This window comes from Pedobacter hiemivivus (genome assembly GCF_004331685.1).
In the GTDB taxonomy this organism is placed as follows: domain Bacteria; phylum Bacteroidota; class Bacteroidia; order Sphingobacteriales; family Sphingobacteriaceae; genus Pedobacter; species Pedobacter hiemivivus.
In genome coordinates this window covers 1-57671 of record NZ_SJSM01000028.1, presented here as the reverse complement: position 1 = coordinate 57671, position 57671 = coordinate 1, and the positions used below count along the sequence as shown (strand labels likewise).

47 protein-coding genes and 1 pseudogene (1 of these 48 running past the window's edge) are annotated in these 57671 nt (G+C 40.7%); 26 read left to right on the top strand and 22 right to left on the bottom strand.

Annotated features, from left to right (window positions below; genetic code table 11):
* From EZ444_RS24315 to EZ444_RS24245, 15 genes are all read right to left on the bottom strand, one after another.
* Positions 1-2384, bottom strand: the 5' portion of a protein-coding gene (locus EZ444_RS24315; RefSeq protein WP_131612260.1) for a phosphoenolpyruvate carboxylase. 205 nt of this gene lie to the left of the window's left edge; 2384 of the gene's 2589 nt are visible here — the first part of the coding sequence; it begins with the start codon at positions 2382-2384; its stop codon lies off the left edge, out of view.
* A gap of 267 nt (positions 2385-2651) precedes the next feature.
* Positions 2652-4820, bottom strand: a complete 2169-nt coding sequence (locus EZ444_RS24310; protein ID WP_131612258.1) for an IPT/TIG domain-containing protein — start codon at positions 4818-4820, stop codon at positions 2652-2654.
* 31 nt (positions 4821-4851) lie between these two features.
* Entirely contained in the window at positions 4852-8109 is a 3258-nt protein-coding gene (locus tag EZ444_RS24305) for a TonB-dependent receptor (RefSeq protein ID WP_131612256.1), read from the bottom strand.
* 30 nt (positions 8110-8139) lie between these two features.
* Positions 8140-9138 carry a fasciclin domain-containing protein gene (locus tag EZ444_RS24300; protein WP_131612254.1) on the bottom strand — a complete coding sequence of 333 codons (999 nt, stop codon included), beginning with the start codon at positions 9136-9138 and terminating at the stop codon, positions 8140-8142.
* A 2-nt stretch (positions 9139-9140) separates the two neighbouring features.
* Positions 9141-10475 (bottom strand): fasciclin domain-containing protein, encoded by a 1335-nt coding sequence (locus EZ444_RS24295; protein WP_131612252.1) that lies wholly within the window; start codon positions 10473-10475, stop codon positions 9141-9143.
* Between the two features lie 6 nt (positions 10476-10481).
* Positions 10482-11564: a fasciclin domain-containing protein gene (locus tag EZ444_RS24290; RefSeq protein ID WP_165503715.1), complete on the bottom strand. Its 1083-nt coding sequence runs from the start codon at positions 11562-11564 to the stop codon at positions 10482-10484.
* Positions 11565-11577: 13 nt separating this feature from the next.
* Positions 11578-12798 (bottom strand): hypothetical protein, encoded by a 1221-nt coding sequence (locus tag EZ444_RS24285; RefSeq protein ID WP_225874834.1) that lies wholly within the window; start codon positions 12796-12798, stop codon positions 11578-11580.
* A complete protein-coding gene (locus tag EZ444_RS24280; protein WP_131612248.1) occupies positions 12798-14537 on the bottom strand; it encodes a DUF4397 domain-containing protein in 1740 nt (579 codons plus the stop codon). Before EZ444_RS24280 ends, EZ444_RS24285 begins: the two co-directional genes overlap by 1 nt.
* On the bottom strand, positions 14537-18058 hold the full coding sequence (locus tag EZ444_RS24275) for a TonB-dependent receptor domain-containing protein (RefSeq protein WP_225874833.1): 3522 nt from the start codon (positions 18056-18058) through the stop codon (positions 14537-14539). Before EZ444_RS24275 ends, EZ444_RS24280 begins: the two co-directional genes overlap by 1 nt.
* 203 nt (positions 18059-18261) lie before the next feature.
* Positions 18262-19308, bottom strand: coding sequence for a FecR family protein (locus EZ444_RS24270; protein ID WP_131612246.1), 1047 nt, complete (start codon positions 19306-19308; stop codon positions 18262-18264).
* 73 nt (positions 19309-19381) lie between these two features.
* A complete protein-coding gene (locus EZ444_RS24265; RefSeq protein ID WP_131612244.1) occupies positions 19382-19981 on the bottom strand; it encodes an RNA polymerase sigma-70 factor in 600 nt (199 codons plus the stop codon).
* A 135-nt stretch (positions 19982-20116) separates the two neighbouring features.
* Positions 20117-21664 (bottom strand): DHA2 family efflux MFS transporter permease subunit, encoded by a 1548-nt coding sequence (locus EZ444_RS24260; protein ID WP_131612242.1) that lies wholly within the window; start codon positions 21662-21664, stop codon positions 20117-20119.
* A gap of 3 nt (positions 21665-21667) precedes the next feature.
* Positions 21668-22711 (bottom strand): HlyD family secretion protein, encoded by a 1044-nt coding sequence (locus tag EZ444_RS24255; RefSeq protein ID WP_131612240.1) that lies wholly within the window; start codon positions 22709-22711, stop codon positions 21668-21670.
* Positions 22712-22732: 21 nt separating this feature from the next.
* Positions 22733-24049 carry a TolC family protein gene (locus tag EZ444_RS24250; RefSeq protein WP_131612238.1) on the bottom strand — a complete coding sequence of 439 codons (1317 nt, stop codon included), beginning with the start codon at positions 24047-24049 and terminating at the stop codon, positions 22733-22735.
* Positions 24039-24665: a TetR/AcrR family transcriptional regulator gene (locus EZ444_RS24245; RefSeq protein ID WP_131612236.1), complete on the bottom strand. Its 627-nt coding sequence runs from the start codon at positions 24663-24665 to the stop codon at positions 24039-24041. Before EZ444_RS24245 ends, EZ444_RS24250 begins: the two co-directional genes overlap by 11 nt.
* 130 nt (positions 24666-24795) lie before the next feature.
* On the opposite strand from EZ444_RS24245, the gene EZ444_RS24240 reads away from it, so the two are divergent.
* The 3 genes from EZ444_RS24240 (at position 24796) to EZ444_RS24230 (ending at position 28129) form a co-directional block, all read left to right on the top strand.
* Positions 24796-27300, top strand: coding sequence for a glycoside hydrolase family 9 protein (locus EZ444_RS24240; protein WP_131612234.1), 2505 nt, complete (start codon positions 24796-24798; stop codon positions 27298-27300).
* 63 nt (positions 27301-27363) lie between these two features.
* Positions 27364-27543 (top strand): hypothetical protein, encoded by a 180-nt coding sequence (locus EZ444_RS24235; RefSeq protein ID WP_090783289.1) that lies wholly within the window; start codon positions 27364-27366, stop codon positions 27541-27543.
* Between the two features lie 31 nt (positions 27544-27574).
* Positions 27575-28129 carry a DUF2911 domain-containing protein gene (locus EZ444_RS24230; RefSeq protein ID WP_131612233.1) on the top strand — a complete coding sequence of 185 codons (555 nt, stop codon included), beginning with the start codon at positions 27575-27577 and terminating at the stop codon, positions 28127-28129.
* 1 nt (position 28130) lies between these two features.
* Here EZ444_RS24230 and EZ444_RS24225 read toward each other — a convergent pair whose 3' ends face one another.
* The 3 genes from EZ444_RS24225 to EZ444_RS24215 are packed head-to-tail and all read right to left on the bottom strand — an operon-like array spanning position 28131 to position 30248.
* Positions 28131-28553 carry a hotdog fold thioesterase gene (locus tag EZ444_RS24225; protein WP_131612231.1) on the bottom strand — a complete coding sequence of 141 codons (423 nt, stop codon included), beginning with the start codon at positions 28551-28553 and terminating at the stop codon, positions 28131-28133.
* Positions 28550-29053 carry a DinB family protein gene (locus EZ444_RS24220; RefSeq protein ID WP_131612229.1) on the bottom strand — a complete coding sequence of 168 codons (504 nt, stop codon included), beginning with the start codon at positions 29051-29053 and terminating at the stop codon, positions 28550-28552. The genes EZ444_RS24225 and EZ444_RS24220 overlap by 4 nt, the downstream gene beginning before the upstream one ends.
* Entirely contained in the window at positions 29031-30248 is a 1218-nt protein-coding gene (locus EZ444_RS24215; protein WP_131612227.1) for a sensor histidine kinase, read from the bottom strand. Before EZ444_RS24215 ends, EZ444_RS24220 begins: the two co-directional genes overlap by 23 nt.
* Before the next feature lie 89 nt (positions 30249-30337).
* Between EZ444_RS24215 and gltX the strand changes: the two genes are divergently transcribed.
* The 8 genes from gltX to EZ444_RS24175 all read left to right on the top strand — a co-directional run bounded on the left by gltX (position 30338) and on the right by EZ444_RS24175 (position 39781).
* Complete coding sequence (gene gltX, locus EZ444_RS24210) at positions 30338-31846, top strand: glutamate--tRNA ligase (RefSeq protein ID WP_131612225.1); 1509 nt, start codon at positions 30338-30340, stop codon at positions 31844-31846.
* 69 nt (positions 31847-31915) lie between these two features.
* Entirely contained in the window at positions 31916-32755 is an 840-nt protein-coding gene (gene ypfJ, locus EZ444_RS24205) for a KPN_02809 family neutral zinc metallopeptidase (RefSeq protein ID WP_131612223.1), read from the top strand.
* A 123-nt stretch (positions 32756-32878) separates the two neighbouring features.
* The gene (locus EZ444_RS24200) at positions 32879-34003 is read left to right on the top strand and encodes a hybrid sensor histidine kinase/response regulator (protein WP_131612221.1); all 1125 of its coding nucleotides are present in this window, start codon (positions 32879-32881) and stop codon (positions 34001-34003) included.
* 12 nt (positions 34004-34015) lie between these two features.
* A complete protein-coding gene (locus EZ444_RS24195) occupies positions 34016-37606 on the top strand; it encodes a response regulator (protein WP_131612219.1) in 3591 nt (1196 codons plus the stop codon).
* 25 nt (positions 37607-37631) lie between these two features.
* A complete protein-coding gene (locus tag EZ444_RS24190) occupies positions 37632-38009 on the top strand; it encodes a response regulator (RefSeq protein ID WP_131612217.1) in 378 nt (125 codons plus the stop codon).
* A gap of 3 nt (positions 38010-38012) precedes the next feature.
* Positions 38013-38834 (top strand): CheR family methyltransferase, encoded by an 822-nt coding sequence (locus tag EZ444_RS24185; protein WP_131612215.1) that lies wholly within the window; start codon positions 38013-38015, stop codon positions 38832-38834.
* Positions 38834-39397 (top strand): chemotaxis protein CheB, encoded by a 564-nt coding sequence (locus EZ444_RS24180; protein ID WP_225874832.1) that lies wholly within the window; start codon positions 38834-38836, stop codon positions 39395-39397. Before EZ444_RS24185 ends, EZ444_RS24180 begins: the two co-directional genes overlap by 1 nt.
* Positions 39398-39418: 21 nt before the next feature.
* On the top strand, positions 39419-39781 hold the full coding sequence (locus tag EZ444_RS24175) for a response regulator (protein ID WP_131612211.1): 363 nt from the start codon (positions 39419-39421) through the stop codon (positions 39779-39781).
* Here EZ444_RS24175 and EZ444_RS24170 read toward each other — a convergent pair.
* Positions 39774-41456 (bottom strand): dipeptidyl-peptidase 3 family protein, encoded by a 1683-nt coding sequence (locus EZ444_RS24170; protein WP_205945344.1) that lies wholly within the window; start codon positions 41454-41456, stop codon positions 39774-39776. The genes EZ444_RS24175 and EZ444_RS24170 overlap by 8 nt on opposite strands.
* A gap of 190 nt (positions 41457-41646) precedes the next feature.
* Here EZ444_RS24170 and EZ444_RS24165 point away from each other — a divergent pair, with 190 nt between their 5' ends.
* A complete protein-coding gene (locus EZ444_RS24165) occupies positions 41647-42414 on the top strand; it encodes an N-acetylmuramoyl-L-alanine amidase (RefSeq protein WP_225874831.1) in 768 nt (255 codons plus the stop codon).
* 40 nt (positions 42415-42454) lie between these two features.
* Here EZ444_RS24165 and EZ444_RS24160 read toward each other — a convergent pair whose 3' ends face one another.
* The gene (locus EZ444_RS24160) at positions 42455-44116 is read right to left on the bottom strand and encodes a glutamine--tRNA ligase/YqeY domain fusion protein (RefSeq protein WP_131612207.1); all 1662 of its coding nucleotides are present in this window, start codon (positions 44114-44116) and stop codon (positions 42455-42457) included.
* Between the two features lie 80 nt (positions 44117-44196).
* On the opposite strand from EZ444_RS24160, the gene EZ444_RS24155 reads away from it, so the two are divergent.
* From EZ444_RS24155 to EZ444_RS24125, 7 genes are all read left to right on the top strand, one after another.
* On the top strand, positions 44197-44616 hold the full coding sequence (locus EZ444_RS24155; RefSeq protein WP_131612205.1) for a cobalamin B12-binding domain-containing protein: 420 nt from the start codon (positions 44197-44199) through the stop codon (positions 44614-44616).
* A gap of 3 nt (positions 44617-44619) precedes the next feature.
* On the top strand, positions 44620-45402 hold the full coding sequence (locus EZ444_RS24150; protein WP_131612203.1) for an enoyl-CoA hydratase/isomerase family protein: 783 nt from the start codon (positions 44620-44622) through the stop codon (positions 45400-45402).
* A gap of 151 nt (positions 45403-45553) precedes the next feature.
* Entirely contained in the window at positions 45554-46954 is a 1401-nt protein-coding gene (locus tag EZ444_RS24145) for a sigma-54-dependent transcriptional regulator (RefSeq protein WP_131612201.1), read from the top strand.
* A gap of 11 nt (positions 46955-46965) precedes the next feature.
* Positions 46966-48018 (top strand): AI-2E family transporter, encoded by a 1053-nt coding sequence (locus EZ444_RS24140; RefSeq protein WP_131612199.1) that lies wholly within the window; start codon positions 46966-46968, stop codon positions 48016-48018.
* A gap of 52 nt (positions 48019-48070) precedes the next feature.
* Positions 48071-48340, top strand: a complete 270-nt coding sequence (locus EZ444_RS24135) for a YtxH domain-containing protein (protein WP_090783244.1) — start codon at positions 48071-48073, stop codon at positions 48338-48340.
* Between the two features lie 23 nt (positions 48341-48363).
* Positions 48364-48747, top strand: coding sequence for a phage holin family protein (locus EZ444_RS24130; RefSeq protein WP_131612196.1), 384 nt, complete (start codon positions 48364-48366; stop codon positions 48745-48747).
* The gene (locus EZ444_RS24125) at positions 48722-49174 is read left to right on the top strand and encodes a hypothetical protein (RefSeq protein WP_131612194.1); all 453 of its coding nucleotides are present in this window, start codon (positions 48722-48724) and stop codon (positions 49172-49174) included. The genes EZ444_RS24130 and EZ444_RS24125 overlap by 26 nt, the downstream gene beginning before the upstream one ends.
* Positions 49175-49254: 80 nt before the next feature.
* Here EZ444_RS24125 and aspS read toward each other — a convergent pair whose 3' ends face one another.
* A complete protein-coding gene (gene aspS, locus EZ444_RS24120) occupies positions 49255-51000 on the bottom strand; it encodes an aspartate--tRNA ligase (protein WP_131612192.1) in 1746 nt (581 codons plus the stop codon).
* Positions 51001-51147: 147 nt separating this feature from the next.
* Here aspS and EZ444_RS24115 point away from each other — a divergent pair, with 147 nt between their 5' ends.
* From EZ444_RS24115 to EZ444_RS24085, 7 genes are all read left to right on the top strand, one after another.
* Positions 51148-51708, top strand: coding sequence for an RNA polymerase sigma factor (locus tag EZ444_RS24115; RefSeq protein WP_131612190.1), 561 nt, complete (start codon positions 51148-51150; stop codon positions 51706-51708).
* A complete protein-coding gene (locus tag EZ444_RS24110) occupies positions 51695-52219 on the top strand; it encodes a hypothetical protein (RefSeq protein ID WP_131612188.1) in 525 nt (174 codons plus the stop codon). Before EZ444_RS24115 ends, EZ444_RS24110 begins: the two co-directional genes overlap by 14 nt.
* Positions 52216-53427: a hypothetical protein gene (locus tag EZ444_RS24105; RefSeq protein WP_131612185.1), complete on the top strand. Its 1212-nt coding sequence runs from the start codon at positions 52216-52218 to the stop codon at positions 53425-53427. Before EZ444_RS24110 ends, EZ444_RS24105 begins: the two co-directional genes overlap by 4 nt.
* Positions 53428-53506: 79 nt before the next feature.
* A complete protein-coding gene (locus EZ444_RS24100) occupies positions 53507-54298 on the top strand; it encodes a TerC family protein (protein WP_131612183.1) in 792 nt (263 codons plus the stop codon).
* Between the two features lie 9 nt (positions 54299-54307).
* Positions 54308-55357, top strand: a complete 1050-nt coding sequence (locus tag EZ444_RS24095; RefSeq protein ID WP_131612181.1) for a nucleoid-associated protein — start codon at positions 54308-54310, stop codon at positions 55355-55357.
* A 179-nt stretch (positions 55358-55536) separates the two neighbouring features.
* Entirely contained in the window at positions 55537-57081 is a 1545-nt protein-coding gene (locus EZ444_RS24090; RefSeq protein ID WP_131612179.1) for an MFS transporter, read from the top strand.
* Between the two features lie 12 nt (positions 57082-57093).
* The gene (locus tag EZ444_RS24085; protein ID WP_131612177.1) at positions 57094-57333 is read left to right on the top strand and encodes a DUF6814 family protein; all 240 of its coding nucleotides are present in this window, start codon (positions 57094-57096) and stop codon (positions 57331-57333) included.
* 74 nt (positions 57334-57407) lie between these two features.
* Here EZ444_RS24085 and EZ444_RS24080 read toward each other — a convergent pair.
* Positions 57408-57671: pseudogene (locus EZ444_RS24080) on the bottom strand (IS4 family transposase); the annotation flags it as partial.

The window sequence follows — 57671 nt, the reverse complement described above, 5'->3', positions numbered from 1 at the left end:
CCCGAAAGCTCCAATAACATCTCCTTAGAGAGCTCGAATTCGTCGTGTAAGATTTTCCAGAAAGCACCATATTCTTTATCATTTGCAAAGTGGGCAGTGATAGAGAAATCTGACTTGCTCATCGACATCATACAGTTATCTACGATGGTTTTAAAGTATCCTGATTCCTGGTATGTTTTTACAACTTTATCCCAATTGCCTTCAGCTTTCTGGTTTTTTAAAGCCGTTCCCATTCCATAAAACCCAGGAATGTTTTGTTTTAACTGACTCCAGGCAGTTACAAAGCTGATTGCCCTAAGATCTTCTAGTTTTAACGCGCCTCCAGAATTACGTTTTACCGGTCTGCTGCTAATGGTGATTTTAGACAGTAGGGTTAGGGGAGAGAATTTCTCTAAGTAACTCAAAAATAGGGGGTGCTGGCGTAAAGCAAGGAAGGACTCGTAACTGTCTTTTGCCATTACATCCAATAGGTTTTTGTGCAGTGGGTCGAGTAAAATATTGTGTGTTTCTTTCATTCCCGCAGACATGCCGGCATTGATCAGCTGTTCGATGTTAAATTCGGCACTGTCGATTGATCCGTACTGTGAACTGATGGTTTGACCCTGTATGGTCAATTGAATGTTCTTGTTGGCAATTTCTTTACCCATAGAGGCATAGAAACGGTGTGTTTTACCCCCTCCACGTGAAGGTGGGCCGCCACGACCATCAAAAAAGGCTAGTTGTATATTGTGTTGGTCCGCAATTCCTGTTAAGGCTACTTTAGCATTAAAAATAGACCAGTTGGCCATTAGATAACCACCATCTTTGGTGCTGTCTGAGAAGCCCAACATGATATGTTGTTTGTTGCCGCGGTTTTTTAAGTGTTTTTTGTAAAAAGGGTGTGTGTAAAGCGTATTCATGATTTCTGCAGCATCTGCAAGGTCATGTACCGTTTCAAATAAAGGCACGAAATCAATGGATAGGTTGTCTTCTTCCCAGCCATTCCATAGGAAAAGCTCCATCAACTGCAAGATGTCGCTAGCCTGCTGACAATTACTGATGATGAAACGGTGGCAGGCCAGTTCTCCATTGCTTGCCTGGATCTGTTTGATCTCAGCGATGGTTTGCAAGGTATCCTTAATCAATGAGTCTGTAGTTTCAGCAGCATTCAATTTGGCGCTTTTGAACGACATGTTTTCAATCTTTTCTGCTTCGGAAAGACTGTCGTAGTTTTCAGGGAACAAGGAAACGATTGGCTTGCTTTGACGGCAGAAAGCGTGTACATCTCTAAGTACGCGGCTGTCTTGTCTGATGTCTAAAGAAGCGAAATGACTACCATAAAGTTCTACTTTACGGATCAAATCTGATACTACATCAGTGAACAGGCCATCGTGGTCTTCGTTTAAAGTGGTTAAGATTTTATTGAGGTTTTCGATTAAGAAATCGGCAATATTCTCCATCGGGATATTAGGATCGAAGGCATTTTTGTACAATACATCTTGTACAATTGCAATCGTATCTTCTACACCTCTGAAGGTAATGCGGCGTTTAAGGTTTCTGAAATCACGGTAATAGCACCTAAATAGGATTTGACGTAGCATTTTTGAAACCTGTACCGTAGAATCGGCATGTACATTCGGATTGCCATCCCTGTCGCCACCTGGCCAGAAGCCCAATTCGATGATCTTTTTAGACTGCAGGTTGTAATCGTTTAAGCTCTTATCTACTTCTGACTGGATATTTGCCGCCGCAAAATAGAATACGTTTTCAAGGTACCAGGCCAGGCTTAATGCTTCATCAACAGGGGTTGGCGACTTCTTGTTAAAGAAAGGCGTTTTACCCAATTGCTGTAACAACAGGTTGATACTTGATATGTCATTGGTTTTGATCGCAGTGGTTAGATCGGTAATGATCGACAATACGCTACCTGGATAAAACTGGGTAGGGTGTGCCGTTAATACCAGACGAAGAGAAAACTCTTCGATTAGTTTTTCAATCTTATCGGTAAGGGCTTTATTGTCTGTGCCCTTTTTAAGGTACGACAATAAGGCATTGTGTTCATCGGCAGCATTCAGCTTATTGAAGGAAGCATCCTCTACAGCATCGAATAATACAACCTGACGCTCTATGTATTGTATAAAACGGAATAAAAGGTCTATAATGTCCTTCTTTGAATGCTTTTGGGTGTACTTCTTGAAAAAAACATCAATAATTTCTGCGGGAGTGTCATGGTTTTTTACACCATCCTCGCAGTATTTTAAAAAGAGAGGGAGTAAAGTACCGGTGTCTTTAACTTTGTAAAACGGAAGGGTTAGGAAAAGGCTATTATAAAGTTCGAACCGGGATACGACTTCATTGTTAAATATAGACTCTCTCTGACCTTTTGCTCGTTGTTTTTGCATCATAATTTGAAGGTAATATTTTCGCGCTTAATCTAGCAAAAATCATCCAAATAATGGCTTAAAAGGCAATAATTTTATTTTGATTTATTTATATAAATCGATAACTTAGAGGTGTAGAGATTTAAAAAATCTTTAAAGAGGGTTGGTATGCTTAAGCGGAACCGCTGAAAGGTATACCATTTAATTGTTATTTTTTTTTGGGGTAAAAGAGGTTGATTCATCGATAAAAGATGATCAACCTCTTTTTTTATGATAAGGTCATTTTTAAGATTACTTCAAAAACACTTTCCGTATCGCTTTATTTGCGGCATCTAAAATGTAGATATTTCCATCTTTGTCAACGGCCATATCGTCCATTGAGCCTATTTTGGCCTGAGAGAATGAACCATCTGCAAAACCATTGGACAATTTTACCAGCGTTGAAACCTTTTTACTGGCAATATCAACTTCTCTTAATGCGTAATTGTACTTGTCACCGGCAATCAATTTACCAGGGCCATATAAAGCCAATCCACCTGAAATACTGTTAAATCTTGCCGCTAATCCTATTCCATCCTGGAATCCAGCATCAGAACTACCTGTGAAATAGTTTTCATTTCCACCTCCTGCAGCAATACGTCCAATCGCATTATTACTGCTTGAACTGGAATCTACATAATATAGATTTCCATCTGCATCTACCACTGCCTTAGCCATAGGCCAAAATGGACCGCTGATTTTCGTATAACTACCGGCTGTATTTACTTTGTTCATACCCGCATAAGCAGCCACAATGTTCACATACAGATTTCCAGCATTGTCAAATGTCATTAAACCTGGCGCAAAGCCGGAAACATAGACCGTATTCTGACCTGAAGGCGTAATTTTCCTGATGTGATTGCGGCCAATATCTGACACATATATATTATCCTGTTTATCGATCACAATTCCGTATGGGGTATCAAAAGTAATGTTGGTACCATTGGCCTGTAATATACTGACCTCCCCAGCTGGTGTAATCTTTTTCACCACACCATTCATTCTGTCCGCTGCATAGACATTTCCACTGTTATCTACTGCTATACCAGCCATGAAACCTCCAAAAGTATCACTGTTAGGTCCACCGGCTAGTGTCAGCATTCCTGCTCTTCTAAATTCCTGTGGCGCCAGTGCTTCCTGACCGTCCACCACTACTTTTAAATCACCGGTACTTAATCCTGCTGGTGCATCCAGTACCAATGTGTTTTCTGTGGCGGTTTTTACAGTTGCCTGTAATCCGTTAAAGTACACTTTGTTGTTTACAGGGCTGGCACTAAAACCTGATCCTTTAATGGTAATTGTTGTACCAGCCAAGCCGTTATCCGGACTTACAGAAAGGATACCCAGCGTTTGGTCTTTAAATTGCGGACCATCAGTTGCCTGATCATTCACTACCACTTTTACCAATCCAGTACCTGTACCGCCGGGCACTAATAGCTTGATCTGGTTTTCGCTAGCAGCTTGAACTGGAACGGAAACGCCATTAATAAAGACTTTATTTTCGTCCAGAACCGCACTAAACAAAGCCCCAGAAATAGTCATTTCAGCTCCTTTCGGGCCGCTTAATGGCGTTACGACTTGAATCGATGGTGGAGCAACTACGGTAAATACAGGTCCAGACGTTTTTTGCCCGTTGATGTTTACAGAAAGTGGTCCTGTTTTAACGCCATCAGGTGCCAGCACTACCAGTTTTTCTTTCGTCGCTTCCAATACTGTGGCGCTTGTTCCGTTAAAATCGATCAGGTTACCCGCAGCAAGTTCTTCAAAACCCACACCAGTGATCGTCACTTTTGTGTTCTTGCCGCCGCTTAAAGGTTTAATATTGCTAATGGCCTGATAAGTGAAGTTCTGACCTTTGGCTTCTTTACCATCCACCTTCACGACTATCGGCCCAAAACCAGCATCTACCGGTACTTCGGCTACAATAATTTCGTCAGATACGCTGACTACCAAGGCTGGTTTTCCGTTGATGAAAACCGTAGCCGGCCCAGTAGTACTACTGAAACCAGCGCCGGTAATCCGGATTTGAGAGCCCGCAGGGCCATTGGCGGGAAATACATTCTGCACGCTTAAGGCCTGGTAGATATATTGTCCCAGGTCAAAATTGCGCGAATCATAGGTAAGCGCCAATGCACCGGTTACGCCACCTTCCGGCATCCGAACCACGATGGTGCTTTCTGTGGCACTGATCACTTCTGCGGCTTTACCAGAAATGGTTGCCGAATACTTACTTAGCTCGGTTCCAAAACCTTCGCCAACAATGGAAACCAAGGTTCCTGCATTCCCACTATTCGGGTAATAGCTGTCTATTTTGAAGGGCACCACAGGTACTTCTACCTTATCTTTTTTACAAGCACCAATAAACAGCAGGAAGCACAGCATCATGCCGATACTAAAATTCCATTTGTGTTGATTATTCATCTTTTTATGACTTAATTTCTAAACTAATAAACTAAAAGGTATACCTCAATCCGAACTGCATTTGCACTCTCGATCCAAAATAATCGATGCTGTAAGGCTGACCAGGGTTGTTAAAAGTAAAAACAGGATAATTATCTGTGTTTTGCTGAGGTGGAAATAGCGAAGGTGTTAAGCCCACACTGCTGGTGGAGTTAAACGTATTTGGCGAGAAATACTGAACACCCCAGGTCTTGCTGATTAGGTTGGTCACATTCATCACATCCACCGTAAAGCTTAAAGATTTCGACTTATTGGCGTTCACAAATAACTCATGAGAAAGGTGTAAATCAGCCTGAACATTCCATGGTGTCCTGCCTTTATTACGCTCTGTGTACCTGCCTCTTCTGCTGCTCAAGTATTCATTTCCATCAATAAATTGATTAAAAGCTGCTGCTTGCTGCACTGCCGTTTGTGTTGGAATATCTTTGAAATATCGGATGGCTTCTTCTCTTAAAGGAATGTAAGTTAAACTCACTTGCTGTGGCAAGCCCTGGATATTGCCGTTTACAATACCATAAGTAAAGGGACTGCCCGATTGTGCTGAGAAGAATAGACTGATATTCGTTCTACCCGATCTGCTCCATTCGTAGTTATAACTGATGGTGGATACAATGCGGTGGCGAATGTCAAAATTGCTGGCACTTAGCGTTGGATTGTTTGGGATCAAAGCTTGATTCAACTGCCAGTTACTTTCCATGGAGTTACGCACCCCATTGCTCAGGTCTTTTGATTGTCCGTAAGTATAAGAAGTGCTTACATTTAGCGCCTTGATAAATGTCTTAGCAATGGTACCAGTTAGGCTGTAGCGATAGCCTTCTTTGGTATTGCTCAATAGGTAAATATTGGAGAAACGTGGATCTACCGCGCCACCATAAACAGGCTGTTGCTTCTCTTTGTCATAACCGTAATACAGTGGATTGTCTTTGGTATTTAACTGCTGGAACAGTACGTCTTTTAAGTTTTTAGTGTACATTCCTTCCAGGGTAAAACGCCATTCGCTTTCTGTTTCGTAATCGATCCCTAAACTTCCACGCAATACCTGTGGCATTTCAAAGCCGTTATCCACCAAGTCGACCTGTGTGCGACCGCTATTTGGGTTATTGATCACCGTTCCGTTTTGTTCAATAAATCCGCCAATGCCATTCGGACTAGGTTTAATCGGATCTGTGCCCGGTAAAAAAGCCTGCTGATCAGCTCTCTGATCAATTGCACCAAAAGTATTTCCAGTATTGTAATATGCATAAGCTAACCATGCAAAAGGAATCCGGCCGGTAAACATCCCTACTCCTCCTCGAAGAATTAACTTTTGATCTCCCAATGCGTCATATCTAAAGCCTAAACGCGGAGACAATTGTACCTTGTTTAAAAACTTATTGTCGATTCGGTTCAATGGCGTATACGTGTAAGTACTGCCAAAATAAGGATCTGCGATAATGTCCCGAACCTTGTCGCTCAAGGTTGGCATGGTTGGTAAATTCACAAAATCTGCACGTAATCCTGGCGTGATGTGTAGTTTATCACTAATCCTGATTTCATCCTGCACATATAAACTATACATGTTGACGTTGAAATCTGCTGCCGGATTCGCCAATAAATAATCTCTGTCGTTATTGAAATAATTGTAGCTTCCTCTTACGCGGTAAGGGTTGTTGTTGGTGAAATCTTCAATGCTCTGATAGTCTACACGGCCATTCCAGGCATTTACGAAACCATATTTGATGTGGTACAGTTCATTATGCGTCCCTATTAAGAACTTGTGACGTCCTTTTGTCCAGTTTAAGTTTGCGGTAAACTCCCAGGTTTTCTGCTTCATATTGAAGATACTCGCTTCGCGATCTGTACCTAAATAAATAGTGGTTCCTGGTGTGCGTCCCATAATTTGCACCTGTGGCAAGGTCGGATCGCTTAATGGATCCCGGTTGTCGTTCACATGGGTAAAGCCGACTAATAAATTACCGGACAGTTCATTATTGAAACGGCTTTTCAGCTCGGCAACGGTACTGGTCTGGTTATTTTCCTGTTGAAAAGCCATGCTGCTAAACCTGAAATCCTGCTGATCTCGGTCCATATGTGTCGCCTTACTGAAAATCGTGTTGTTTCTGATCGCCAGCTGGTGTTTATCATTGATATTCCAGTCTAAACGGTTAAAAAACTTCTGAGATTTGCTCCAATTGGTATACACGTCGGCGGTACCGGCGTCAAACACACTTCCATATCTGGTTTTCACCGTATTTGCAATGGATTGTGCATCACCCACGCTGAAAATTGGGGCTGTTTCTGCTGTTCCTACGTATAATTGTGTAGGATCCTGACGATGGGTAATCTCTTCATTCGAGAAAAAGAAAAGCTTGTTTTTGATGATGGGGAAACCTACGCGGAAACCAGCCTGGTAATCATGGAAATCAGAATTCATCTTAGCCAGACTGCCCACACGATCGTTGCCTGTCAAGACTGCATTTCTTCCTAAACCATAAACCGAACCTGTTACCGTATTGGTACCACTACGCGTCACTGCGTTTACGGATCCACCGGTAAAGTTTCCGATTTTAACATCAAAAGGTGCCAGGTAAACCTGCATATCTTCTATGGCATCCAGAGAAACCGGATTGGTCCTGGTACTGCTGCCATTCATACCTGAAGTACCCGTTTGTCCGCCTTGTGAAGGGCTAAAACCAATAGCATCGTTGTTTACGGCACCATCGATGGTCACATTGTTGTACCTGAAGTTGGTACCGCCGAAACTATTGTCGCGGCTGCCCTGAGGGGTTAAGCGGGTAATATCAGTAATGCTCCTGTTGATCGTTGGCATGTTTTTCAGCTGCTCAGCGCTGATATTTTTACCCGTTCCATAGTTGTCCGCTTTTTGTCGGACGGTTTTTCTGGCGGATACCTCTACTCCTTTCAGTTCCTGTGCATTTTCTGACAAAACAAAGTTGAGCTGCTGACTTCCACCCAGGCGCACTGAAATGTCATTGCGCACTGCGTTTTGCATCCCCATCGTGGAAACGGTCACCAGATAAGGTGATCCAATGCGGAGATTATTTAGGAAATAACGGCCATCTTTATCCGCTGACATGGCGTAACGAGTGCCCGATGGCGCGTGAATAGCCACAACCGTAGCACCGGGTATTGCCAAACCATTGGCATCTTTAACCTGTCCGGTTAACGAACCACTTGTTTCTTGCGCCATGCTATAAAACGACACCAACATCAGGGCGCAAAGCATAACGACTGAATATATTTTCTTCATTTTTTAAGTTTAATTGTTTTACGAAGCCGGTTATTGGGTGATTCGCAAAGCGCCATCAATAATATGTAATACACCATTTCCAGAAAGGATGTCTTGTTTCAGCAGTTTTACCTCCGTCGTATTTCCGATTCCTCTGAGTGTAATCTCCTTAAAACTTCCTACTGCACTTTCATCTGGCACCAAGGTCATCGTCACCGAATTACCATCCAACATGGCTTGCCTGCTGCTATTAGAAGGCCCGGTGCTTAAAATATAGTCGTAGATAAAGCGTCTGTCTTTCACAATATGGTAGTTGACGAAACGCTTCAGCTCTGTCGGATTGGTGTTGCTGATTTGCTCGATACTTATATAGCCAATTGCCTGCATCGCGGTATTATTAGGCGCAAAAATGGTGTAAGGGCCTGCTTCATTAATGGTTTGCAGCAGACCAGAACTTCTTAAAGCCTGGGTAAAAAGCGTGGTACTCGCTTCTGCGGCGATGGCATCGCCTAATAAATCATGCAGATAAGGTGTTAACACACGATCAACCACCTGGATCAATCCATTGGAAGCTGGGATATTTTTCGAAATCACCCTGGAACCATTCAGGGTCAGGATCGTATCCTGGCCTTTGATCCAGTGTGTGGCATACAACTTTCCTCCGCGGGAACGCAGTTCCTGATTAAACAGAAAAGGGAGCTTGTTCAATTCGTACTTTCCGTCTAGGGTATGGTAGTTTGCAATGCGCGAAATTATGGTCGGATTGGCAGTCATAACGCCTACCGCCCCGGAATAACCCGCAGCAGTAAAGGCCGCATCTGAAGGCACCAAAGCCGTATAAGGACCGGCACCCTCCTGTAGGGACTTGTCTAATCCACTGCGTTTTAAGGCAGCGCTAAACGCCGAAAGGTTAAAGTTATCGGCGATCACCAGGTTGATCTTATTGTTATCATAATCGCTATTTTGCTGGTTATCTTTACTGCATGATATTCCCAATATGGTCATCAGCATTAAAGAAAATAGGGCGTTCTTTTTATATAAATGTGGCATGTTTAGTTTAATTTAAATCCTTTAGGAAAAATCAGGCGATCGACCACGTGGACAGGTCCATTTAAGGTGTTGATGTCCGTTTCTGTCACCGTAGCTGCCGGATAGGCGGAACCTTTTGCCTTCATCTGAATGCTGTTATTTACTGATGAAAATTCGATTGGCATTTTATAGGCAAATTCTGCGGGTGGGTTACCACCCAGATTGACCATGTAATCGTTCAATCCAGCGTTGAGCACATTGCCATAAAATATCGTGGTATTGGCGTAAGCCTTATCGCCGCCTGAGGTAACTGGTTGAAACATCCTTCCCCAGTCGCGGTGAAAGTTGTACACGGTATCCATCGGAAAGCCGCCCACTCCGGTAAATAGGTTCTCATCAAAACGGATCGTGCTGGCACTGCGTTCATTAAACTTCATCACATCGGCCAGGGTTTGAAATCCTGCTTTATGAAAAGCTTCATCCGTTGGTGCAAAGAGTGTGGATATCGTGATATTTGGCCCGACATACCCATCATAAATCGGCGCATTTATGCCCCAGCCAACTTGATACAGCTTTCGGGAGCTGATGTAAGGGAGGACTTCCTCCGGACTAGGTCTATAACCGAAAAGCGGTTCCATATCATTGATCATGGCCTCTATATAATATTCATCGGCCAGGCGCTGAGATTCCAGGAATATCGTAAATCTGCCATCATCAGTTAAAGCTTCCAAAATGGTTTTTCTTGGCTTTTCTACAGTATTTTCCAGGATATAAACGCCGCCATTGGTTGCTGGCAAATAGTTTAGTTTACCTGAGTTCTTGCCATTGATCAGTAAGGATTCTCCTTTTACGCCTACGTAATTTCTGTAGTAATATAAATCGTACTGATTTAGTCCTGTTCCGGTATTCTCATAATAAGGAAGATAAAGTCCTGGGCGCTGCAGCAAAGTCTTCACCACAAAATTGTCGTTCCGTTGTTTCAGCTCTGACTGGGTAACTGGGCCAATAGTGGTGTAAAACATCATTAAGCTGTCCAGTTCTGGTAGGGGCATCTGAGTAATTGCGCTGGCGGTTAAACCTGCGGCTTGCATCGCCGCATCATTCGGGGCGAAAACAGTATACACCAATTTGGGTCCTTTTTCTTGCAGGATATTCTTGATATTGCTCCTTTGCCAGGCGCTGTAATATAGTTTTGCCGGCGATTCGGCCAATAATTCTTCTACGGTTTGTGTGGCTTCAGGTTGAAAAGTAATCTGAATTCCTTCCGGATCAGGCAGAAATTCACTCTTGGTACAAGCTGCTAAAAGAAATAGACTTGACCATAAAACAACTGACCTTAAATTTCTCATATTCATCATGATATCTTATTTTTTTATTGCTTGTTCTGGTGTTACCAATCCATCCACCAGGTGGTGAACAAGCCCATTGCTACATAAATTGTCATTTTTTGCGACGATCTCGCTGGTCACTGCTTTTATAGGACTATCCGAAGGTCCGTTACCCGGATACAGGACTAATCCATAACCGAGTTTAAAGCTTGGGTATTGTTTTCCGCCTCCGAAAGTCATGTAATGGCTGTTGTTCTTCAGGAAATAACTAAAGGAACCATTAGAATTGATCCTGGAGAACACCTGTCCATCGGAAACAAAAAAGTGTCTGTCGTATAAGAGGTAAACCCCAAAAAGCAGATCCCCCAGGTATTTGCTGGCATCCATCTCATTTAAAGAAGCGGCAGTAATCCCTCCATTTTTAAGGGCTTCATTATTTGGCGCAAAAACAGTGAATTGCTGTGTTGTTGCCAGTTGATCCCATAAGTTAAACTTCTTTAAGCCGCTTACGAACACGCTGTAATCCGGATGTCCGGCCAGCCATGCTTGTACGGTTTTATTGAAATTAGGCTTCATTACGTTGTCCAGCACATGCAGGGTACCATTGGCCAATATCACATCTTGACGGGTGACCTCGGATCCAGAAAAATACAGTTCATTTTCTGCGCCCCCATTTGGGTTTGTGGATGCCCTGGAAGTATACACTTCCGCATCGGATAAAGTGGCATAACGCACATCAATACCGTTGTTGGGAATATCAGTTACACTCAACTTACGAGGTAACAAATGGTATCCGATCACCTTTTTCAGGCTATCTGCGTTCAGTTTATCAAAATCTGTGGGATTATAAATACCCATTCTGTTAAATGCAGCATCAGTAGGTGCTAATATGGTAAAAGGGCCTGCTCCGTTGAGTTCATCCACATAGCCTACTTTTTTAATGGCTGCATAAAACAAGCGCATCTCATAGTTATTCTTCACAAAATCGGCTGCCGGACGGATGTTCTCGTTAGGTGCAGCAATCGTTAAATCATCATGCTTACAGGAAGCCAGCAATAAGAGTTGCATTCCTATGGCCAGTATCATCAGCGTTTTACTCCTATATTTTCTTTTTTCCATGGAAATCATATTCTTAATAAATTGGCGGTGCATATTTCCTTTGAATAGTGGTTAAATAAACCTTACCATTTACTACTTCAATGGTGTTTACAGTAGCGAATGTGGCTGGATTGTTCTTTCCAGAGTGGATGTTGACCAATAGGTTAGGCAATATCGCTGCGTTATCATTGCTCTGCATCCTGATTTTACCGTTTTGCAGACAATTCACAGAAACCCAGTTTCCTCCATTATCAGTAGAGCCGCTAAAGAATGGATTGCTAGCAACATCCATCCCCGGCACAAAAAAATCGAACCGCGGCCAGATGTTTGTGGTGATGCCATTGGATGATTTGCTGGCCCAGATCGGGAAGCTGGAATAAGGGTTAACCACTGCGGTTTCAGTATTTAGCTTCACATTGGCGAAGTATTTCCCTTTATAACCCGGTACTGTAGGGCCTTTATGGTTCAATATATTCTGATCTTCGTAGAGTGAAAGATAAACGTTCATGTCATCTTTCATTCCCCACTGAAAACTTGCGAGCAGGAAATTGTCTTCTTTAAGCGACTTGTCGGCCTCCCAATAACCTTTTCCGCTCATGTTATAGAAATTCACATAGGCTAGTGAGTCAGATAGTGGGAGTTTATGGAAGATTTCCTGACGCAATAAAACACCTGTTCTTTTGGTCACGAAATCTTTCTGCAGCAGGTGCATGGTGTAAACCTCCTGAGCGGTTAAATTGATAGTCGTATCGATCAGAATATCTTTTTTAAGATGGTTTTCCAATTGAAAGAATGGCACCGTATTTTTAGGCCGGTAAGCGAACATAATGCGCACTTTCCCAGATGGCACCTGTGCCCAGCTGCTCAAATCAAAACCGTTTAAGATCGGACCTACCAATACATTTTCTTTTCCAGGATATTCGGGGTTGTTTACCGAAGTACTGGTTCCGATATGCGATGGATATGGCGGTGCATAAGCATCCCGCTGGTCTAGAAAATCACCTACAATTTCCGCACTTACCGGCATGCCGCTGGCATCCACTACAGGATTGATGAACATGCAGAAAAACGGCACTTTATTGTCCTTGCTGCCTAGGGTTTGCACGTAGTTAAGGTTGTTGAACACACGCAGGTAAGCAGGTTCTTTAATTTTACTGTACTCGACCTTTACACAACCGGAAGCTAACAGCAGGAAATTACAAGCTACCAGCCAGACGAATGTGGTGTTCATTTGAAATAATCTATTCTTTTTCATTATTTGTTATGTTTGATAATGATCATTTTTGCTTTCGTTGCCGGCGTACTTCCCGTTCCCGATTGCCCAATTAAGCTCAGGGTATAAATACCCGGCTCATGCACAGGCAATGCTCTTGCTGGTCGCAGATACAAGTCTTTATTGGCGATAAAGGCATCGCTTTTCAGCACCTCAATGTCGCTTGCCCAAATGCCCGGAACAACGTTAGGTTTAGAACGGTAGGCCATAATTTCGTATGGATTTTGCTCATAGCTACTGCTCACATAAGGACGCTCAAACAACGGCATTCCCGGCTGAAGATTCACTCCGGCATTGGGGTTGTCATCGCCGCTGGAAATAGACTGCCCATTATTCAAGGTGAAAGTGATGTAGGGATTGCCAGTTGAAAGGTTTAAAAACCTTTTAAAGAAGAAGTAGCGGTACTGATTTCTGGCATAAGTAGCATCTTCTTGTGCAAGGCCTCCGCTATAAGTTGCCCCACTTAGATCGTTGGCTACTAATAATAATTTAGGCCCACCTGCAGCATCCGGAGATAACCAGGCTGTATAATTTTGTGCAGGGCGAAGTACTTGCGTTACGCTGGCAATGACCTTACCTGAGGCATCTATAGCTTCGATGGTATGCGTACCCTGGATAAAATTACTATAGGCACCTGATGCACCAAAACCAAGGTCGGTAGCAATGGTTTTACCATCTACCCTGAAACTTACAGCTGCTGTATTCAAAGCATTAACGCCCTGTATCCTGAAGTAAGTGTTATTCACCGCAGGGCTATTGTCATTGAGTATTTGAAATGAATTCTGATAAGTATCAGCAGTCTCAGAGTTCTCATTGATCAGATAATTAAACCGCTGTGGTGCGATTAAAATTGTGTAAATACCTCCAGGTTGATAGGTTTGAATTGGCGCATAAGTTAAAGCGGTAGAATTCATCATATCTTTAGGAATCGTAGAGGTTGGTGGATCCAGCAAGGTGTATTGATTCAATTCGGAACCTAGCGCCGGCATTTGTCGGCCATCCTGCATCAGCACTTTGAACTGATAAGTACCATAAGGGACCTCTATATATTCAGATGTTTGTGTTGCTGAGCTGATGTTATTGGTCTTCGGATTTACCAATGAACCATCGGAATAAGCCAAAGAGACACTACCCGTTAAATCTTCCAAAGCCCCACTGCTGTTGAAGCCAGGAACTTTAATTTTACCGGAAAGGTTTACGATTCTGATTTTAAAATGATCAGGTTTTGAGGGTGCCGCAACACCGCGCTTTATTGGAACAACCTCCGGCTGCCCTTCCATACCAAAGGTTGGCATCAGAAAATAGTCCGTAGGGTTATTGTAATCATTTTTGACCTCCGTTTTGATATCATTACCCAATGTGGCCTGATATGATCTGGTCATGAAGTCCAGTTTTACAATTTCCTGTGCATTAAAAAGATCCTGAGGCACATTCCAGATTTTAGTCAAATACCCATTGTTCGGGAAATAAGAGGTTCCCGGTAATTTAGGTGGTGATCCAGGAGTTGGACTAGGGGTTAGAAAACTGGTCAGACTATCGCCATTGGCGATCACCTGATTATAAAGTGCTAGATTGATCACCCTGGCAGTAGAATTGATACGGTTTTCCGTTAAAACGCGGTTATCTGCCTCAAAATTCAGCTTGTCCTTTTTACAGGCCTGACCTAAAATCATGACCATCAGGAAAAAGAGGGGGAGGGGTTTATATTTTAGCTTATTCATTATTTAAAAAGGTTATAGGTAAAGCCCAGCATAATTTCTGCACCACGAGTAAAACTTCGGTTGATGTATTCGTTACCGTACCATTTACCACCAGTCTGAGGATTTGCATAAACGGTTTTTATTGCGGGATTCAGGATATTCTTAGCGTAGCCTTTAAATTTCACGCTTTTAGTGATCCGCTGACTGAATACAAAATCCAATACCGGTACTGGTTGCGTATATAAATCGGGTTCGCCGGTCAGGTTAATCTGTACCAAACGCTCACCTACCATATTAAAGGTCATGGTTAAATCAGAGCCCGATTTTGGGTTTTCATAGTTTAACCAAAGGTTGATAGAATACGGTGCCTGCTCAAAAAGCGGAGAGTTTTTTGGCGTATAACGATCCAGTGAACGAATGGCTTCATAACGTTCCGGTGTTTTTTTAATGTCACTTTGTGCCAGTAACAAGTTAGAACCGAAATAGAAATTCTTCAAAGGATCATATAAGGAGCCAAGGCTTTTCACTACCTCCAACTCCAATCCCCATACTCTACCCACGTTAGGATCGTTCTGGAACTGGATGGTTGGAAACTCTGGGTAGGTAGCTGCTAAGCCTGCGGTTTGCAAGCTGAATACCTTTACCAACTGGTTTTCGATGCGTTTACCAAAGGCAGAAATTGCCAATACTTCTCCTTTTTCTGGGAACCATTCCCATCTGAAATCCAGATTTTGGGTAGATTGGTTTTTCAGGTTTGGATTACCTACTACCAATCCCATCTGGAAGGCGTCGAATTCAAAAACGTTGGTAATTTCCCTTAACTCTGGTCTGGCCAAAGTGGTGTTGTAAGCCGTACGGAAATTCATATTGTCGTTTAAGGTATAGGTCGCGTTTACAGAGTAATAAGGCTTGAAACCTGTTTTGTATACCGAATTGGGGTTGATTGGATTCAAAGGGATCCTTCCGCCGTTGGCGCCTCCTGCAGTCAATGAAGGATCTAAGAATACACCTGCAGTATCTACTTTCGAGCCAATATTAGTGGTTTCGAAACGTACACCCCCTGCTAAACGAAGTTTTTCAGTGATTTTCAAATCTACCATCCCGTAAAGGGCATTGGTTTCAAAATAGCCGGTATAGTTGTTTGGAGACTTCTGGGTATTGTATAAGAAACCACCGATAGGCAACATGCCCTCGCCCTGATTGGCTGCAGGCATTTTTACGCCGATCACCTGGTTGCTCACCAGTCGGTTCAAGTTGCCTTCCACATCGTACAGTGGGATAGATTTATTAGTAGTAAAATTAGAACCTGGTAAAAACAACTGGTTCTCTGTGAAAGAGCGGTCACGGAATAAATAATTTACCCCTGTTTTAAATTGCTGGATGTGTCCGAATAATTTAAAAGGGATGCTTAAGTCTGCTTTGTAGTTGTAGTTTTTTTCATCCAGGTTACGCCATCTACGTCCGTTTGGCTCTGCCTGCATGATACCGTAAGGGCCAAATCCATTTACATAACCAGAAGTTAAGGCGTAAAGATGTTTAGTATAAGTCAGATCGCCACTAGTACTTCCAGCCCCAACTCCTGGTCTCTGGTACCAGCCACCAGCTCTTGGCATATAGTCCACTAAACTCGCGAAACGGAAATCCGGATCGTTTTGTTTCGACCTGGAGCTGGCCACATTATAGCTTAAACGAGGCGACATTTCTTTATCCAGAAATTTATGCTCTCCTTGTAAGTTGAATGTATTCAGGTTACGGAAAGTCTGTTTCAGCGAATAGGTAGTCGTGTATACATCGCCTGGTAAGCCTGTGTATTCATAACGGCCATACAGGTTTGTTGCCTTGCTTTCTCCGCCCCAGCTACCCAGATACTGCATACTGATTTCGTTTCGACTGTTAAAACGATAGGTTAAGCCTGCCAGGGTACCGTAATTGAGGGTTTCAACACCAGTATTTTCTTTATAGGTCTGGTATTTACCCATGTACAAACTGTTTGGCGTGATATAGTTTGGAATATTTCGTGGACTGTATACATCTGGATTGCCAGTCACCACACCCTGATAGATACTGTATTGAGTTAAATCTCCACCAGAAATATCGGTAATGCGGCGGTAGTAATTTCCACCCAGAATCAAGCCTATTTTATGCTTTTTAAACACCTCATAGCTATTTCCGTAAGTAGCCGAGTACAATTGGTTCAACGGAGCCTTTTTGTATTGGGTAGTCATTACCGGATCAAAAGACTGCATGATATTGTTGATTCGATTGACTTCCTGATAAGCTGCTGGGCTATAATTGCTATTGGCAATCATGCTTTGAATAGACCCCAGTCCATCAGGATATTGCTTTGCCAGGTTTTTAAAATCAGCAGTTAGATTTTTGTCGTTTATTTTATCGCCAAAAGTGCCCATATCGCTGTTCCAGAAACTATTGTATTGGCCGCCTAGGCCTACATTAGAGTTTAAGCCGCTTTGTGCTATGATTTCAAAAGTCTCCTTTTCAGGTACCGATTTTGTTTTTAGCTCTACAATACCGGCTGCGGCATCGGCAGGTTTATCCGGGGTTACGGTTTTATAAATGGTGATGTTATCTAACAGAGAGGCCGGGACGAGGTCTAAAGGAATGGTACTTCTGTCTGGATCTGAAGAAGCTAAACGTACACCGTTTAGCTGTCCGATTACACTTCTATCACCCAAACCGCGGATAGCTACATATTTATCATCGGTTACGGTTACACCAGCTACTCTTTGCAAAGCCTGTGTAGTTGTGATGCTACCGGTCTTTTCAATCAGTTCTGAGGAAATGGCATCCTGTATAATGGAAGATTTTTTCCTTTCATCCAAAACGGCGATGCTGGTGTTTGCTTTTCTTCTTGCCTGTACGGTGACCTCATTCAATGCCTTACTTGAAGCGCTCATGGCTACTGTAAGGTTACCGCTGTTTTTATCAACTTTCAGCTCTCTGCTGTTATAGCCGATATAGCTAAATACCAACACGACTTCCGGCTGACTGATCGTCATACTGAAATTACCATTGGCATCGGTTGTGGTGCCCCCCTGCACGCCTTTTACCCGGATAGATACACCCGGTAAGGTTTCCTTGTTCACTGCATCAATTACTTTGCCCGTAATGCGCTGCTGGGCGGGGATGGCTTCGATTACCACATAATGATCTACTATTTTATATCTTAACCCCGAGTTCGAAAGCACATTTTTAATCGCTTCGGCAACTGTAATATCAGGGGCCCTGAGATTTACTTTTTTGGAGCTGATGTCAAGCGTCTTCTGCGGAAGCAGAAACTTAACGCCACTTTTGGCTTCTATAGCCAGTAGACTTTCTTTAATCCCCATCCCTTCCAGCTTCAGATCCACCTTTCGGCTAAGATTCTGACCAGTAACGGTGTTGGCATACAACATGCCTACCATAGTAAGCTTAGTAAACAACAGGACAAATGAACATTTCATCAGCAAATAAGTTATTCTTAAAAATCTGGAACCACCGGGTTCCAATAAAAGTGAAGGATTAGCTATTGATCCTTTTTGCATATATTTGAATGTTATACGGGTTAAAATTGCCCTTTGGGCAAATAATCTGTTAATAGGCCGGTTTTCCGGCTGCCATTTCATCGTGCCTATGTGTCTTCCAAAACAATGAGGGCCCGAAGAAATATCTAAGCGTTCCCTTTAGCCTGCCAGGGCCATTGGGAACGTTTTGTTTGAAGTAACTAATGAGTCATAACCGCCTTTCCTTAATTAATGATGATGTTTTTACCTTTTATACTGTATTTAAACTGTGCGCCGGCACTTAAAACCCGAAGGGTTTGGTTTAATGGGATATTGTCCTGAAGGGTTACCGTGACTATTTCTCTGGCTTTTGCAGCATTTTTGAAGCTAAACTGAACATCATAAGCCCGTTCCAGTTGTCCTGCTATTTCCCCAATGGATTGATCCTTAAATACAAGCTTCGAATTTTTCCATCCACGAACATCCTGAACGGCAACCTGCCCAAGTATTGCGGTACTGTTTAAGGAACTTAACGTCACTTGCTGACCCGGCGTAAGCACTGCCAAATGCTCTGTTTGCCCTGGATTTACACGATCAACGCGAACTTTACCGGTAGCCACCTGCACTTCAAATGGCCGGCCTTTGACTGCATTCACTTTGAAAGAGGTGCCTAGTACCTGTGTGCGGATGTTTTGTGTGTGTATGATGAATGGTTTTTGTGGATTGTGGGCTACCTCGAAAAAGGCTTCTCCCTTAAGTGCGATCACTCTAGTTGAATCCGAAAACTGTTCTGGATATTTTAGTGTACTCGCCGGCCCCATATATACCAATGTGCCGTCTGCAAGGGTAATCTTTGCCCGTTGCCCTTTTACTGTACTAAATTCTTTCATCACCAGCGTCGCAATAGCAGGGGCCGATGTTGAAGGGCTATCTTTTAGCCGGCTAAAAGCATAAATTCCGACGCCGAGGATTAAAGGAATCCATACTGCTGCATACTTTAAAAAGCGAGGGCCTCTAAAAGAGCGGGATGTTTCGGATTGATCTAAAAGCGTTGTTTGAGCAGTTTTTCTTAGCTCAAATTTTGCTTGCCATTCTCTCATTTGATCATCAGGGATCAGCGTTGTATTGGTTTGCTGTTCCCATTCCGCTTGTGATTCAGAAGTAATCAGGTCATGCAAAATTTCCCTGGTACCCGGTCTTAGCAAATAAGCGCGGACTTGCTGCAATTCTGCAGGGCTACAACTGTCCTTAAGGTATTTTTTTAGTAATTCTTTATCTATTGGTTGCTGCATAATGCGATGTCCTTCAAAAGGTATAGCGCAGAAAAGCAGGAGTAGGGTGAATGTATTTTAAAAAATAATTGAATTATTTTATCAACCAGGAAAGAAGGATTAGGAGAGTAGTTACATCAAGATGTTCGTGTAGGCTTTTTCTCAAATGATTTAGAGAAAAACTGATGTGACTTTTGACGGTATTAGCAGATAAATTTAGTTTATGGGCAATTTGAGGATAGGTCATTTCTTCCTCTCTGCTCATTTCATATACTTTTCTGCGTTGCGGACTAAGTTCGTTTAGCTTTCTCTGAAGGCAGGTCTCTATTTCGGCAGAGATTTGATCATGGTCGGCATACCTTGAATCTTGCATAGTTTCCTCATGATACAGCTCAATAGGTTCTGTAGCTAAGGTCTTTTTGCGGAAAAAACTGATCACACTATTGCGTATGGCTCGGAACAAATAGGCTTTAAGCGTTCCTTCTGGACAAAAATCGGTGGTTCTTTTCTCCCACACCCACATCATTAAATCCATGGCCAGCTCTTCTGCTACTTCAGTATTACGGACGTATTTAAGGGATAAGGAATACAAGGGTTTAAAATACCGCTGAAAGATGACGTCAAAAGCTTTATCATTACCATTGCGACAATATTCCAATAGCTGACGGTCTGATAAAGCATATAATTCCTTCATGATCTTCCTGAACTTAACGCTGGCAAACCTAGCAGGAAGAAATAAGCTGAAGATTAAGAATGGATTATGTGATTGTTAAGAAAACAAAATCGCCTGCGTCATTATAACGCAGGCGATTTTGTTTATTGTTTTTGTTTAGTGCAGATCTGCTGGCACTTCGACATTCTTTTTGAATTTTTGTAGGTACAGCAATGGGATCGAGCAGAGCAAGATCAGTCCGGCTACCCAATAGGCATCACTATAGGTTAACAATAGCGATTGTTTGGTTACTGTACCATCGATTGCCTTAATGGCAAGTGCCTTGGCATCAAGGTACGAATAGCCCTTGGCCATAAAATTGTTTAAAAAGGCGTTAAAACGATCGGTAAAGGCAGGGTTGTACTCGTTAACATTCACGAGTAAGTTGCTGCGGTGGAAGCCTTGACGTACGTGTATAAGCGTAGTTAAGGCCGCGATACCGAATGAACCACCTAATTGTCTCATCATGTTGTTTAATCCTGCACCCTGACCAATTTCGGCACCTTTTAAGTCCTGAATAGCCAGCGTGGTTAATGGCACAAATAACAAGGCCATACCGACACCACGTATCATTAGTGGAAAGAAAAAGTCGTTAGGTCCAGATTGCAGTGTCGATCGGCTCAGCATAGAGCAGAATACAAAGAACAGGAACATTCCGATGGTGGCCATGAATTGTGCAGGGATGTTTTTCTTAAGCATAATCCCTATAAATGGCATCATTACGATGGTACAAAGTCCTCCTGGGAATAAAAGTTCTCCGGTTTGAAGCGGTGAAAACCCAAGGAGATTCTGACAGAATATAGGAAATACGAACACAGAGCCATATAAGCCAAACCCTAAAATAAATGAGGTAAACATTCCGACAGAGAAGCTACGATGCCTCATGATTTTAAAGTTTACAATAGGGTGGTCGGTACTCAGCTCTCTCCATATAAATAGGATTAGACCTAGTACAGAAGCTACTGCAAGGGCTACAATGTATGGTGTGGCAAACCAATCTTCACTTTCTCCTTTTTCCAATACAGTTTGTAAACTACCAACGGCAACCGCCAATAGTAAAATACCCCACCAATCTACAGGCATTCCTTTTCCATCTTTTGGGGTTTCCCTGACAAAGGTATAGGTGCAATAGGCCGCAAGGATTCCGACGGGAATATTGACATAGAATATCAAAGGCCATGAACTGATCTCGAGTAAGTAACCTCCTATTGTAGGGCCAACAGTAGGACCTACAACCGCTCCAAGGCCGAATAAAGCCGTAGCAATACCCACATCCTCTCTTGGCCAGGTTTCTATTAGGATCGCTTGTGCCGTTGAAATTAAGCCTCCTCCTGCTAGTCCTTGCAAAATCCTGAAGGCAATGAGTTCTTCGAGGTTAGTTGCATTTCCGCAAAGAAAGGAAGCGATGGTAAAGAGGATAATGGAAAAGAGGAAATAGTTTTTACGTCCAAAACGGCTGCCCAGCCATCCCGACATCGGTAATACAATTACGTTTGCAACTGCATAACCGGTAGATAACCAGGCTACATCTTCTAGAGTTGCCCCAAGGTTACCTTGTATTTGAGGGATTGCTACGTTTACAATAGTGGTGTCAATCAGCTCCAATAGTGAAGCTGTGATCACTGTAAATGTGATAATCCACTTTTTTAAACCTTTCTCGGCCATTGTTTAGTCTTTTATAGAAACAGAAACCTTAACGCTCATTCCAGGACGTAGCTTTTCAAGGATATCTTTTGGGGCTTTGGTTATTTTTATTTTAACGGGTACGCGTTGTACAACTTTAACAAAGTTACCTGTGGCATTATCAGGGGGAAGCAACGAGCCTTTTGCTCCTGTAATCGGTGCAAAATTGTAAACTTCACCTTCTACGTCCTGATCAGGGTAAGCGTCCACTTCTACTTTAACCTTTGATCCGGTTTTTATGTCCTCCAGTTGAGTTTCTTTGAAGTTTGCCGTAACGTATAAGCTGTTCTCGTTTACAATAGCGAACAGGGATTGACCCGCTTGTACAAGTTGTCCTTTTTGAACATTCTTTTTAGATACAATACCTGAAGCCGGAGCTTTGATTTCTGTATAGGACAATTGTAATTTGGCAAAATCTACATCGGCCTGACGTTGTGTTACGCCAGTGCTGCTTACAGCCAATTGCGATTGCGTAGTACCAACTTGTTTCACCGCGGCATTGTATTGGTCGTTTGATGCAGTAAAGGCTGCTTGAGCCGATTCTTTTTGCGCTTTGGCCTGATCAAATTGCTGTTGGGTAACAGATCCGTCTTTTACCAGGTTCTGGTAACGGTCATAATCTTTTTGTGCAAGGTTTAACTTTACTCTTGCAGCCTCGATATTGGCTTTCGCTGTACTGGTATTCGCCGAGGTAGCGGCAATTTGTGATTCAGAAACTCCAACTCCAGCACTTGCGCCTTTTTGTCCAGCCATGGCCTGTTCCAGCTTTATTTTGTAGTCGCTATCATCGAGCTTAACCAATACATCACCTTCTTTAACTCTGGTGTTTTCTTCGAATTTAATGTCCTGTACATAGCCGCCTACGCGGGAAACTACCGGACTGATGTCTCCATCGATTTGGGCATCATCAGTATCTACGTGCTTGCTATAGTAGATATATTGTTTGATGCCAAATATTGCACCCAAGAGGATGAGAACCCCTAATATGATCGGGATAACTTTATTCTTTTTTTTCTTTTCAGTTGTCATTGCCTAATTTGTTATGGTATTTTATTGAGAAATTTTTCCGGTAGATTTTAATAAAGTGTAATAGGCTAGTCCAGCATCCGCTCGGGCCAGTTCTAAGTTGATTTTAGCCTGATATAGCAGGGTTTCGGCATCAATTCTGTCTATGGCTGATGCTACGTTGTTTTTATACTTTGAAGCAAGCAACTTGTCGTTTTCTGTTGCCTGTGCTATGGATGTTTCCAGGACACTGATCTTGTTTAAGGCCAACTGGTAGTTTTGATAGTTTCTGTTGATCTCTGTTTTAACCTGGTCAGAAAAGATATCTTTTTGGATCACAAGTTCTTTTTGTTGTATTCTGGCATCCGTTACTTTATGCTTATTTGTCCATAAGTTGCCAATGTTCCAGGAAACGTTAGCGCCAATGGTTACCGGCATAATGTATTGGTTGGCTGAGGGAATAAAGCTGCCATTAGGATTAATGTAGTAGAGATTTGCACCTACACCAACAGTAGGTAAAGTATTCGCTTTAACCGATTTAATATTTACATCAGCAACCTTATTTTGTAAATCCAGTTGTTTCAATTCCTGTCTGCTCGCAACGCCCATGTCCAGATAATTGCTTAGGGGGCCTATGGTTTTCAAATCTTTGGTCGGATCTGCAATTTCAATTTGGGTGTTTTCATTTAAACCCAGTAAGATGTCAAAGTTATAATTGATGATCTTTCTGTTGTTTTCGGCTTCCATGTCCGTAAGGGAGATGTTTGCTTGCTGAAGTTGAAACCTTAAAACATCATTTTTGGTGACGATACCCTGTTCGAAAAAGCGTTGAGATTGCTTAAGTTGACTGGCGATAGACTCCAGATTTTGGGCAATGACTTTTTTGCTTTGCAATACTTTAAACAAAGAATAGCAGGTATTGATAATGGCATAGCTAATCTCTTCCTTGTCTTTGTCAGCGTCCAGGTTTGCTACATCAGTGAGTAGGCGGGTCGATTCTTCCGCATATCTCAGTTTCCCGCCACCATAAATCAGTTCTTCTACGGCTGCTGTTCCGACAAAGGCATCAGCGCGTTTAGGCAATTTAATTGGATCCGCGTCACCGATGCTTAACGTATTGGTTGGGATTTCTGCATGGTTGTATAGAAATGAAGCCTTTGCTGTTGGTAAGACATTATCCTTAACCATGTTTAGCTTTGCTACGGCCCGATCTATTTTGTTTTGGGAAAGCTTTAGATTCTTGCTATTCTCTATCCCAAGTGCTATAGCTTCCTGTAAGCTTAACTTTTTAACATCCTGGGCGTAGAGGAGTCCTGGAACAAGGAATGTTAAGCAGCTTAATTTGATTGATTTATGTATCATTTTTTGGTGTTAAATACGTGATGATGAGGTCTTTTAAATGATCGATTAAACGGATGGTAATCAGCTCCCGGTCTTCTTCGTTATTGATGTCAAGTGTTGTACCAGAGGTGATCTTTGAGGGAGAGATAGCGACATTACTGATCGTACCCATGATGGTGGCAATCAGCATTCTAACGTCTACTTGTCTAAAACTTCCTTCGGTAATGCCATCAGTGATGATTTTCTCTATGATCATCAGATTTTGAGCCATTGAGTTTTTGATCTTAAAAAACATTTCCGGGCGCTGGGGCATGGAGAGCTCCCTGTGCATCATTTTATGAAACCCTGGATTGGATAGTATTCTTGTGGTATAGCCTTCGATTACTTTCAGTAATTTTTCCATCCCAGACATGTTGCCTTGATCGAGGCAAGAAAGCTGTGCGTTAAAATCGGCAATCCTTTGGCTCATGATTTCCATGAAAACACCATCTTTAGATCCGAAATAATAATTGATCATGGCCATATTGACCGCGGCATCTTTTGCAATTTGTCGGGTGGAAGTTGCTTCATAACCCAATTCGATAAATAATTTTTCTGCCGCTTCAAGGATATTGGCCCTTTTATCTATTTTTTCCATTTTATATTTGAGACAACAAAATTAATCAATCGATTGATTAATTTCTCGTGTGTGATTACTTATTTGTAATAATTGACGAAATACTGACAAGGGTTTGTTATTTTTATAGCTTACCAAATAAACGTTTGATATGAAATGGATGTATGTATGTGTCTGGTTTTTAGGCCTAACATTAATTTCATTGAATGGTTACACTCAGCATTTGAATTCGGACTCGTCATGGATCAGAATAAATTTACTCGGGTATCAGCCTCATGCTGTTAAAGTAGCGGTTTGGGTAAGTAAGGATCAAAAGGAGCAGCCTGAGAAGTTTGATATTATAGAAAAAGGAACTGGAAAAGTGGTATACAGCTCAGGAAACCTGAAGTCCTTCGGTGCTTATGGTCCTTTTAAGATCTCTTGCAGATTGAATTTTAGTGATTTTGAAGATTCGGGACGCTACTTTATTAAAGTAGGGAATACGATATCGCCAGAAGTGATCATTAACGAAGACGTATATCGTAATACTGCTGATTTTGCGTTGCGTTATATGCGACAGCAACGTAGTGGCTTTAACCCCTATTTGAAGGATAGTTGTCATACACAGGATGGATACACTATGTATGGCCCAATGCCGGATAGTACACATATAGATGTTAGTGGTGGATGGCATGATGCCTCTGATTATCTTCAGTATGCCACTACATCGGCAAATGCGACCTATCACCTGCTAGCCGCATATCGGGATTTTCCTGAGGTATTTATGGATCAATATCAGGCAAATGGGCTTGAAGGGAAAAACGGACGGGCAGATGTTTTAGACGAAGCGAATTGGGGCTTACAGTGGTTGCTAAAGATGCATCCTCAGAAAGACTGGTTGTTTAATCAAATTGCAGATGATAGGGATCATCAAGGGCTGCGCTTGCCAACAAAGGATGGTGTGGACTATGGTAAAGGGAAAGAGCGACCTGTTTATTTTGCCAATGGTAAACCTCAAGGTCTAGGTAAGTATCAAAGCCGGGCGACGGGAACAGCTTCTATTGCGGGAAAGTTTAGCAGTGCTTTTGCTTTAGGCAGCAGAATGTTTAATGACATTGATGCAGCTTATGCTCAATTGCTCCGAAATAAATCCAGATCTGCTTATACATTTGGTTTAAAGCAGCCTGGCGTACAACAAACAGCACCTAATAGGGCGCCCTATTTTTATGAGGAAGACAATTGGACGGATGATATGGAACTTGCTGCTGCCGAACTTTATCAAAGTATTGGTGGGAAGCGGTTCTTGAAGCAAGCGCTGAGCTATGCGAGTAAAGAGCCGATAACGCCATGGATGGGGGCTGATACGGCAAGACATTATCAATGGTATCCCTTTCACAATTTTGGGCATTATGAAATTGCTAAAACCGCGGATAAGTTGGCTTCTGAAATGGCGGTGTCTTATTATAAAGAGGGGCTAGACAAAGTTTGGCAAAAGGCAAAGCACAATGCATTTTATAGGGGTGTTCCATTTATCTGGTGCTCAAATAACTTAACAGCTTCATTTGCCATTCAAAGCTTTCTGTACCATAAGGAAAGTGGAGACGAGACCTATGAGGAGTTGGCACAGGCAAATTTTGACTGGCTGTTTGGCTGTAATCCGTGGGGATCTGCAATGGTGTATGGCTTGCCTGCTGAAGGGGATACGCCAAAAGATCCACATTCTGCATTTACGCATTTGTTTCAATATCCGATAGATGGCGGCTTAGTGGATGGACCAGTTTATGGTCGCATTTATAAAAGTTTGATAGGAATCACGCTACACAAGCCAGATGAATATGCCGAATTTCAATCTGATCTGGTGGTTTATCATGACGATTTTGGGGATTACAGCACCAATGAGCCTACCATGGACGGAACGGCATCATTAGTATATTTACTGGCTGCTTACGATAGCAGGGTAAAACCAGAAAATTCTCTTTTTAAAAAAGATCATGGCGCTATAATTAGGGGAAACACGAATGAAAAGAAGGTAGCATTAGTCTTTACGGGACATGAGTATGCAGATGGTGTAACGCAAATCAATAAAACCCTAAATAAGCATAAGGCAAAAGGATCTTTCTTTTTTACCGGCGATTTTTACAATACTCCAGGATTTGGTCCACTTATTAAATCAATAAAAGCGAGTCATCATTATTTGGGCGGTCATTCGAATAAGCACCTGTTGTATTGCGATTGGACGAATCGGGACAGCTTATTGGTTACAAAAACAGAGTTTCAGGCAGATTTAAGCGCTAATTATGAGGCGATGGATAGATTTGGTATTAGTAAGCGTGAAGCCCCTTTCTTTTTGCCGCCGTATGAATGGTACAATGATAGGATTGCTGACTGGACAAAGGGAGCGGGCCTAACCTTGATTAATTTCACTCCAGGAACGCGTTCTAATGCGGATTATACTTACCCGGAAATGGGTAAACGTTATCTGGGCAGTCCGGAAATTTATAAGTCAATCGTTGATTTCGAAGTGAAGCAGGGAATGAATGGTTTTGTGCTATTACTTCATGCCGGTACCGACCCAAGAAGAACGGATAAGTTTTACAATAAACTAGATGATTTGATTATTTATTTAAAGCAAAAGGGCTATAGTTTGGTAACGGTTAATGATTTGCTGGGGAAATAAAAGGGTAATATTTGTTTTACAGATAAAATAAATCAATATCTTTGACGCCTAAGAATTAGTATAATGATTAAAGAAGACAACAATAGTTTTGACTGGGTTTATTATGTTATGGGCCTATTTTTTGGTATTTTAACTGCAGTAATTATATCAGGTAGCTTTGGTGCAGCCGTATTAGGTGGAATTATAGGTTTTATTTTTGGCGCTATTTTCTTAAATGGAATAGTTAAAGGCCGCGAATATTAAGCTAGCTTAAATTAATTTAAGACAACTTCTGATGAAAAGATTAAGCCTTATCGCAATACTTGCGATGTTTACTTTCGTTGCTAAAGCACAGGAGCTTAAATTTGCTTCTGTTGATACTAGCCCTGCTGATATTGTGTATTTTCCTTTAAATGCTGCGAAAGCTAAGGATAATTCAGCTCCATCGATTAAGATGGTTTATTCCAGGCCAACTAAAAAGGGGCGCGAAATATTTGGCGTGCTTGAGCAATTTGGAAAAGTATGGCGCGTTGGGGCGAATGAATCTGCAGAAATCAAATTTTACAAGCGCGTAAAAATTGGGGGTAAGTCTATTAAGGCAGGTTCTTATAGCTTATTTGCGATTCCTAATCAAGATAAGTGGACAATGATCATTAATAGGCAGACAGATCGTTGGGGTGCTTTTACTTATGATCAGACTAAAGACGTAGTTCGGGTTGACGTTCCGGTTAAAGTATTGGATAAGCCAATGGAATCTTTTGCGATCACGTTTACCACAGAACCGCAAGGTGCTGACCTGGTTATGGCCTGGGACCGAACTTTAGTAGAACTTCCTATTACCATAAAATAAATTAGACTTTATTAATAATGGCTACTGTAAGCCTGCCGATACAGTTCATTTTTCCTCTGTCATCATAGATCTTGATTTCCCAAACATGAGTTTTAGTACCAATATGTAAGGGCTTACAAATACCCGTTACCAAGCCTGATTTAACCGGTCTGATGTGGTTGGCATTAACTTCAAGACCAACAGCCTCGTATTTTTGAGGATCGATACACATATACGAGGCAACACTCCCAAGGGTTTCGGCGAGCACTACAGAGGCTCCGCCATGTAAGATTCCTGCGGGTTGATGCGTACGTTCGTCTACCGGCATTGTTGCAGTCAGGGCATCATCGGCGACTTCTGTAAACTTAATACCGAGGAAAGCACCCATGTGGTTTGTAGGCCTATCGTTTAACTGTTCGGGGGTGAATTTTGTAAACCAGCTCATAAATATCGGCTTTTAATGGTCTGTATATGGTGTATCACGTGGCCTGGTATTACATAGAGCAAAGCTCTTACCGTAATTTGTCGCTCAGATGCGGTACCACTTCTGTTTAATTCTTTTTCTATCAAGGAATTGAATAAGTACATATTCGCCCTTCTAAGTAAGGAAAACTCTTCTGAAAGACTCAATAGACTCCTATCCTTAAAGTGGGCCTGTGCTACGTAATCATCTTCTTCAAATCCTGGAAGTGCATGGTTTTCTCCACGAGCAAAGCAGGTTAGGCGATATACGAGAATACGTTCTGTATCGATGATATGACCAATAATTTCCTTAATTGTCCATTTTCCGGGCGCATAAGCATAGTCAGCTTTTTCAACCAGATCATTCACAAAGTCTGGAAACTCTGCGGCTTGCCTTTTTAATAATTCGAATACATCTCCTTCAACGAGGCTGATGTATTGTTCAGCCCACACGGGATACTCATGCGTTTGAGGTCGGTTCATAAGTAATGCTACTTTTTAAAATGATACGAAAGGTCGTGCCTTTGCCAAGTTCAGAATCTTTAACAAAGATTTGGCCATTATGGTAGTTCTCAACAATTCTTTTGGTTAGCGATAAGCCTAAACCCCAACCGCGTTTACGGGTGGTATAACCCGGCTGAAATACCGCGTCAAATTTAGAGCGGGCAATGCCTTTTCCAGTGTCGGTTACATCTATAAACACCTCTTCTTTGGTTAAGTTTTCGATAATGTTTATGGTGATTTTACCTTCGTTTTCAATCGCATTTGCTGCGTTTTTCAGCAAGTTCTCTATTACCCAATCAAACAGAGGTACGTTTAACAAGGCTCTTACCTGTTCATCTCCGATGATTTCGAAGACAACCTTATCCGATGTCCTAAGCTTGAAATAGGCAACGAAATTATAGATCACAGCATATACTACATGGTCTTCTACAATTGGTTTAGATCCAATTTTAGAAAAGCGATCGGTAATTACCTCGAGACGTTTAATGTCGTTCTCCATTTCAGCAATTAAAGGGTCGTCTTCTGCATCAAATCTTGATTTGATCAGTTCTACCCAAGCCATAAGCGAGGAGATTGGTGTGCCTAATTGATGGGCAGTTTCTTTTGCCATACCTACCCATACCTGGTCCTGTTCTGCTTTACGTGCCGAACTAAAGGCAACATAGGCCGTGAGTAAAAACAATCCAATAACGGCTAGCTGTATATACGGGAAATAGCGAAGCTGGGTTAAAGTGGCAGAATCTTTATAATAGATATACCACCGGCTGCCGTCTAGTCCAATGATTGGTGTTGGTGGATGTTGTTTTTTCATTTTCCGGAGTTCTCGCGAAAAATAGGCGGGGTCGTAGGTTTTGTTAGGTTGTTTTTCTATTTCGTAATTCGTTTTTGTAGAGTCTAATCCCTGATAGGCGATGAGTGCTCCTTCGGAATCGATCATGATTACGGGAAGCTTGGTGTTTGTTCGGATCAGGTCTATTAAACTGGTGTACCTGTCGTCGTCATACATGGCAAGGGATTGTTCTGTTACTTTTACATATAGCTGAAACTGAAGCTGTTCTTCCCGTTCCATCTTTTTTACAAAGAAATCGCTATAGACAACAGATGCCGTGCCGATCACAATGGCAAAGACAAGTAAAAAGAATTTCCAACGGCGTTTTTTCTCGTAAGGGTTCATAGAATATGAAGGCAAATTACAAAATAGCATTCAAAAATGTATCAATTGAATGGTAACGCGGTAAAAAATATATCTTTGTAGCTCGTAATATGGAAAAGAAAGTAAGAGTAAGATTCGCCCCGAGCCCAACCGGCGGCCTGCATTTGGGCGGTGTACGTACCGCTTTATTTAATTATCTGTTTGCAAAAAAGCATAACGGAACGTTTATTTTGCGGATTGAGGATACCGATCAGACCCGTTTTGTAGAAGGCGCTGAGGAATATATTGTTTCCTGCCTTAAATGGTGTGGTATGGTTCCTGACGAGAGTCCGGAGCAGGAAGGTAACTTTGGTCCTTATCGTCAAAGCGAGCGGAAAGCGACTTACAAACAATACGCAGATCAGCTGATTGCTGATGGATATGCTTATTACGCTTTTGATACACCAGAAGAACTGGATGCCAAAAGAAAACAAATACCAAACTTTACTTATGGATTGGCTACAAGAGGGGACATGAGAAACTCCCTTACTTTAAGCGAGGCCGAGGTAGATGCACTTTTAGCAAGTAATACACCGCATGTAGTGCGTATAAAAATGCCTGAAAATGAGGTTGTTTCTTTTACCGATTTGATAAGAGGGCATGTTAGTTTTGAGACCAATTTGGTGGATGATAAAGTTTTGTTAAAGGCCGACGGAATGCCAACCTACCATTTGGCTGTTGTGGCGGATGATAAGGCAATGGAGATTAGCCATGTTTTTAGAGGTGAGGAATGGCTTCCTTCGGCACCGATTCATATTTTACTATGGAGATATCTTGGATGGGACGATGAAATGCCTCAGTGGGTTCATTTACCGTTGATTTTAAAGCCTGATGGAAATGGCAAGCTCAGTAAAAGAGATGGCGATAGATTGGGTTTCCCAGTGTATGCTCAAAACTGGACTGATCCTAAAACCGGTGATTTAACAAAAGGCTTTAAGGAGCTTGGCTTTATGCCTGAGGCGTTTGTAAACCTACTGGCTATGCTGGGTTGGAATGATGGAACGGATCAGGAAATATTTGCTTTAAATGAGTTAATCGAGAAGTTTTCTATTGAGAGAATCAGCAAAGCAGGAGCTAAGTTTGATTTCGAAAAGGCAAAGTGGTATAACCACGAATGGATTAAACATACAACTTCAAAAGTGTTGCTTCCCTTTGTAAAAGAAGAGTTTAAGGCTCAAGGTACGGTTTTAAATGACGACAACTATCTTGAAAGGGTTGTTGACCTAATTAAAGATCGGTGTACATTATTAACTGATTTTGTTACTCAAAGTATATATTTTTTTACTGCGCCAGAAGGATATGATTTGGATGCAGTGAAACCGAAGTGGACAGCAGAGAAGACTGCTTTTTTTGAATCTTATGCTTTGGAGTTGAAGGATGGATTGACCGGGATAGAACTGGAAGAAAAGTTCAAATTATTGGCTGCGGCACATAATTTTAAACCAGGTGAGTTGATGTTGCCTTTTAGAATTATGCTTGTTGGCGGAAAATTTGGTCCAGGAGTATTTGATATTGCAGTAGCTCTTGGTGCAGATGAAACCCTAAAAAGAATCCAAAAAGCAATTGCCGCCTTTAATTAAATTGAGCTTCCTTTTTTTTTGGTATAACAATTGTCAAGCCTGTTATTAACCAAATTAAAAGGAGTTTATATGCAATGGTTCGGTAAAGGAAGTGGCAATGTTGATGACAGAAGAGGGATGGCTGGTGGCAAGGTGCTTGGCGGCGGTGCAGCAATAGTTGTTGTTGTACTTGGTCTTATCTTCGGGCAGGATTTTACAAGTTTAGTTAGCCAGTTGCCTATTGGTGAGGCTAGTAATGTTGTTGGTAAACAAGGTGTGCCACAAGATGCGGAAGGTAAATTTGTTGCCGGCGTGCTGGAGTCGACAGATTCCGTTTGGATTGCACAGTTTAAACAATTGGGAAGGGTGTATGAGCCTCCTGTGCTTACGCTGTTTGATAACAGTGTCCAATCTGCCTGTGGTAATGCCAGCGCCGCTGTAGGGCCATTTTACTGCCCCGCAGATCATCGCGTATACATCGATCTTACTTTTTATAAGGACTTAAAGGATAGGTTTGGTGCTGCTGGCGATTTTGCGCAAGCTTATGTTATTGCACATGAGGTAGGGCATCATGTACAGAATTTACTAGGGATTTCCGAAAAGGTACAACGTGCCAGAGCTCAGTTGAGCGAGGTTGAATACAATAAATTATCTGTTAAGTTAGAATTACAGGCCGATTTCTTTGCCGGACTGTGGGCGCACGATGCCCAAAATCTCGCCAATTTTAAATTAGAGGAAGGAGATATTGAAGAGGCGTTGACCGCTGCAAATGCAATTGGCGATGATAAGCTTCAGCAGCAGGCACAGGGACAAGTTGTTCCTGATGCATTTACTCATGGTACATCTGCCCAAAGAATGTACTGGTTTAAAAAAGGCTTTGATACGGGTGATTTTAAGCAGGGAGATACTTTTAATTCTGCTGGGTTATAATTTCTTTTTTTCAATAAAATGATTATTTATCAGTTTAAACTTATAAAGTTTATATAACTTTAATGCGATACTAACACCTACGCTGTCGCCAAAAAGTTTAATAAGCCTTATTTATTTTTAATAATGATATTAATTGTAGATGATACCTCTGAGAACCTGATTTCTTTAAAAAAGGTTCTGGAGAAACATAATTTTGAAGTCGATACTGCGTCATCAGGTGAAGAGGCCTTAAAAAAAGTACTTAAAAACGAGTATGTTCTGATTATCCTTGACGTTCAAATGCCGGGGATGGATGGATTTGAAGTAGCTGAAGCGATTTCTGGCTACAGCAAGGCCAAAGAAACAGCTATTATCTTCTTGTCTGCTGCAAATACTGAGCTTAAATTTATCGCTAAGGGATATTCTTCAGGTGGCTTGGATTACATCACGAAGCCGGTAGATATGGACATTCTCCTGTTAAAGGTGAAAACATTTTATAGGATTTATGAACAGAGCCGAAAGCTAATCGAAATACAAAAGGCATTGTTGGATGAGATTGAATTCAGAAAAAGAGCCGAGCGAAAAAAAGATGAGTTCATTAGTATTGCAAGCCATGAGTTGAAAACCCCTTTAACAAGTGTAAAAGGGTATGTGCAACTATTGGCCCGAAGCGTAGATAAAGGGGATATTCCTACCGTAAAAAAGCATCTGGCCAAAGCACAGGTTCAGTTGGAAAAGCTGAATGAGCTTATTGCCGACCTTTTGGATATCTCTAAAATAGAGAGTGGCAAATTAAAATTCAATAAAAAACATTTTGTATTTGATACCTTACTTGATGGAGTGATCGAGGTTATTCATCAGGCCAATCCTGAATTTAAAATCAGCAGAATGGGGGATGGACCTAAGGATATTTATGCTGATGAGATGCGGATTGAGCAGGTCATTGTTAATTTTTTAACCAATGCCATTAAGTATTCGCCAGGAACAAATGAAGTAGACGTGAATGTCAAAACGACGGCAGATCAATTGTATGTTGGTGTTCGGGATTTTGGAATAGGAATCGCCCCCGAGCTGCAAAAAAGTGTGTTTGAGAAATTTTATAGAGTCGAAGAAACGTCTATTCATTTTCAAGGATTAGGCATCGGCTTATATATTTCAGCAGAAATTATTAACAGACATGGTGGTGAAGTTGGCGTAAAAAGTAAATTAGGAGAAGGGTCTGAATTTTATTTCACATTGCCCTTAGTGTCTAGTCCTGAAACGGAGTAAAATAATATTCGTATGAGTAAGAAATCTATAAAAAATAACCTGCGCATTGGTTTAGGGTTGTCATTATTGATCCTTTTTATAACATCCTTAGCCTCTTATCTAAGTATAAGAAATCTGATTAAAAGTGCCGAGATGGTTTCTCAAAGCAATGCAGTCATGTTTAAGCTAGAGGATGTGATCTCTACTTTAAAGGACGCCGAAACAGGTCAGAGGGGGTATTTACTAACCGGAAGAGAGGATTTTCTTGAACCTTATAAAGGCGCTAAAGAAGTTGCTTTGGGCTTGATCGACCAGATTAAAGCTGAAACCAAAAATAATCCTGTACAGCAAAGGAATGTAAAAAAATTGCAAGACCTTATTCTGGGTAGGTTTGAGATATTAAAAAATACGGTTGAGATTAAAAGTCGTGGCGGCTTTGTAAGTGTTGCAGAGCTGATCAACGGGAAATCTTACATGGATGCTGCAAGGAGTCTGATTAAGGTAATGGGGGGCGAGGAGAGACGAATACTGGATGTGAGAACTGCCAATCTGAATAGGATGGCTGGTTTTACCCCGATATTGATCATATTCGCCGCTTTCCTTGCTATTTTAATTACCATATTCTTTTATAGAAAGGTTACACTTGATTTTAATACAAGGGTAAGGCTGCAGGAAGAATTACAGCATAAAAATGAAGAAATAGACAATAGAATTTCCGTTATCCAAGGAATTGCCAACAGGATTTCGAGCGGAGATTATCGGATGCGACTTGATGAAGAGGAAAAGGACGGCTTGGGTAGTTTGGTGGGTTCTTTAAATGCAATGGCAGAATCATTGCAATATTCGTTTTCATTATTGGAAGATAAAGAGTGGTTGCAATCAGGAATCGCAGCACTAAATGATAAAATGGTGGGTGAGAAAACCGTTCAACAGCTTGCGGATGATATTGTAGCTGAAATTGTTGAGCAAACACATAGCCAGGTCGCTGCATTTTATCTTGTTGAAGAAGATCGGACCTTACATTTGGTAGGCAGCTATTCGTTGATGGAAGAGCATAAGCGGAAAAAACTGAGATTTGGAGAAGGCTTTGTGGGACAGGCAGCGCAATCTGGCAAGCAACTTTTAATCAATGATATTCCGGATAATGAGTTGACCATTAGCTTTGCCATCGGAACTACCCGACCACGTAATGTTATTGCAGTACCAATTTTTAGAGAAGGAGAAGTTATAGGGGTAATGGAGTTTGGCTCTATACGTGTTTATAAACCCTTACAACTGGATTTTTTCAATAATATTTCGGATAATATTGGTGTAGCGGTCACGGTCTCACAGAATCGTAAAAAACTACAGGAATTTTTAGAGGAAACACAAGCGCAGGCTGAAGAGTTACAGGCACAACATAGGGAGTTGGAAGGCTTAAATGCAGAATTGGAAGCGCAAACTCAGCGGATTCAAACTTCCGAAGAAGAATTAAGGGTACAACAAGAGGAGCTTTTGCAAAGTAATCAGGAACTGGAAGAACGTACCAATTTATTGGAGGAAAAGAATCAGCTTATTCAAGAACGAAATCTTGATATTCAGCATAAGGCAGAGCTGTTGGAGCAGAGTACCAAATACAAATCAGAGTTTCTAGCCAATATGTCTCATGAGCTGCGGACCCCTTTAAATTCGATTTTATTGCTATCGAAACTGATGTCGGATAACAAGGATTTAGATGAAGAGTATATTGAATATGCAGAAGTGATACAAAGTTCCGGGCAGGGATTACTAGGTCTGATCGATGAAATCCTGGATCTTTCTAAAATTGAAGCCGGTAAAATGAAGCTTGAATTTACCGATGTCAATATTAAGGAAGTCGCAACAGATATGCGCTCGTTATTTAACCCGGTGGCAAAAAATAAGCAGCTGGAATTGATTATTGATGCGGAGGAGGCCTTAACGACCATCAATGCCGACAAAATGCGACTGGAGCAGATTCTGAAGAATTTACTTTCTAATGCCATCAAGTTTACAGCTGAAGGTAAGGTTGTTTTAACGATTAATAAGGATGAGCAGGGTGAAAATATACTATTTAAAGTTACCGATACTGGAATTGGTATTCCGGCAGGTAAACAAGAATTGATTTTTGAAGCCTTTCATCAGGCAGATGGCTCTACGCGTCGTAAGTTCGGTGGAACAGGGCTGGGTCTATCTATAAGCAGGGAGCTGGCTAAGCTGTTGGGTGGGAAAATAGAGGTAACCAGTACTGAAAATGTGGGTAGTGAGTTTACTTTCTCTTTACCATTGAATCGGAAGGAAAATCTTGAAGAAGATTTAGCTCCGGAGGCTGTGGTTCCGCCTATTTATATGGAACGGATTGAGCCTGTTGTTGCCGAGCGCTTTACGGTTGATCTTATCCCTCAGGAGATAGAAGATGACAGGAATGATATTGAACCCGGGGATCGTGTCATATTGATTATTGAAGACGACACTAATTTTGCTAAAACGCTGTTAAAGTTTACCCGAAAAAAAAATTATAAGGGGATTGTCGCTGTTCGTGGCGATGTGGGGATTGAATTGGCAAATCGCTATCAGCCCTTAGCCATATTGCTGGACATACAGCTGCCGATAAAGGATGGCTGGCAGGTAATGGAAGAGTTGAAAGCTAACCCTGCTACCAAACCCATACCTGTTCATATCATGTCTTCTCTTGAAGTAAAGAAAGAAAGCTTACTGATGGGCGCTGTTGATTTTATCAATAAGCCCGTTGCTTTGGAGCAGATGAAGCAAATTTTTCAGAAATTGGAAGACGCGCTGAGTCGACATCCCAAAAAAGTATTGATTGTTGAAGAAAATAAGCAGCATGCCGAAGCGCTAAGTTATTTTCTTAGTAACTATAGCATACATACAGAGGTGGTTAGCAATGTGAACCAAAGTATCGGTGCGCTGAATAAGAATGAAGTGGATTGTGTGATCCTGGATATGGGAATTCCTGATAGGAATGCTTACGAAACGCTTGACACGATCAAGAAAAGCAGGGGGCTGGAGAATTTACCTATCATCATTTTTACTGGAAAAAACTTATCTAAGGGTGAGGAAAGCCGTATTAAGCAATATGCAGATTCTATAGTCGTGAAGACGGCACATTCTTACCAAAGAATTTTGGATGAGGCGGGGCTTTTTCTTCATTTGGTTGAAGAAAAGGAAGTAGATGGTAAGCATAAAAAAACGCCGTCTGAAAACCTGGGCGGTTTATATGAAATCTTAAATAATAAAACAGTGCTGATTGCTGATGATGATGTCCGAAATATATTCTCTTTAACAAAGGCTTTGGAACAGCATAAAATGAAAGTTCTTGCTGCCACCGACGGAAAGGAGGCGCTACAGATGCTTAAAGAGAACCCATTGGTGGATGTGGTGCTTATGGATATGATGATGCCTGAGATGGACGGATATGAGACAACAAAGGAAATTAGAAAGATTCAAGCATACAAACAATTGCCTGTCTTAGCTGTTACAGCAAAGGCTATGATGGGTGACAGGGAAAAATGTATAGCTGCAGGGGCATCGGACTATATTTCAAAGCCGGTGGATATTGATCAATTGATTTCACTATTAAGGGTGTGGCTTTACAACAAGGCGTAGTTATAATTTCTATGTTTTTATATATATGGCAGACAACAAAGTATTAATCGTAGATGATGATAACCGGAATATTTTTGCCTTAACAGCAGTGTTAAAAGCAAGAGGTTATCAGTGTATATCTGCCACAGGGGCAGAAGAGGGGCTTGAAATTCTTACGAATGATGGCGATATTGCGGTGGTGCTAATGGACATGATGATGCCCGGGTTAGACGGGTACGAGGCCATGGCAAGGATGAGAAATAGCCCCGAACTAAAGGATGTGCCTGTGATTGCGGTTACTGCGCAGGCGATGCTTGGGGATAAGGAGCGTTGTATAAATGCCGGCGCAGCAGGCTATATTTCCAAGCCAATAGATGTAGATGAATTAATTAGGATGCTAAATCTTTATGTTTTAACGGAATAGAATTTGGACTTATCAGTAATAACCGATGAACATGTAGAAATATTGCTCTCTGATCTCTTGGAGCAGTATGGATATGATTTTACAGGTTATTCAAGAGCATCTATAAAAAGACGCATCTCCAGAATTTATACTTTAGATAGAGCTTTAAGTTTTGCTGAGTTTAGGTATAGGATTTTAAATGATCAGGCCTATTTTAAACGATTTGTGGAACAGATTACGGTTAATGTGACAGAGATGTTTCGAGATCCATCTTTCTTTCGAAAATTGAGGGAAGAAGTGTTGCCCAAGCTTGGTACTTATCCCTTAATCAGGATATGGCTGGCCGGTTGTTCTACAGGAGAAGAGGCCTACTCTATTTCTATTATTTTGAAGGAGTTGAATTTGTTGCATAAGTCACTAATTTACGCGACAGATCTTAACCCCACTGTGCTTGAAAAAGCTGCTCAAAGCATATTTGCAATGAGCCAGATGCAGCAGTATTCGGAAAACTACATTTTATCCGGAGGCACTAAAGAATTTTCAAGTTACTATACAGCAAGTTATTCTTTGGCAAAGTTTGATGATGAATTGAAGCGTAAGATCGTTTTTTCGACCCATAATCTGGTCTCTGATCATTCGTTCAATGAATTTCAGCTGATACTTTGCAGAAATGTGCTGATTTATTTCAATCGCGATTTGCAACATAATGTGTTAGATTTGTTTGATAGTAGTCTTGATGAACTCGGGTATCTGGCATTAGGATCAAAAGAAACGGTTGAATTTTCAAGAATTTCCAATAGGTATAAGCGCTTGCCAGGAGAAAAAATATGGAGAAAAGTCGGTTGATGACAAAATGTAAAGCATTTATAATTGGAGGCTCGGCGGGTAGTCTGGAAGTGTTACTTAAAGTGCTTCCAAATGTTAGGACTGATATTCCCTTTCCAATTATCATTGTGATTCATAGAAAACATGGAGTAGACTCTTTGCTACCAGCGCTCCTCTCTACGCGCACAGAACTTAAGGTTAAGGAAGTAGATGAAAAAGAAGAAATAATGGCCGGCACGGTTTATATTGCGCCCTCGGACTACCATTTACTTATAGAGCAGAATGAAACATTTTCTCTGGACTACTCGGAAAAGATCAACTATTCCAGACCAGCAATAGATGCTACATTTCAAACAGCTGCAGAGGCGTATAAAACAAAACTTGCTTGTTTGCTACTTTCAGGATCAAATTCTGATGGCGTAAATGGACTAAAATATGTCAAATCCTGGGGAGGTACCACATTAATTCAGGACCCAGATTCGGCTCAGGTAGCCTATATGCCTGCGCAGGCACAACTTAATGTAGCAATAGATCAGGTACTTACGATTGAAGATATGGCGGCATTTATAAATTTGCTATCTTAAGCCCTATATCAAAAAATGACTATGAACAAGAAAGTATTCGTATTTGATGATAATGTAGATATTTTAGAATTATGTACTATTATTTTGGAAGACGCGGGGTATGACATTAAAACGTCCTCTACATCCAATAATATTATAGATCAGGTAATGGGTTATACGCCGGATATTATCTTTATGGACAACTGGTTGCCAGATGTTGGGGGGATAGCGGCCACAAGAGCCTTAAAGTCGCATGCGGTATTGAAGGATATTCCAGTGATTTACTTTTCCGCCAATAACGATGTAAAGTCGCTGGCAGACGAGGCAGGTGCCGATGGGTATCTATCCAAGCCCTTCGACATCGAAGAGCTTGAAAAGATCATCAGTAAACATTTGGTTATTTAACACCCAAAACATCTACGCCCTGTTCGAATACAACATCTACAGGGATTCCTCTTTTGGTTAGTTTATCAAGGTCAGCCTGTAACTCTGGAGTAATTACGGCTTTTTCACGTTGTGTTTTTTCAACAGCAGCTTTATCTCCATTACCTTGAAGTGTAATGATTAAGTTGCTTAGTTTGTTCATAGAATCTTCGAATTTAACGAAGTCTACTTTGTAAGTTCCATTGTCATTTCTGATAAAGGCACCATTGTCTTTAAAAAAGTTAAAGCATTGCATATTAGCTTTTCCATGAGCACTTGCAGCACCAAACCTTACTGAGCGAAGAATGCCAGCCATATATGTCGTATAAAACTGCTTAATATCGCCTTCGAGTTCGCCTTTTTTAAGCAATCCAGTTACCATATATAGGCCCAAAACATCGGCTTTGCCTTCTTCAAGCCATGAATATTGCTCTTGTAGCGCTTCTTTAACAAAGCCTTTTCCAGTTACGGTCTTTTTTATACCTAATCCGTGTGCTACTTCGTGAAACATCACATTAGCAAAGAAAGCATCAAAGTTGATGTATTGAAGCTGGTCCTTATCTATCAGTTCCTTGGCGATTGGCAACAAAATCTTATCAAATTTGGCCTTCATCGCATTTTTTAATTGTGAACGTCTGGTTCCCTTTTTTTGTTGAATCACCTCATCATTTGGAAGGTTAACAGCTATCGTTTTAGAGCCCGCATTGCAATCTCCCGCGTAATACACCACGTCATAAGCATTCAGCTCTGAATCTGTTCCAGGTTTTTCTGCTTTGTATTTCGCATCAACAGGTAGGCCTTGTTGTAGCTGAGGCAGCATGTTTACGTATTTTGCCAGTTTTTTGCTCCATACTTTATCCTTTACCAGAACATATGCCTCATAAGAAGCACGGGCATTGAATAATTTGTCTTCGTAGTTCTCAATCGGACCAATGATCAGGTCGAGCGTGTTGGTTTTCATATCCAACCATGCATAATCACTAGCCGTGTAATTATCAGAAAGTAGTGCGTCAGCGCGTAAATTCAGATATTTCTTTAATCCCGTGTCATCGGCAAGTAAGGCTGCCTGTTTTAATAAGCTTGAAGCTTTTTGTAGTTCTGTAGCGTATAAAACATGATATGGTATGGATGTAAGCTTACCCTTGTCGTCTTTTCTAATCACCGAATATTGACCAGATTTATCTTTTACATCAGAATTTTTAAGCTCTTCTTTGGTCATACCCGCTGGGTAAAAGGTAGCGCCATCCGGTTTTGGTCCAATGCCCGAAATAAATGGTTTATCTCCGTTTAATCTATCCCAAGGGCCGTAATTGATCAAGAGGAATTCTCTGGATTTTTCGTCCTTGATGGTGCTTAACAAGCTATCGCGCTGCGGATATGCCTGTTTCCAGAACAGTTCATCCATAATCTTGGCGGCCTGGATCATTAATGGCAAGATTTTCCGGTCATTCACAGAAAGTTCGTTGATATTAGTGGTCAACTTAACCTTTTCGTAAATGGCCAGACGTTCGTCTACATACTTTTGCAAGCTGTCTTCTGTAGAAGAATGTTTTGTTGTTTTTTGATCGTTATTTCCCTGAGGTCCAGAGCATGAAGCCATCCCCATAACAATTGAGCATCCAGCAATAAAAACAGTTGCTTTGCTTATGTGTTTCATATATCAGTTAGTTTTAAATAGGTTATGAGACCGCCAAGATACCATGGGATTCATATATCGAATTATTTGCGGCTAAAATAGTAAAAAATAGTAATTTCACATTCTCTATTCCCTCAATATGGTATACCTCTATAAATTTACAAAAATTGGGCTCGTAATTGGTTCTTTATTTTTATTCGGTGCTTGCTCTATGAACAAGTATGCGGCAACGGAGAAAATCTACAAAGATAAGGCCAAATCTTTTTCTGAAATCATTAAGACGGTACCGCCTCCGGCACAAAAAATCGATGGCCTTGATCCCACAATACAATCTTGGGTAGGCTCAATTAATTTCGGTATCCGTAAGCCTAATTTTGTCATCATTCACCATACCGCGCAAAACTCTACTCAGCAAACGATCAATACATTTCTGGTAAAGGGGAAGAGTGAGGTGAGTTCTCATTACATTGTAGGTAAGGATGGTGTGGTTGTGCAAATGGTAAATGATTACTTGCGTGCCAATCATGCTGGTATAGGGAAATGGGGAAATACAAGTGACCTAAATTCATCTTCTATAGGGATAGAATTAGATAATAACGGCATTAACCAGCCTTTTACGGATGCACAGATCAAAAGTCTGGTTGCACTTCTGGATGCTTTAAAGAAACGGTACAATATTCCTACAGCTAATTTTATTGGTCATTCCGATATTGCACCGGGCAGAAAAAACGATCCAAAGAATTTTCCATGGAAGGTTTTGGCAAAGCAAGGCTTTGGTCTTTGGTATGATGATATTTTGAACTTGCCTCCAGAAGATTTTAATGCGGAATTGGCTTTGAGAGTGATTGGTTACAATACCAGCAATTTGCCAGCGGCTATTGAAGCATTTAAAATCCATTTTGTGCAAACCGATATTACCCAGGTACTCACACCGGCAGATAGACTGATCCTGTTTAATCTGTATAAAAAATACATGTAAACAACAAAGGCGCTGTTAAAGCGCCTTTGTTGTTTTTATTTTATTTATTCCCTTTTGCCCAGGCATCTTTTAAAGATACTGTGCGGTTAAACACCAGGTGTTCTGATGTTGAGTCTTTATCCAGGCAGTAATAACCTTTTCTGATGAATTGATATCGGGCATCCTTATCGGCTGTAGCCAAGTAAGGTTCGATATAAGCATGTTTAATTACATCGATACTGTTTGGGTTCAGGTAGTCCTTAAAATCGCCTTCTTCCCCATCAGGAGATTCTACAGTAAACAAACGATCGTACATTCTGATTTCTGCACTTTTCGCATGTTTGGTACTTACCCAGTGGATTGTTCCTTTAACGTTAATGCCACTAGTATCTTCACCGCTTTTAGATTCAGGGAAGTAAGTACAACGTATTTCAGTCACATTTCCGGCTTCGTCTTTTACAAAATCTTCGCATTTAACAATGTAAGCATGCTTAAGACGTACCATTGCACCAGGCGCAAGTCTGAACCATTTTTTTGCAGGCTCTTCCATGAAATCCTCACGTTCGATCCATAGTTCATTGCTAAATGGAATTTCTCTGCTTCCGCCTTTATCTTCAGCTTCAGGGTTGTTTTCTCCAATTAATGTCTCGTCTTTTCCTTCCGGATAATTGGTAATTACCAGTTTTATCGGATCTAATACGGCCATCACACGATTAGCTGTTTTATTCAGGTGCTCGCGTACACAGAATTCCAAAAGACTAAGTTCTATGATGTTCTCTCTTTTTGCAACCCCAATTCTTTCACAAAACTCACGGATGCTTTCTGGCGTATAACCGCGTCTTCTTAATCCGCTTATTGTTGGCATCCTAGGGTCATCCCATCCACTTACCACGCCTTCATTAACCAATTGAAGCAACTTACGTTTGCTCATTACAGTATAAGAAAGGTTTAAACGCGCAAATTCATATTGTTTAGAAGGGTAGATTTCTAGCTTTTCAATGCACCAATCATACAGCTCTCTATGAGAAACATACTCCAATGTACAGATGGAGTGCGTAATGGTTTCAATACTATCACTTTGACCATGTGCAAAATCATACATTGGGTAGATACACCATTTATTACCTGTACGGTGATGTTCAGCGTGTTTAATACGGTAAATTACCGGATCGCGCATAATCATGTTTGGGCTAGCCATATCTATTTTGGCCCTTAAGGTACATGCTCCATCTTCAAATTCACCGTTTTTCATGCCGGTAAATAGATCCAGATTCTCCTGAATGCTACGGCTGCGGTATGGACTATCTTTGCCCGGTTCAGTAGGTGTACCCTTTAACTCTGCAATTTCTTCAGCCGTACTATGGTCAACATAAGCTAAACCTTTTTCGATCAACTTAACGGCGTATTCGTACAGTGTATCAAAATAATCAGAAGTATATAGTTCATTTTTCCACTCAAAACCAAGCCATTTAATGTCGGCCTGTTGACTGTCAACGTATTCTGTTTTTTCGGTTACTGGGTTGGTATCATCAAACCTAAGGTTTGTATAGCCCCCGTATTTTTTTGTTAAACCAAAGTTTAAACAGATGGCTTTAGCATGGCCAATGTGTAAATATCCATTAGGTTCAGGTGGAAAACGGGTGATTAACGTCTTGTATTTTCCGCTATTTAAATCGTTCTCAATGATCTCTTCAATAAAGTTCAATGATCTTTCCTCACTCATATCAGCTGTAAATTTTTGGTCAAAGTTAACATAAAACGGCTAATTTACTTACATTTACAGCCTACTTATTACCATAAAATATGAGCAATGCAGTAAAAAGGCCTATCCGCGTTTTAGTGGCTAAGGTTGGACTAGATGGCCATGATAGGGGAGCAAAAGTAATCGCTACTTCTTTAAGGGATGCCGGCATGGAGGTTATTTATACCGGATTGCGCCAAACGCCTGAAATGGTGGTGAATACGGCCCTGCAAGAGGATGTTGACGCAATTGGGGTTTCTATTTTATCGGGTGCGCACATGACCGTATTTCCAAAGATCGTAGAGATCATGAAACAGAAAAATGTAACTGATGTTTTGCTTACCGGCGGTGGGATTATACCCGAAAAAGATATGGATAAGTTGAAAGAAATTGGAGTGGGGGAGTTATTTGCTCCGGGAACAACAATGGAGACAATCGTTAATTATATTAAAAACTGGGTTGCTGAAAACAGAAATTTTTAGATTATGACTTATCAAAATATTCTATCCGAACTAAAAGAACAGATTTTATATGTAACCATTAACAGGGAACATAAATTAAATGCTTTAAATAAAGAAACACTTGCTGAACTGGCTGATGTGATTGCTGTTGCTTCACAACAGGATGAGGTAAGGGGGGTTCTTTTAACTGGAGCTGGAGAAAAAGCTTTTGTAGCCGGGGCCGATATTTCGGAGTTCTCTGATTATAATGGCGAACAAGGCGAAGAGCTGGCTAGAAAGGGACAGGAGCTGGTTTTTAATGCAATAGAAAAATGTCCTAAACCTGTTGTTGCGGCTATTAATGGTTTTGCGCTTGGTGGTGGATTAGAATTGGCGATGGCCTGTCATATTCGTGTTGGTGCAGATCACGCAAAATTGGGTCTGCCGGAAACCTCGCTGGGTTTGATTCCAGGATACGGAGGGACACAAAGGTTGACACAAATTATAGGCAAAGGAAAGGCTATTGAAATGATTGCAACAGCTGATATGATCTCTGCAGAGGATGCAGAAAAAATCGGATTGTTAAATTATGTGGTTCCTCAATCAGAACTTATAGCGAAAGCAGAAAGCATCTTAAATCGGATCAAATTACGAGCGCCTTTAGCAATTGCAGCTGCAATAAAATCTGTCAATTCTGCATTTGATGTTGAAGCGAATGGATTTGAAATCGAAATAAAAGAATTTGGATTGTGTTTTAACACCGAAGATTTTAAAGAAGGTACGCGGGCTTTTTTAGAAAAAAGAAAGCCGGTTTTTCAAGGTAAATAGTTGATTTTTACGATTTAACTTGCTTTTTTGTCTTTTATTTCTCCATTTTATGATCTGGGTTGGGGGAATACTTACATAAAAAGTGTAGAAAATATTTCCCATAACAAAAAAAACCACATATATTTATCTCAGTATTATTCAATAAATACCTATGAGAAAAATATTAATTGTTGACGACGAAATAAATATTGGGATACTATTATCTAAATTTTTAACGCGCAATTCGTTTAGTGTATCAACTGCTACAAGCGGTGTTTCAGCGATGGAATATCTGTCCAAAGAGTATTACGATTTAGTTTTATGTGATTACCGTCTGGAAGATACCGATGGTAAGGAGATGCTTATTAAAATCAAAGAAAAGTACCCTAGAACAGGGGTAATCATTATAACTGGTTATTCAGATATCAAGTTAGCCGTTGAGTTGATCAAGCTTGGCGCTTATGATTACATCACAAAACCACTGTACCCTGATGAGATTTTGAATACAATCAATAAATCCATTGAGACTCAGATGGCGCTTAATGCAGATCCTTTACCTGAAGTTTCTGAAACACCAAAACAAAGATTTCAAAGGCAGATTTACAGCCAAACAGATAATTTTGTAGCTGGACAAAGTAGTGCCTCAAAGCATTTGTTAAAACAGATTCAATTGGTAGCCCCCACCTCCTATAGTGTAATTTTAACTGGAGAGAGTGGCACCGGGAAGGAATCTGTTGCTAAAGCCATTCACTTAAACAGTCCGAGGCGCGATAACCCATTTGTGGCTATGGACTGCGGTTCTTTAACCAAAGAGCTAGCTGGGAGTGAGTTTTTTGGACACGAAAAGGGTTCATTTACAGGGGCTCTGTACACTAAAATCGGTCATTTTGAAATGGCTAATGGTGGAACACTTTTTCTGGATGAGGTAGGAAATCTTTCTTATGATATTCAGGCGGCCTTGTTGAGGACCGTTCAGGAGCGGAAAATCAAGCGCATCGGCAGTACTAAAGAAATTGATCTTGATGTGCGGATTATTGTTGCAACGAATGAGAACCTGGCAAATGCCATTCAAAAAGGCAAGTTCAGAGAAGATTTATATCATCGCTTTAACGAGTTTTCGATCGATCTTCCTCCACTAAGTCAGCGTGGAAGAGATATTCTAATCTTTGCTAATACATTTTTGGAAGTTGCCAATCAAGAACTTAGCCGGAATGTGCTGGGCTTTTCACAAGAGGTTGAAGATTGCTTTTTAACTTATAACTGGCCAGGTAATGTAAGGGAGTTGAAAAATGTAATCAGAAGGGCGACCTTGTTAACTGAATCTCAGGAAATTCAGCTGAAGGCACTGCCATTAGAGATTTCGACTTATGCAAAGGCTAACGCCATAGAAACGACCATGTCGCGCACAGAGCGTCCAAGGGACTTAAAAAATGCGGCATTAGAAGCCGAATATGAGGCTATTTTAAAAGTGTTGAGAGAAGTTAATTTCAACAAAACGAAAGCAGCTAAAATTCTGAACATAGATAGAAAAACACTTTACAATAAAATGAGGGCCATTAACCTGGATAAATAAAGCGAATAATTATGTCAATTTTCAACTATAAGCAACGGAATAATATCAATCTTGTTATTATCATAGCATTAGGTTGTTTAATTGCGTATTCTTTGCAGGGGATTTTTGGCTCCATTTTAAGCACACTGGTCTTGTTTACCATTTTACGACCTGCATTTATGTATCTGGTCGATGTTAAGCAATGGAATAAGAGTTTCTCTGCTGTGCTATTGCTGGCAATGTCAGTTATTGTGCTCATTCTTCCATTTTATGCCCTTAGTGCGATGGTGATTAAAAAAATCGCCGAACTGCAAAGTGACCCTGCTTATTTTAAAGGCCTTCTGTTTAAGCTCCAACATTTGGTGCCGGTAGGAGAGAATATGGAAACGCTAATTGGAGAAGGTTTAAAGAAGGTCGGCACTTGGGCTGCTGACTTGTTTCCCTCGCTCATCTCGGGTGCATTTAATATTGTACTAGGGCTGTTGCTGATGTATTTTTTACTGTACTTTATGCTAGTCGAACGAGAGCGGTTTGAAAGTGCATTGATAAAATATGCACCCTTTAGGGCGCAAAATGCGCAAAGGTTTGCCGAGGAGATGCGTAACACGACTTATGCAAATGTGTTGGGACAGGGCTTTATTGCAATGGTTCAGGGTAGTTTGTTAGGTCTGTCTTTTTATTTGTTGGGTTATTCTGATCCTGTATTTTGGGGGGTAATAACTACTTTTATCTCTTTTGTGCCTGTATTGGGGCCACCTATCATTTTTGTTCCTGCCGCCTTAATACAAATTGCTAATGGCAATGACTTTAGCGGCTGGGCTATGTTGGTATTTGGTTTTCTGGTGATTATTAACATCGATAACGTGCTGAGGTTCATCATTGCGAAAAAAGTTGGAAATATTCATCCCATTATAACTGTAATTGGCGTAGTTATTGGTGTACCCTTATTCGGAATACTCGGGCTGGTTTATGGCCCACTATTGTTATCATATTTTATCCTATTGATTAAAATATACGAAACAAGCTCAATGGCTTCGGAAAGGTTGGAAAGAATTAAAACAATTTCTGAACACGAAGGGTTGTAATACTGGTGTTTCGGAGAATAAATATATCGTTAACCGTTAAAATTTAAATGTTATGAATGATAATTCAAAAGTGTTAGTTGGATTGTTGGTTGGATTAGCTGCCGGCACCGCACTGGGTTTGCTATTTGCTCCGGAGAAGGGTAGCGAAACCAGAGATAGATTAAGTCAATCGTTAAAGGATCTTGGAGATTCTATTAAAGATAAGGCCGCAGATGAGATCAATAACCTTAGTAATTTGAAAGATAAGGTCGTTAGCTCTGTTAAAAGCAAGCTACGTCAGTCTGAGGACGAATTTGTTGATGACGATTTGGAACACGCTTAAAAACTTGCAAAAACCACATCATAATGCAGGAAAATAAAGAAAAGAGTATTGAAGGCTTGTTTGACGATGCCAAAGATTATATAGATACCCGGATAGAGTATACCAGGTTGTATCTGGTAGAAAAGGTGGCGAAGATATTTGCCGATCTGGTAACGAACGCTGCCGTGATCATTTGCTTTATTTTAGCCTTTTTGTTTGGTACGCTTACTTTGGCCCTCTTTTTATCAGATGTATTAGGTAGTTATGCCCGTGGTTTTGGCTGCGTAGCTGCTCTCTATTTGCTACTGGCGCTTATTGTGTATTTTACTAAAGAGAAATATATCGAAAAGGCAATAATTAACTTTACCATCAGGAATTATTTTAATAAACTGGCAGACAAGGATGAAGAAGAAGATCAGAAAATATAATATCAACAACCTTGATGACCTGCATGTTATGGTTTCTACTTTAAAGGCCGAACATGAGCTTAAAGGTGATTTATTGCTTAAGGATACCAAAGGATACCTTAACCAATTTACTTTAGGTGGATTGATTAAGCGATATGCTACGCCCTCAGCTTTCCTTAAGATTGATGATAAGCTAAACATCAGCAGCAGCATTATGTCTATGGTATTGCCTTTTTTAATGAATACAACTTTATTTAGGGGCTCTGGATTTTTAACTAAAACATTGGTTGGCCTGGCCTCAAACAAAGTGGGGAAAACATTGGATGCGGAGCATTTATCTGCCATTTTCAATTCCGTTAAATCCTGGTTCACAGGGACTAAAAAGAAAGACGAAAAGACGCCACAATATGTGGATTACGGGATTCCACCCGATAGTGAGACTTATTAGTTAAGCACTCCCGGTATTGTTATAAACCAAGAAAGCCAGACATCTCGTCTGGCTTTCTTGGTTTTAACCTTAATCTTATGCTAAACTGTTGATTTTATTTTTAATTCATTCAATTGCTTATCGTCAATTGTAGAAGGGCTATCAATCATTACATCTCTTCCTGAGTTGTTTTTAGGGAAGGCAATTACATCCCGGATACTATCCAGACCTGCGAAAATAGAGCACAACCTGTCAAATCCAAAGGCAATACCACCATGTGGAGGAGCACCAAACTCAAAAGCATCCATTAAGAACCCAAATTGTTTTTGTGCTTCTTCTGGAGAGAACCCTAAGTGTTTAAACATTAAGGCTTGAAGTGTTCTGTCATGGATTCGGATTGAGCCACCACCGATTTCAGTACCGTTTACCACCATATCGTAAGCATTGGCTCTCACATTTTTCGGATCGGTATCTAATAAGGCGATATCTTCCGGTTTTGGTGACGTAAAAGGATGGTGCATAGCATGGAAACGCTCTGATTCCTCATCCCACTCTAATAGCGGGAAATCAAGCACCCAAAGGGCACTGAATTTATTTTTATCACGTAAACCTAAACGAGTACCCATCTCCAGACGTAGCTCGCTCAACTGCTTGCGTACTTTATCTGTATTTCCTGCCATTAGAAGCGCTAAGTCGCCAGGTTGGGTGTTTAGGGCTGCCGACCACTTTTTAAGCTCATCTTCGCTGTAAAATTTGTCTACAGAAGATTTTAATGAGCCGTCTTCATTGTGTCGCATATAAATTAGACCTGTAGCACCAATTTGCGGACGTTTAATGAAGTCAGTTAGTTCGTCAACCTGCTTGCGTGTATAGCTCGCACAACCAGTAGCATTGATCCCAATTACCAGCTCTGCATTGTCAAATACAGGGAAATCTTTTCCTTTAACCAGCTCAGTTAGCTCTACAAACTGCATCTCGAAACGAGTATCAGGTTTGTCAGAACCATACAAACGCATGGCGTCAGCATATTGCATTCTTGGAACTTCTGGCAAATCAAAGTCTTTCAGGTCTTTGAATAAAGTACGGATCAACCCTTCAAAAGTATTTAATATATCTTCTTGCTCAATAAACGACATTTCGCAGTCAATCTGCGTAAATTCTGGTTGTCTATCCGCACGTAAATCTTCATCTCTGAAACATTTTACAATTTGGAAATACCTGTCGAACCCAGAAACCATTAGCAATTGCTTAAAGGTTTGAGGCGATTGAGGTAAAGCGTAAAACTCACCCGCATTCATTCTGCTTGGTACAACAAAATCTCTTGCGCCTTCTGGTGTAGATTTGATCAAGACAGGGGTTTCTACTTCAATAAAGTCTAGTCCATCTAAATAACGACGAACGGCCTGTGCCATTTTATGACGTAAAATCATGTTATTACGGACAGGGTTTCTACGCAAGTCTAAATAGCGGTATTTCATACGTAAATCATCACCACCATCAGTTTCATCGTCAATCATGAAAGGAGGCAACTTTGCCGCGTTTAATACCTCGAGTGCAGTGATTTTTATTTCCACTTCACCTGTTGGCATTTTAAGGTTTTTGTTAGAACGCTCTACTACTTGTCCGATTGCTTTGATTACAAATTCACGGCCCAAATTACGGGCAGCTTCGCACAAATCACGATTGTCATCCATATTGAAAACCAATTGAGTAATGCCGTATCTGTCGCGAATGTCTATGAAAGTCATTCCTCCTAAATCTCTTGATTTCTGAACCCAGCCACACAGGGTTACATTTTCGCCCAGGTTCTTAATGGTTAAAGCGCCGCAAGTAGTTGTTCTTAACATTATTATTAAAGTATTAAGCGGCAAAAATATTCATTTTGAACCACATATTTCAAACCGGAATGATTTTACTTGTTATATTCAAGAATTTTTAAATAAAGATGCAACGTTTCTGAATTTGCATTGTCATATATAACGAATAGCAAAATATTGGAAATCGCATACATAGATAAGCACATCGCTCTTGTAGATCAATGCAGGAAGGGAGACCGTAAGGCACAATTTGAAATTTACAAATTGTATGCTAAGGCTATGTACAATGTGGCGTATAGGATTGTGAATTTTGACGAAGAAGCTGAGGATATTTTGCAGGAAGCTTTTTTAGATGTTTTTACAAGGATTGACAGCTTTAGAGGTGAAACAACATTTGGTTTATGGTTAAAGCAAATTGTAATCAATAAATCCATCAATCAGCTGAGAAAAAGGAAAGTGGATTTTGTAAATATTGATGATGTGGAGGTTGCAGAGGAGGAGGAACCGGATTTATATAGTTTGGAGCTAAAGGCAGAAGAAATCAGGCAAGCTATTATGGGGCTTCCTGACAGATATCGGGTAGTGTTGAGTTTGTACCTGCTTGAGGGGTACGACCATAGTGAGATTGCTCACGTATTAAAGATTTCTGAAGGAACATCACGCTCACAATTTATGCGGGCTAAACTAAAATTGAATGATTTTTTGATAAAGGGAGGGGTAAAAGATGAAAAATATTGAGGATTACATAAGAAAAAATAAGGCAGATTTCGATGTTGAAATACCATCAGATAAACTTTGGGGAAGAATCGACGCTGGGTTGAATCAGCAAAAAATAAATAGCAACAGAAAGTTTCCGTTTTGGTTAAGCATAGCTGCATCTGTCCTATTGGTTGTAGGGGGAGTATGTTTATTCAAGTTTTATGTTAGAAATGACCGATCTGAACTTTCGGCGATAAATTCAGGATACAAAAAAGAGGAAATGAAGTTTGCCAGCTTGATTGAGGAAAAAAAGGACAGCTTGCTGATTTATGCAAAAGACAATCCTGATTTGTATAAAAAATTTAACGAAGATCTTAATGGATTGGATAAGGATTATGAACGGTTAAAAAATGAATTGCGGCGTAGTCCAGATCGAAGATTGGTAGTTAAGGCGATGGCCCAAAATCTGGAAACGCAATTACAGATTGTCAGCCAGCAATTATCCGTGATTAGTCAGGTTGATAATTATAGAAGGGAAAATCAAATATGAAAGGGTTAAGGGGAATAATTAGCATTATCATTTGTCTCGTTGGATCTATTGGAAGTCAGTGTATTTATGCTGCTGAGACAAAAGTGGCTCCATACACTAGGCCTGGTTCGCTAGTAGGACGCGAAATTGATGAGCAGGATCCTGGGGTAAGTAAAATCAGTAAGACCTTTGCTGTAAATGCCTCTGATAAAGTTATTTTAGATAACCAGTATGGCACATTAAACGTTAGAACATGGAATAAGAATGAGGTTCGGCTTGATGTGATTGTGTATGGGAGTCCTGAATTGGATGCTCGGAAATTATCAGAGTTTGTTACTGTAAATGCCATTAAAAATGAGGGCGTAGTAATTTTAGATACAAAACTCTCTGGGAGTAAACGGCTAAATGGAAAGAAAATCAGGGTAGAATTTATGGTCTATATGCCTGAGACAAATAATTTGAAGCTATTACATCAATACGGAAATGTAAGTATAGGTGATTTTACAGGTTCAGTTGTTGCAGGAGTACAATACGGAAATTTCTCGGCAGGAGATCTGAAAAATAGTAATAATGATCTTTCCATCAGTTATGGGAGCACGGCGATTAAAAGTATCAACAAAGCGAAAATCTCGCAGGAATATGGAAATGGTTTAACGATAGGAAGCGTTGGGACATTGTCTCTTAATTCGTCTTATGCGGCTGTAAAGATCAATACGATTCTAGAAAAAGCCAATATTTCACTAGAATATGGCGCGGGGCTAGTTATTGGCACAGTTGGCCAATTGACGCTGGACGCTGCTTATGCCAATGTTCGAATCGGGACAATTAAGAATTATGCTAAAATTTCGCATCAATACAGCGACCTCAACATAGGTGTAGCCAATGGGGTAAATTTAAATGCACAATACAGCAATGTAAAGCTAGGGCGTTTAAATGGCGATGCTAAGCTGAGTATCCAATACAATAGTTTAAATATTGAGGATGTAAATGTTGATTGTCAGTCCTTAATTGTTGACTGTGCTTATGTAAAAACCAACATTAAATTTAACAGTAATTATAACGGTAGTTTAGATGCATCTACCAGCAATTCATCGCTTAATTACGGGGCCGGAATTTCAGTGAAAGTTGAAGGAGATAAGCAGAATCGACGGTATACAGGCAAGATAGGTGCCGGAGGGAATGCGAAAGTAAATCTCGTTTCCAGCTACGGATCGGCCGTTGTCAATTGAAAAATTAGCACGCACAACTCAATTGCTTTTTGATTTATCAACAAGCTTTTTTATATCTTAGCGGCTATAAAATTACCATATGGAACTTTTAAGCAGCCCAGAGGCCTGGATCTCACTTTTAACCCTAACCGTTCTTGAGATCGTTTTGGGGATAGATAACATTATCTTTATCTCTATTCTGTCTGGTAAACTACCTGCACACCAGCAAAAAAAAGGACGTCAGGTTGGTTTGGCTTTAGCAATGATTACTCGCGTTTTATTGCTTTTGTCCCTAACATGGGTAATGAGCTTAACTGCACCATTGTTTAATCTTGGTTCGCTGATTAACATTACCGATTCAGAATGGCTTGGTAAATTGGCTATATCTGGTCGCGATCTAATCCTGATTATCGGCGGATTGTTCTTAATCTATAAAAGTACGCACGAGATCCACGATAAGTTGGAGAGTGAAGAAGAAAAGGAAATCAAGGGAAAAGTATATTCTTTTTCTGGTGTGATTATCCAGATCTTATTGTTAGATATTGTTTTCTCTTTAGATTCTGTAATTACTGCTGTAGGTATGGCAGAGCACGTAGAAATTATGATCGCTGCAGTGGTTATTGCTGTAATTATTATGATGATATCCGCAAGTGCCATTAGCAATTTTGTGAATAACCACCCTACGGTAAAAATGTTGGCTTTATCCTTCCTGTTGCTAATTGGAGTTTCATTATTGGCCGAAGGATTTGACCAGCACATACCAAAAGGATACATTTACTTTGCGATGGCCTTCTCTATTTTAGTAGAAATGCTGAATTTGAAGATGAAGAAAAATGCGAAGAAGCCAGTTGCGCTTCGTAATGTCCCAAATGAAAACGAAAATAAAGCCTAATTTTTCTGCATGATTTCTTTTTTTGAGGCCTCACTGGCCGAATTATCTATACACCGTATCGGAAATAAATCCGAAGATGAGTTTTACGTATTGTCTGAAAAATCAATTGCGATCAGAGACATTACACTGAGCAATTTACTACAGCAGTACTTTTTAAGCCCTTATGAAAAGGTAAATGAGGTATACCGTTTTATTCATCCCAACGGTGATTTAAACCTGAATGAAACCTATCATTTCGCTACAGAGATATTTGCAAATGGCGAAACGTTTCATGAGAATAGTAAACAGCTGGCTAAGTACCTTTACGACGTGTCAGGGCACCCAAAAATTAAATCTGGGGAGCTTTATGTGGCCTATTTTGAGAATGTACAAATAGAAGGAGAGCTTCACGATGCGATCGGAATCTTTAAATCTGAAACGAAAGAAAGCTATTTAAAAGTTTTTCCTGAGCAAGATGGCTTCGGTTTAAGTTATGAGCAGGAAGCAATAAATATCAATAAACTGGACAAAGGTTGCTTGATTTTTAATACGGATAAAGAAGAAGGATTTAAAGTTGCTGTAATTGACCAAAGAAGTGCAGAAGCGGTATACTGGAAGGATGAGTTTTTGAAGCTTAAAATCAGAAATGATAGTTATAATCAAACCGCAGGTGTTTTAGGGGTATATAAAAACTTTGTAACCGAGAAGCTGGATCAGGAATTTGATATTTCAAAGGCTGATAAAATAGATCTGCTTAACAAATCGATGAAATACTTCAAAGAAAAGGAAAGCTTTGACATCGAGGAATTTTCTAATGAAGTGATTGGCAATGCGGAGGGCATAGAATCCTTTAAAACCTATAAGAAGAATTTTGAAGAGGAGTTTGACCAGCCTATTCCGGACAGTTTTGATATTTCAGGTGCTGCGGTGAAAAAGCAGGCCCGGGCTTATAAAAGCGTATTAAAGCTGGATAAGAATTTCCATATTTATATTCATGGTGACAAAGAACTAATCGAAAAAGGTTTTGATGACGATAAATCCATGAATTATTATAAGGTTTTCTTTAAAGATGAAGAATAAGGCAGTACTAGTTTTGTTTCAGATTAAGCATTATAATGCTAATATTTAAATAAATCCTGCTTAATTTTTCGATACTGTAAAAAATATTTGAATTATTCTAACATTTTTGCGGAATTGCTTTGCTCATAATTAGAAATAAATGGTAGATTTATTTTTTAAGTCAAACGTTTAAGCCAAATATGAGTCAAGAACCACAACAAAGCAGTATTTTTAAAGTTATAGGCGCCTCCTCCCTGGGGACGCTGATTGAATGGTATGATTTCTACATTTTCGGAAGTTTAGCCACCATTATTGGATCACAATTATTCCCCGCAGATGCTGGGGCTTCTGCCTTAATTAACACATTAGCCATTTTTGCAGCTGGTTTTATCGTGCGCCCTTTTGGAGCATTGGTATTCGGTCGCCTTGGCGATTTGATTGGCAGAAAATATACCTTCTTATTAACCCTTGTGTTGATGGGCGGTTCGACCTTTCTCATCGGATTGATTCCTTCCTATTCAAGCATTGGTTATGCAGCACCTATATTGGTGTTAATATTACGCCTGATACAAGGCTTAGCCCTGGGTGGCGAATATGGCGGAGCGGCAACTTATGTTGCTGAACATGCGCCAGCAAACAAGAGGGGTTTTTTTACCAGTTGGATTCAAACTACCGCTACGGGAGGATTATTTCTTTCTCTGGGAATCATTGTGGTGACCAAAAACTTGGTGGGTGCAGAAAGTTTTGCTGAGTGGGGCTGGAGAATACCATTCCTATTGTCTATCCTATTGGTTGGTGTTTCTATCTATATCAGGATGAAGATGCATGAGTCGCCAATGTTTACCAAGTTAAAATCAGAAGGTAAAGTATCTAAAAACCCATTAAAAGAGAGTTTTAATAACAAAACGAATTTTAAAATGGTACTGCTTGCCCTGTTTGGCGCTACAATGGGACAAGGAGTGATTTGGTATACAGGACAGTTTTATGCACAATCATTTATAGAAAACACCTGTCATGTTGATTTTAATGATTCGAGATACATTCTTTTGTGGGGCATTGCCTTTGCGACTCCTTTCTTTGTGATCTTTGGATCCTGGAGTGATAAAGTAGGTCGCAAGTGGATTATGCTAGCAGGAATGCTCTTAGGTGTAATATTTTATAGACCGATATATCAGATCTTTCTGGACGATACCGATGTTTCAAAGATTGAGCAAAAGGATATCAAAGAGGTTTCTAACCCTGTAGTTACCCGGACTGCCGTTGTGGGAACAACAGACAGTTTGATTACCACCAGTTCAATGGTCACCTTATTGGATGGAACTTCATTTAACAAGATACAATCGCATACTAAGTTCGCGGATGTAAGTAAGCCTGCCGTAGAATTACCAGATGCTTATAAAGATAAAAAACTATCAACGCCTATTTTCTGGAAGTTTGTATTGTTGATTTTCTTCCAGATATTACTGGTTACGATGGTTTATGGGCCAATAGCTGCCTTTTTGGTCGAGCTGTTTCCTACCAAGATCAGATACACATCCATGTCTTTACCTTATCACGTTGGTAATGGTGTTTTTGGAGGCTTGGTGCCGTTTATTGCTACACTTATTGTCAGTTTCCAGGGAGCTACGCCTTTGTCGGGCTTATGGTATCCAATAGGGATAGCGGCTTTGAGTTTAGTTATAGGAACAGTGTATTTATCTAATAAAAAGCCAGATCACAACGAGGGCGAATCAGAAAACCATTAAAACATTTAGATCATGAACGCAATAAAAAAAGCATTAGGAGTAGTTTGGATCATATTGGGTCCTGCGTCTATCATATTTATGTTTATGCAAGCCATAGAGAAAGTAGGCTTAGCCGAAGAAGGTGTGCATAGAACAAATACAGCATTGCAATGGGGGATTATCCTCTTCATTTTTATCCCAATCAGTGCCGGTCTAGTCATATTTGGCTATTATGCGCTGAAAGGAGAGTATGATAAATTGCCGGAAGAATAACGGGGCTTTATAATTATAAAAAAAAAGAGTGTGATAACACCAGTCATGGTCGGAAGAAATTCCGACCATTTCTTTTATGTCTTGAAAAACAGTCCAGGATCTCCTCCACATTGTACGACAATTAAAGCCATTGCCAGGTCTCTGACTTCCATAGCTAGTCTTCTTTTAGCCGTTTTATAACTTAGGTCGTTAGCTTTTTTATACATCAGGACCATCATTGCCACAATTAAGGTCATGTATAAGATGATCTGTATTCCATTCTTGTTCAATGAGATAAGGTGACTTAGATTGAGTTCCTGTTTTAAAAAACGAAAGAATACCTCGATATCCCACCGCCG

Bases quoted from the DNA above. Each gene is read 5' to 3' on its own strand.
- EZ444_RS24100 (WP_131612183.1), top strand. From the start codon at position 53,507: ATGGAACTTTTAAGCAGCCCAGAGGCCTGGATCTCACTTTTAACCCTA.
- EZ444_RS24130 (WP_131612196.1), top strand. From the start codon at position 48,364: ATGCAGGAAAATAAAGAAAAGAGTATTGAAGGCTTGTTTGACGATGCC.
- EZ444_RS24180 (WP_225874832.1), top strand. From the start codon at position 38,834: ATGACAAAATGTAAAGCATTTATAATTGGAGGCTCGGCGGGTAGTCTG.
- EZ444_RS24275 (WP_225874833.1), bottom strand. From the start codon at position 18,058: ATGCAAAAAGGATCAATAGCTAATCCTTCACTTTTATTGGAACCCGGT.
- EZ444_RS24170 (WP_205945344.1), bottom strand. From the start codon at position 41,456: ATGAAACACATAAGCAAAGCAACTGTTTTTATTGCTGGATGCTCAATT.
- EZ444_RS24300 (WP_131612254.1), bottom strand. From the start codon at position 9,138: ATGCCACATTTATATAAAAAGAACGCCCTATTTTCTTTAATGCTGATG.
- EZ444_RS24165 (WP_225874831.1), top strand. From the start codon at position 41,647: ATGAACAAGTATGCGGCAACGGAGAAAATCTACAAAGATAAGGCCAAA.
- EZ444_RS24110 (WP_131612188.1), top strand. From the start codon at position 51,695: ATGAAAAATATTGAGGATTACATAAGAAAAAATAAGGCAGATTTCGAT.
- EZ444_RS24155 (WP_131612205.1), top strand. From the start codon at position 44,197: ATGAGCAATGCAGTAAAAAGGCCTATCCGCGTTTTAGTGGCTAAGGTT.
- EZ444_RS24220 (WP_131612229.1), bottom strand. From the start codon at position 29,053: ATGAACCGACCTCAAACGCATGAGTATCCCGTGTGGGCTGAACAATAC.
- EZ444_RS24200 (WP_131612221.1), top strand. From the start codon at position 32,879: ATGATATTAATTGTAGATGATACCTCTGAGAACCTGATTTCTTTAAAA.
- EZ444_RS24280 (WP_131612248.1), bottom strand. From the start codon at position 14,537: ATGAATAAGCTAAAATATAAACCCCTCCCCCTCTTTTTCCTGATGGTC.
- ypfJ (WP_131612223.1), top strand. From the start codon at position 31,916: ATGCAATGGTTCGGTAAAGGAAGTGGCAATGTTGATGACAGAAGAGGG.
- EZ444_RS24085 (WP_131612177.1), top strand. From the start codon at position 57,094: ATGAACGCAATAAAAAAAGCATTAGGAGTAGTTTGGATCATATTGGGT.
- EZ444_RS24145 (WP_131612201.1), top strand. From the start codon at position 45,554: ATGAGAAAAATATTAATTGTTGACGACGAAATAAATATTGGGATACTA.
- EZ444_RS24265 (WP_131612244.1), bottom strand. From the start codon at position 19,981: ATGAAGGAATTATATGCTTTATCAGACCGTCAGCTATTGGAATATTGT.
- EZ444_RS24245 (WP_131612236.1), bottom strand. From the start codon at position 24,665: ATGGAAAAAATAGATAAAAGGGCCAATATCCTTGAAGCGGCAGAAAAA.
- EZ444_RS24135 (WP_090783244.1), top strand. From the start codon at position 48,071: ATGAATGATAATTCAAAAGTGTTAGTTGGATTGTTGGTTGGATTAGCT.
- EZ444_RS24190 (WP_131612217.1), top strand. From the start codon at position 37,632: ATGGCAGACAACAAAGTATTAATCGTAGATGATGATAACCGGAATATT.
- EZ444_RS24175 (WP_131612211.1), top strand. From the start codon at position 39,419: ATGAACAAGAAAGTATTCGTATTTGATGATAATGTAGATATTTTAGAA.
- EZ444_RS24295 (WP_131612252.1), bottom strand. From the start codon at position 10,475: ATGATGAATATGAGAAATTTAAGGTCAGTTGTTTTATGGTCAAGTCTA.
- EZ444_RS24105 (WP_131612185.1), top strand. From the start codon at position 52,216: ATGAAAGGGTTAAGGGGAATAATTAGCATTATCATTTGTCTCGTTGGA.
- EZ444_RS24240 (WP_131612234.1), top strand. From the start codon at position 24,796: ATGAAATGGATGTATGTATGTGTCTGGTTTTTAGGCCTAACATTAATT.
- aspS (WP_131612192.1), bottom strand. From the start codon at position 51,000: ATGTTAAGAACAACTACTTGCGGCGCTTTAACCATTAAGAACCTGGGC.
- EZ444_RS24235 (WP_090783289.1), top strand. From the start codon at position 27,364: ATGATTAAAGAAGACAACAATAGTTTTGACTGGGTTTATTATGTTATG.
- EZ444_RS24305 (WP_131612256.1), bottom strand. From the start codon at position 8,109: ATGAAGAAAATATATTCAGTCGTTATGCTTTGCGCCCTGATGTTGGTG.
- EZ444_RS24195 (WP_131612219.1), top strand. From the start codon at position 34,016: ATGAGTAAGAAATCTATAAAAAATAACCTGCGCATTGGTTTAGGGTTG.
- gltX (WP_131612225.1), top strand. From the start codon at position 30,338: ATGGAAAAGAAAGTAAGAGTAAGATTCGCCCCGAGCCCAACCGGCGGC.
- EZ444_RS24250 (WP_131612238.1), bottom strand. From the start codon at position 24,049: ATGATACATAAATCAATCAAATTAAGCTGCTTAACATTCCTTGTTCCA.
- EZ444_RS24260 (WP_131612242.1), bottom strand. From the start codon at position 21,664: ATGGCCGAGAAAGGTTTAAAAAAGTGGATTATCACATTTACAGTGATC.
- EZ444_RS24285 (WP_225874834.1), bottom strand. From the start codon at position 12,798: ATGAAAAAGAATAGATTATTTCAAATGAACACCACATTCGTCTGGCTG.
- EZ444_RS24310 (WP_131612258.1), bottom strand. From the start codon at position 4,820: ATGAATAATCAACACAAATGGAATTTTAGTATCGGCATGATGCTGTGC.
- EZ444_RS24290 (WP_165503715.1), bottom strand. From the start codon at position 11,564: ATGGAAAAAAGAAAATATAGGAGTAAAACGCTGATGATACTGGCCATA.
- EZ444_RS24215 (WP_131612227.1), bottom strand. From the start codon at position 30,248: ATGAACCCTTACGAGAAAAAACGCCGTTGGAAATTCTTTTTACTTGTC.
- EZ444_RS24090 (WP_131612179.1), top strand. From the start codon at position 55,537: ATGAGTCAAGAACCACAACAAAGCAGTATTTTTAAAGTTATAGGCGCC.
- EZ444_RS24160 (WP_131612207.1), bottom strand. From the start codon at position 44,116: ATGAGTGAGGAAAGATCATTGAACTTTATTGAAGAGATCATTGAGAAC.
- EZ444_RS24230 (WP_131612233.1), top strand. From the start codon at position 27,575: ATGAAAAGATTAAGCCTTATCGCAATACTTGCGATGTTTACTTTCGTT.
- EZ444_RS24225 (WP_131612231.1), bottom strand. From the start codon at position 28,553: ATGAGCTGGTTTACAAAATTCACCCCCGAACAGTTAAACGATAGGCCT.
- EZ444_RS24125 (WP_131612194.1), top strand. From the start codon at position 48,722: ATGAAGAAGAAGATCAGAAAATATAATATCAACAACCTTGATGACCTG.
- EZ444_RS24150 (WP_131612203.1), top strand. From the start codon at position 44,620: ATGACTTATCAAAATATTCTATCCGAACTAAAAGAACAGATTTTATAT.
- EZ444_RS24255 (WP_131612240.1), bottom strand. From the start codon at position 22,711: ATGACAACTGAAAAGAAAAAAAAGAATAAAGTTATCCCGATCATATTA.
- EZ444_RS24270 (WP_131612246.1), bottom strand. From the start codon at position 19,308: ATGCAGCAACCAATAGATAAAGAATTACTAAAAAAATACCTTAAGGAC.
- EZ444_RS24140 (WP_131612199.1), top strand. From the start codon at position 46,966: ATGTCAATTTTCAACTATAAGCAACGGAATAATATCAATCTTGTTATT.
- EZ444_RS24095 (WP_131612181.1), top strand. From the start codon at position 54,308: ATGATTTCTTTTTTTGAGGCCTCACTGGCCGAATTATCTATACACCGT.